37 protein-coding genes, 1 tRNA gene and 1 pseudogene (1 of these 39 running past the window's edge) are annotated in these 42,736 nt (G+C 68.1%); 16 read left to right on the forward strand and 23 right to left on the reverse strand.

Features of this window, described 5'->3' with window-relative positions:
• From AC3WLC_RS22095 to AC3WLC_RS22105, 3 genes and pseudogenes are all read right to left on the reverse strand, one after another.
• Positions 1-786: the 5' portion of an MFS transporter gene (locus AC3WLC_RS22095; RefSeq protein WP_493686047.1), read on the reverse strand. 414 nt of this gene lie to the left of the window's left edge; the window shows 786 of its 1,200 coding nt (coding positions 1-786); its start codon is at positions 784-786; the stop codon falls past the left edge of the window.
• Positions 762-1,343 carry a GNAT family N-acetyltransferase gene (locus tag AC3WLC_RS22100; RefSeq protein ID WP_493686107.1) on the reverse strand — a complete coding sequence of 194 codons (582 nt, stop codon included), beginning with the start codon at positions 1,341-1,343 and terminating at the stop codon, positions 762-764. Before AC3WLC_RS22100 ends, AC3WLC_RS22095 begins: the two co-directional genes overlap by 25 nt.
• A 69-nt stretch (positions 1,344-1,412) precedes the next feature.
• Positions 1,413-1,619, reverse strand: a pseudogene (locus AC3WLC_RS22105) (YjiS-like domain-containing protein); the annotation flags it as partial.
• A 46-nt stretch (positions 1,620-1,665) separates the two neighbouring features.
• Between AC3WLC_RS22105 and AC3WLC_RS22110 the strand changes: the two are divergent.
• From AC3WLC_RS22110 to AC3WLC_RS22120, 3 genes are all read left to right on the forward strand, one after another.
• Positions 1,666-2,574, forward strand: coding sequence for a LysR family transcriptional regulator (locus AC3WLC_RS22110; protein ID WP_493686048.1), 909 nt, complete (start codon positions 1,666-1,668; stop codon positions 2,572-2,574).
• Positions 2,575-2,631: 57 nt separating this feature from the next.
• The gene (locus AC3WLC_RS22115) at positions 2,632-2,931 is read left to right on the forward strand and encodes a putative quinol monooxygenase (protein ID WP_326877061.1); all 300 of its coding nucleotides are present in this window, start codon (positions 2,632-2,634) and stop codon (positions 2,929-2,931) included.
• 167 nt (positions 2,932-3,098) lie between these two features.
• Positions 3,099-4,370 (forward strand): 3-phosphoshikimate 1-carboxyvinyltransferase, encoded by a 1,272-nt coding sequence (locus AC3WLC_RS22120; RefSeq protein ID WP_493686050.1) that lies wholly within the window; start codon positions 3,099-3,101, stop codon positions 4,368-4,370.
• A gap of 139 nt (positions 4,371-4,509) precedes the next feature.
• Here AC3WLC_RS22120 and AC3WLC_RS22125 read toward each other — a convergent pair whose 3' ends face one another.
• The gene (locus AC3WLC_RS22125; RefSeq protein ID WP_493686051.1) at positions 4,510-5,412 is read right to left on the reverse strand and encodes a LysR family transcriptional regulator; all 903 of its coding nucleotides are present in this window, start codon (positions 5,410-5,412) and stop codon (positions 4,510-4,512) included.
• A gap of 163 nt (positions 5,413-5,575) precedes the next feature.
• Between AC3WLC_RS22125 and AC3WLC_RS22130 the strand changes: the two genes are divergently transcribed.
• The 6 genes from AC3WLC_RS22130 (at position 5,576) to hisD (ending at position 13,562) form a co-directional block, all read left to right on the forward strand.
• Positions 5,576-7,438 (forward strand): thiamine pyrophosphate-binding protein, encoded by a 1,863-nt coding sequence (locus AC3WLC_RS22130; RefSeq protein ID WP_493686052.1) that lies wholly within the window; start codon positions 5,576-5,578, stop codon positions 7,436-7,438.
• 121 nt (positions 7,439-7,559) lie between these two features.
• Positions 7,560-8,705: a substrate-binding domain-containing protein gene (locus AC3WLC_RS22135; RefSeq protein ID WP_493686053.1), complete on the forward strand. Its 1,146-nt coding sequence runs from the start codon at positions 7,560-7,562 to the stop codon at positions 8,703-8,705.
• Between the two features lie 61 nt (positions 8,706-8,766).
• Positions 8,767-10,272: a sugar ABC transporter ATP-binding protein gene (locus AC3WLC_RS22140; protein ID WP_493686054.1), complete on the forward strand. Its 1,506-nt coding sequence runs from the start codon at positions 8,767-8,769 to the stop codon at positions 10,270-10,272.
• Positions 10,273-10,286: 14 nt separating this feature from the next.
• Entirely contained in the window at positions 10,287-11,240 is a 954-nt protein-coding gene (locus AC3WLC_RS22145) for an ABC transporter permease (RefSeq protein WP_493686056.1), read from the forward strand.
• Complete coding sequence (locus tag AC3WLC_RS22150; RefSeq protein WP_493686057.1) at positions 11,237-12,229, forward strand: ABC transporter permease; 993 nt, start codon at positions 11,237-11,239, stop codon at positions 12,227-12,229. The genes AC3WLC_RS22145 and AC3WLC_RS22150 overlap by 4 nt, the downstream gene beginning before the upstream one ends.
• A gap of 25 nt (positions 12,230-12,254) precedes the next feature.
• Positions 12,255-13,562 carry a histidinol dehydrogenase gene (gene hisD, locus AC3WLC_RS22155; protein ID WP_493686058.1) on the forward strand — a complete coding sequence of 436 codons (1,308 nt, stop codon included), beginning with the start codon at positions 12,255-12,257 and terminating at the stop codon, positions 13,560-13,562.
• Positions 13,563-13,585: 23 nt separating this feature from the next.
• On the opposite strand, the gene AC3WLC_RS22160 is transcribed toward hisD, so the two are convergent.
• Positions 13,586-17,035, reverse strand: a complete 3,450-nt coding sequence (locus AC3WLC_RS22160; protein ID WP_493686059.1) for an indolepyruvate ferredoxin oxidoreductase family protein — start codon at positions 17,033-17,035, stop codon at positions 13,586-13,588.
• A 145-nt stretch (positions 17,036-17,180) separates the two neighbouring features.
• Between AC3WLC_RS22160 and AC3WLC_RS22165 the strand changes: the two genes are divergently transcribed.
• Positions 17,181-17,639: an Lrp/AsnC family transcriptional regulator gene (locus tag AC3WLC_RS22165; protein WP_493686060.1), complete on the forward strand. Its 459-nt coding sequence runs from the start codon at positions 17,181-17,183 to the stop codon at positions 17,637-17,639.
• A 21-nt stretch (positions 17,640-17,660) separates the two neighbouring features.
• On the opposite strand, the gene AC3WLC_RS22170 is transcribed toward AC3WLC_RS22165, so the two are convergent.
• The 4 genes from AC3WLC_RS22170 to AC3WLC_RS22185 all read right to left on the reverse strand — a co-directional run bounded on the left by AC3WLC_RS22170 (position 17,661) and on the right by AC3WLC_RS22185 (position 20,539).
• The gene (locus AC3WLC_RS22170; protein ID WP_493686061.1) at positions 17,661-18,395 is read right to left on the reverse strand and encodes an ABC transporter permease; all 735 of its coding nucleotides are present in this window, start codon (positions 18,393-18,395) and stop codon (positions 17,661-17,663) included.
• Positions 18,396-18,403: 8 nt separating this feature from the next.
• Positions 18,404-19,078: an ABC transporter permease gene (locus tag AC3WLC_RS22175; protein WP_493686062.1), complete on the reverse strand. Its 675-nt coding sequence runs from the start codon at positions 19,076-19,078 to the stop codon at positions 18,404-18,406.
• Positions 19,075-19,704 carry a hypothetical protein gene (locus tag AC3WLC_RS22180; RefSeq protein WP_493686063.1) on the reverse strand — a complete coding sequence of 210 codons (630 nt, stop codon included), beginning with the start codon at positions 19,702-19,704 and terminating at the stop codon, positions 19,075-19,077. The genes AC3WLC_RS22175 and AC3WLC_RS22180 overlap by 4 nt, the downstream gene beginning before the upstream one ends.
• A 64-nt stretch (positions 19,705-19,768) precedes the next feature.
• Positions 19,769-20,539, reverse strand: a complete 771-nt coding sequence (locus AC3WLC_RS22185; protein ID WP_493686064.1) for a transporter substrate-binding domain-containing protein — start codon at positions 20,537-20,539, stop codon at positions 19,769-19,771.
• A gap of 249 nt (positions 20,540-20,788) precedes the next feature.
• Between AC3WLC_RS22185 and AC3WLC_RS22190 the strand changes: the two genes are divergently transcribed.
• Positions 20,789-21,439: a helix-turn-helix domain-containing protein gene (locus AC3WLC_RS22190; RefSeq protein ID WP_493686065.1), complete on the forward strand. Its 651-nt coding sequence runs from the start codon at positions 20,789-20,791 to the stop codon at positions 21,437-21,439.
• Between the two features lie 20 nt (positions 21,440-21,459).
• Here AC3WLC_RS22190 and AC3WLC_RS22195 read toward each other — a convergent pair whose 3' ends face one another.
• Entirely contained in the window at positions 21,460-22,347 is an 888-nt protein-coding gene (locus tag AC3WLC_RS22195) for a LysR substrate-binding domain-containing protein (protein WP_493686108.1), read from the reverse strand.
• Positions 22,348-22,433: 86 nt separating this feature from the next.
• Here AC3WLC_RS22195 and AC3WLC_RS22200 point away from each other — a divergent pair, with 86 nt between their 5' ends.
• Positions 22,434-23,009: an NAD(P)H-dependent oxidoreductase gene (locus tag AC3WLC_RS22200; RefSeq protein WP_493686066.1), complete on the forward strand. Its 576-nt coding sequence runs from the start codon at positions 22,434-22,436 to the stop codon at positions 23,007-23,009.
• 29 nt (positions 23,010-23,038) lie between these two features.
• Here the strand turns inward: AC3WLC_RS22200 and AC3WLC_RS22205 are convergent, their stop codons facing one another.
• From AC3WLC_RS22205 to AC3WLC_RS22240, 8 genes are all read right to left on the reverse strand, one after another.
• Positions 23,039-24,448, reverse strand: coding sequence for an FAD-binding oxidoreductase (locus AC3WLC_RS22205; protein WP_493686067.1), 1,410 nt, complete (start codon positions 24,446-24,448; stop codon positions 23,039-23,041).
• Complete coding sequence (locus AC3WLC_RS22210; RefSeq protein ID WP_493686068.1) at positions 24,438-26,120, reverse strand: ABC transporter ATP-binding protein; 1,683 nt, start codon at positions 26,118-26,120, stop codon at positions 24,438-24,440. Before AC3WLC_RS22210 ends, AC3WLC_RS22205 begins: the two co-directional genes overlap by 11 nt.
• Positions 26,110-26,961 (reverse strand): ABC transporter permease, encoded by an 852-nt coding sequence (locus tag AC3WLC_RS22215; protein ID WP_493686069.1) that lies wholly within the window; start codon positions 26,959-26,961, stop codon positions 26,110-26,112. Before AC3WLC_RS22215 ends, AC3WLC_RS22210 begins: the two co-directional genes overlap by 11 nt.
• Complete coding sequence (locus AC3WLC_RS22220; protein ID WP_493686070.1) at positions 26,958-27,929, reverse strand: ABC transporter permease; 972 nt, start codon at positions 27,927-27,929, stop codon at positions 26,958-26,960. Before AC3WLC_RS22220 ends, AC3WLC_RS22215 begins: the two co-directional genes overlap by 4 nt.
• 74 nt (positions 27,930-28,003) lie before the next feature.
• Positions 28,004-29,554 (reverse strand): ABC transporter substrate-binding protein, encoded by a 1,551-nt coding sequence (locus AC3WLC_RS22225; protein ID WP_493686071.1) that lies wholly within the window; start codon positions 29,552-29,554, stop codon positions 28,004-28,006.
• Positions 29,529-30,758, reverse strand: coding sequence for a histidinol-phosphate transaminase (gene hisC / locus AC3WLC_RS22230; protein WP_493686072.1), 1,230 nt, complete (start codon positions 30,756-30,758; stop codon positions 29,529-29,531). The genes AC3WLC_RS22225 and hisC overlap by 26 nt, the downstream gene beginning before the upstream one ends.
• 14 nt (positions 30,759-30,772) lie before the next feature.
• Positions 30,773-31,915, reverse strand: a complete 1,143-nt coding sequence (locus tag AC3WLC_RS22235) for a 2Fe-2S iron-sulfur cluster-binding protein (RefSeq protein ID WP_493686073.1) — start codon at positions 31,913-31,915, stop codon at positions 30,773-30,775.
• An 8-nt stretch (positions 31,916-31,923) separates the two neighbouring features.
• Positions 31,924-32,967, reverse strand: a complete 1,044-nt coding sequence (locus AC3WLC_RS22240; RefSeq protein ID WP_493686074.1) for an aromatic ring-hydroxylating dioxygenase subunit alpha — start codon at positions 32,965-32,967, stop codon at positions 31,924-31,926.
• A 123-nt stretch (positions 32,968-33,090) separates the two neighbouring features.
• Between AC3WLC_RS22240 and AC3WLC_RS22245 the strand changes: the two genes are divergently transcribed.
• From AC3WLC_RS22245 to AC3WLC_RS22255, 3 genes are all read left to right on the forward strand, one after another.
• Entirely contained in the window at positions 33,091-34,008 is a 918-nt protein-coding gene (locus AC3WLC_RS22245; RefSeq protein WP_493686075.1) for a LysR family transcriptional regulator, read from the forward strand.
• Between the two features lie 283 nt (positions 34,009-34,291).
• A complete protein-coding gene (locus tag AC3WLC_RS22250) occupies positions 34,292-34,762 on the forward strand; it encodes a (2Fe-2S)-binding protein (protein ID WP_493686076.1) in 471 nt (156 codons plus the stop codon).
• Between the two features lies 1 nt (position 34,763).
• A complete protein-coding gene (locus tag AC3WLC_RS22255) occupies positions 34,764-36,860 on the forward strand; it encodes a xanthine dehydrogenase family protein molybdopterin-binding subunit (protein WP_493686077.1) in 2,097 nt (698 codons plus the stop codon).
• A gap of 205 nt (positions 36,861-37,065) precedes the next feature.
• On the opposite strand, the gene AC3WLC_RS22260 is transcribed toward AC3WLC_RS22255, so the two are convergent.
• From AC3WLC_RS22260 to AC3WLC_RS22280, 5 genes are all read right to left on the reverse strand, one after another.
• Entirely contained in the window at positions 37,066-37,599 is a 534-nt protein-coding gene (locus tag AC3WLC_RS22260; RefSeq protein ID WP_493686078.1) for a single-stranded DNA-binding protein, read from the reverse strand.
• A gap of 369 nt (positions 37,600-37,968) precedes the next feature.
• On the reverse strand, positions 37,969-38,742 hold the full coding sequence (locus tag AC3WLC_RS22265) for an NAD kinase (RefSeq protein WP_493686079.1): 774 nt from the start codon (positions 38,740-38,742) through the stop codon (positions 37,969-37,971).
• Positions 38,743-38,874: 132 nt separating this feature from the next.
• Positions 38,875-39,861: an MBL fold metallo-hydrolase gene (locus AC3WLC_RS22270; protein WP_493686080.1), complete on the reverse strand. Its 987-nt coding sequence runs from the start codon at positions 39,859-39,861 to the stop codon at positions 38,875-38,877.
• Between the two features lie 242 nt (positions 39,862-40,103).
• Positions 40,104-40,529 carry a hypothetical protein gene (locus AC3WLC_RS22275; RefSeq protein WP_493686081.1) on the reverse strand — a complete coding sequence of 142 codons (426 nt, stop codon included), beginning with the start codon at positions 40,527-40,529 and terminating at the stop codon, positions 40,104-40,106.
• 71 nt (positions 40,530-40,600) lie between these two features.
• Positions 40,601-40,675, reverse strand: a tRNA-Thr gene (locus tag AC3WLC_RS22280).
• Between the two features lie 287 nt (positions 40,676-40,962).
• Between AC3WLC_RS22280 and AC3WLC_RS22285 the strand changes: the two genes are divergently transcribed.
• A partial coding sequence (locus tag AC3WLC_RS22285) for an autotransporter-associated beta strand repeat-containing protein (RefSeq protein WP_493686082.1) occupies positions 40,963-42,736 on the forward strand: 1,774 nt, incomplete at its 3' end.

Raw genomic sequence — 42,736 nt, forward strand, 5'->3', positions numbered from 1 at the left:
TTGGCCGATGCCGCGCGTCGAGCCGATCCAGACCGCGACCGCGGCCGGCAGGCCGAGCCCGGCGAGGATGCCGATCATATGCGCCGACATGCCGGCATTGAGGACGCCGGCGAAGGTGACGATCAGCGCGTAGAGCAGGCCGGCGAAGCGGGTATCGGCCGGGCTGAGCGTGACGACGGGCTTCGCTGCAGCCGCATCGGACAGAGGCCGCGCCGAGACGGTCGGCAGCGTCAGATGCAGCGGCAAGGTGAGCAGCGCAAAGCCGGCATAGGCGATCAGCGCCCCGCGCCAGCCGAATTGCTCGGCGAGCACATGGCCGAGCGGCCAGAACACGGTCGAGGCCAGGCCGCCGAGCAGGGTGATCTGGGCGATCGGCCGGCGCGCGGCGCTGCCGCCGATCCGGGCCAGCGCGGCGAAGGCGGCGTCGTAGAGGCTAAGCCGCATGGCGAGGCCGAGGCAGATCCAGGCGGCGTAATAGGCGGCGATCGTATGAGCGAAGGCGAGGCCGAGGCAGCCGGCGGCCGTGAGCAGCGAGCCCACGCACATCACCGTGCGGCCGCCATGGCGGTCGATCAGGTGGCCGACCGCACCGGAGGTCAGGCCCATCACCAAGAGGCCAGCCGAGAGCCCGCCATGGATGATCGCCTGCGACCAGCCGAGCTCGTTGCCGATCAGCTCACCGAAGGCGCCGACCAGGTAGTAGGAGACGCCCCAGGAGATGAGCTGCGCCAGCCCGAGGCAGAAGACTGTGCGTGGGGGGATCACCTTGCCGATCCGGCTGTCCATGGCTGGGGCAGCGTCTCGTCGCCGGGCCCGAGACTGCGCTGCATCAGCACGGTGTCGACCCAGCGGCCGAACTTGAAGCCGGTCGAGCGCAAGGTGCCGATCGGCTCGAAGCCGAAACGGCGATGCAGGCCGATCGAGCCGGCATTGCCGCTGTCGCCGATATTGGCGAGCATCTGGCGCCAGGGCCCGGCCTCGCACCGGACGATCAGCGCGCCGAGCAAGCTGGAGCCGATCTTCCGGCCGCCGAGCCCGTCGGCGACATAGATCGAATCCTCGACGGTGTGGCGATAGGCCGGGCGAGGGCGATAGGACGTCGCATAGCTGTAGCCGACGATCCGGCCGCCCTGCTCGGCGGCGAGATAGGGCAAGCCGAGGCCGAGCACCGCCTGGCGGCGCCCCAGCATCTCCTCGACGCTCGGCGGCGTCTCCTCGAAGCTCGCGAGGCCATGCAGGACATGGTGGGTGTAGATCGCGTGGATCGCTGGCATATCCGCCTCTCGCGCATCGCGGACGAGGATGGGCGATGCCGTGTTGCCGGCGGATTCAGAAGTCGTCATTCCAGTCGTTCCGGCCCGATCGGGCCGCCTTTCCGTCCTGTCGGGGCGCCCGGTCAGCGCTTCCTGTCGCGTCACGCCGATATCGGCAAGCTGGTGCTCGTCGAGCTCGCGCAGGGTCCGCAATTGCTGATAGCGCGATTGCTGGCAGGCGCCGACATAGTGTGCCGCCTCGCGCAGCATCTGTCGTCCCGCCCACCAGATCCCGTTCATCGCTCGCGCCCTGCCGCGGCCGGATTCGTCCGAACCGCCAAGCCACCTTGCGCTTTGCCGTCTCATAAATGAAGCTTCTGGAAGTTATGCAGAGCATGAGAATTTCTTTGAGATGCGCGACCTTCGCCTCGACCAGCTCGACAGCTTCCGCCAGGTGATCGCGCTCGGCAGCTTCTCGGCGGCGGCCGAGAAGCTAGGGCTCAGCCAGCCGGCGGTCAGCCTGCAGATCCGCGAGCTCGAGCGCCGGCTCGGCACGGTGCTGATCGAGCGCGTCGGACGCCGGGCGCAGCCGACGGCGGCGGGCATGGAACTGCTGGACCATGCCGGGCGGATCGCGGCGGCGGTCGCAGCGGCGCAGGAGGCGATGGCGCGGCATGCGACCGGGGCGATGGGCCGCGTGCGCATCGGCACCGGCGCCACCGCCTGCATCTTCCTGCTGCCGCCGCTGCTGCGCGAACTGCGCCAGCGCTATCCGACGCTGGAGATCACCGTCAGTACCGGCAACAGCGCCGACATCGTCAAGGCGATCGAGGACAACCAGATCGATATAGGCCTGGTCTCGCTGCCGGCCGCTGGTCGCAGCCTGCAGGTCACGCCGCTGCTCGACGATGAGTTCGTCGTGATCGCCCCACCCGGCATGGAACTGCCGCCGCGGTTGACGCCGGAGGCGCTGGCGCGCCTGCCGGTGCTGCTGTTCGAACCGGGGGGCATCACCAGGCGCATCGCCGATGAATGGTTCGCCCGCGCCGGCGTCACGCTGAAGCCGGTGATGTCGCTCGGCAGCGTCGAGGCGATCAAGAGATTGGTCGGCGCCGGCCTCGGTTGCGCCATCCTGCCGAGCATGGCGGTGCGCGACGAAAGCGAGGGGCTGATCGTTCGGCCGTTGTCGCCGCGCGTGCATCGCACGCTCGGCCTCGTGTTGCGCAAGGACAAGCCATTGCATCGCGGTTTGCGCGAGACGCTGAAGGCCTTGGGGGCTCTGGGCACGCTGCCTGCTGACAGGTCCGGTCAGGACGGCTGATTGCGCCGGGCGTGGCGCAGGGGCAGGGTGCCGGCCGAATTGAGGAAGGGTCCTGCCATGTACGGATTGATCGGGAAGATGCGGGCCAAGCCCGGCGAGCGCGAGGCGCTGATCGGCTACATCCTCGAGAGCAGCGGCGAAATGCCGGGCTGCCTGAGCTACATCGTCGCCCGCGATCCCGATGACGCCGATGCGATCTGGGTGACCGAGGTCTGGGACAAGGAGGAGAGCCACAAGGCCTCGCTCGCTCTGCCGGCGGTGCAGGCGGCGATCGCCAAGGCCAGGCCGATCATCGCCGGCTTCGACAGCCATGTCGTGACGCAGCCGGTCGGTGGGTTCGGGCTGGCGAAGGGCTGAAAAGCGGGCTCTTTCCCGTCATTGCGAGGAGCGTTAGCGACGAAGCAATCCAGGGGCCATAGCGCACTGCCGCCCCTGGATTGCTTCGCTACGCTCGCAATGACGGTATGCCTTTCGCTCCGTGGTCCTAGCGTCTAAGACCCTCGCGACCGAGCCGCGAGCCTGCCATGACCCAATCCGCCCTGAGCAAACTCACCATCCTGCCGACGACGGCGGCGTTGACCGGTCGGGTGATGCCGCCCGGCTCGAAATCGATCACCAACCGGGCGCTGTTGGTCGCGGCGCTGGCGAAGGGCACCAGCCGCCTCAGCGGCGCACTGAAGAGCGACGACACCCGCTATATGGCGCAGGCGTTGCGCGACATGGGCGTCACGATCGACGAGCCCGACGCGACCAGCTTCATCGTCACCAGCGACGGCAAGCTACGGGCGCCGGCCAAGCCGCTCTTCCTCGGCAATGCCGGCACGGCGACCCGCTTCCTGACCGCGGCGGCGGCGCTGGTCGACGGCACGGTCGTCGTCGACGGCGACGAGCATATGCGCAAGCGGCCGATCCTGCCGCTGGTCCAGGCGCTGACGAGGCTCGGCGTTGCGATCAGCGCGCCGAGCGGTTGCCCGCCGGTCACCATCGAGGGGCAGGGCGGTTTCGAGGGCGGGTTGGTCGAGGTCGATGGCGGGCTCTCCAGCCAGTACGTCTCGGCCCTGCTGATGGCCGGCGCCTGCGCCCGCAACCCGGTCGATGTCGTGCTGACCGGACAGGAAATCGGCGCGCGCGGCTATGTCGACCTGACGCTGGCGACGATGCGCGCCTTCGGTGCTGAAGTTTCCGAACCGGCGAGCGGCGGCTGGCGGATCGCTCCGACCGGCTACACGGCAACCGACTACCTGATTGAGCCGGACGCCTCGGCCGCGACCTATCTTTGGGCGGCGGAGGTGCTGACCGGCGGCGCGATCGATCTCGGCGTGCCGGCCTCCGCTTTCACCCAGCCCGATGCCAAGGCGCATGAGCTGATCGCCGCATTCCCGAACCTGCCCGCCGAGATCGACGGCTCGCAGATGCAGGATGCCGTGCCGACGCTCGCCGTGCTCGCCGCCTTCAACCGGACACCTGTGCGCTTCACCGGTATCGCCAATCTGCGCGTCAAGGAATGCGACCGCGTCGCGGCGCTGGCGCAGGGCCTGTCGCGGATCCGTGTCGGGCTCGGCATCGAGGAGGGCGACGACCTGCTGGTGGCCTCCGATCCGGCACTGGCCGGCCAGACGCTGCCGGCCGAGATCGACACCTTCGCCGATCACCGCATCGCCATGAGCTTCGCTCTGGCGGGACTGAAGATCGGCGGCGTCACCATCCTCGATCCCGGCTGCGTGGCGAAGACCTATCCCGACTACTGGCGGGCGCTCGGCTCGCTCGGCGTGCGTTTCGAGGGCGAGGTGCCGTAGGACTTACTGGTCCCGCCGGAAGAGCGCCTCGCGTGGAGGGAGTCCAAGAGGGGCGTCATGATCTTCACCGAGGCCGTGGAGCGGTTTGCCCGGCTGCGCCCGACGCATCCTTCAGGACGGTAGCGAGCCCAGGCAGCGTCTAGATCGGCGGTGTCGGCCGGAAGTTCCTCAGCGCCTGCAGTACCACGCGCGAGGCCCGGCTGAGCGGGCGCTGCTGCGTCACCATCGCCGTGACGTAGCGGGTGAGCTCCGGCTGGTCGATCTCGCTGGCCAGCAGCCCGCGCGCATGGGCGCCGCCCTGCAGCGCCTGCTCCGCGACGACGGTGTAGCAGCCGCAGGACCGTACGACCTCGCGCTGCGCTTCCAGTGAATCGGCTTCGAGCACGATGTCGAGCGAGACCTTCTGCTTGCGCGCCGTCTCCTCCAGAATGACGCGCAGCGCGTTCGGGCGCGACGGCAGCACGAGCGGCAAGCCCGCCAGGGCCGCGAAGGGCAGCTTCGGCGGTAGCGGCGGCACGCTCTGCCCGCGCAGCAGGATCACCCTGGCCCGGTACAGCGCCTCGTCCTGGCCGGGACGCGGCGGGCGGTAGCGGGCGAGCAGGCCGATATCGGCGGTGCCTTCCGACAGCCAGCGTTCGACCTGATCGCTGAAGCCTTCCAGGAGTTTCAGCCGGATGCCGGGAGCATGGCTGCGCAGATGCTGGAAGAGCTGCGGCGCCAGCACCGCCATCATCGAGGGCAGCGCCGCCACGGTGACCGGGCCGGTCGGCGCCCGGCCGAAGGCCTGGGCGTCCTCGACGAGCTGGCCTGCGCCGTCGAGCAGCGCCCGTGCCCGCGGCAGCAGCGCTTCGCCGAGCTCGGTCAGCGAGATGCCGCGGCCCGTCCGGTAGAACAGGGCGCCACCCAGGGCGGTCTCGAGCTCGGCGATCGGGCGGCTGACCGAGGGCTGGGTCGTGCCGAGCGCCACCGCCGTCTTGCTGAAGCTGCGCAATTCGGCGGCCCTGACGAAGATCGAGAGCACCGCGAGGTCAACCTTGCTCATACGAGTAATGTATATCTGATGTTCGTATCCAAAGCCTAGCGTATGCCTGACCCGATGCGCCAACCTCGCCCGTGAAGTTCGTCGACCCGAACTGCAAGCAAGACACGGCCGCGAAAACTCCTCCCGGAGGTCAGCCAGGCCGTTCGATCGAGGGAGGTTTTCGATGCGGCTGACTGTCGGCCAGATCATCGGGCGCGCGCTCAAGGCCTATGGCGTGCCCTACATCACCGGGCTGCCCGGCCACGGCAACTGGAACCTGCTCGACGCCTTCCACGAGCCGGGCTCGAACGTGCCGATCATCCAGACCATGCACGAGCAGGCGGCGGTCCATATCGCCGACGCGCATTACCGCGTCACCGGCGAGCCGATCGCCTGCTGCACCTCGATCGGCCCTGGCGCCGCAAACACGGTGATGGGCCTCGCCAACGCCCATTGCGACTCGACGGCGCTGCTGCTGATCACCGGCTCGGCCTCGACCCATATGCGCGGCCATGGCGTGATGCAGGAGATAGACCGGGAGAACACGCCCGACTTCGTCAACGTCACCAAGCCGGTGACGAAGCGCAATTTCGACGTCATCCGCGCCGACCACATGCCCTTCGTTATGCACCGCGCCTGGAACGCGATGACGACGGGCCGGCCCGGCCCCGTCCATGTCGAGATTCCGATGGACGTCCAGGTCGAGACCACCGAGATCGGGGTCGCCGAGCTGGCGAAGCGCCTGCCGGTCGGCAAGCCGCGCGCCGATGCGCTCGCCATCGAGGCGGCAGCGAAGCTCCTGCTCTCGGCGGAGCGCCCCTGCATCGTCGTCGGTGGCGGCGCCATCACCAGCAATGCCTCGGCCGAGCTCAGGCGCCTGGTGGAGCGGCTCGGCATCCCCGTTGTCTTCACCTGGAACGGCAAGGGCGCCCTGCCGGAAGACCACGCGATGAACGCCGGCACGGTCGGCTGGCCGGGCTCGCTCACCGGCAACACGTTGGCTGCGCAGGCCGATGTGGTGATGTCGCTCGGCTGCCGCTTCACCGACTGGTCGGCCTCGTCCTGGCGCAAGGGCGTGAGCTTCTCGATCCCCGAATCCCGGCTGATCCAGGTCGACATCGACGCCCGCGAGATCGGCAAGAACTATCCCGCCGAAGTCGGCATCGTCGGCGATGTCCGGCTCGTGCTCGCCGATCTCAACACCGAGATTTCCGATATTCAGGCGCAGAAGGCGCTCGGCCGGCGCGCGCAGTACCATGACAAGCTGCGCCGGCTCTGGGCCGAATGGGACCTGATGCAGGAGCCGCGCCGCTCGCACGACAAGATCCCGACCACGATGCTGCGCACCCTGCGCGAACTGAGGAAGGTGCTGCCGCGCAACGGCATCGTCACGGTCGGCTCGGGCCACCCCCAGAGCTCGACCAAGCAGGACTTCCCCATCTACGAGCCGCGCACGCACATCACGCCGGGCTCCTATTCGCCGATGGGCTTTGCGCTGCCGGCCGCGATCGGCGCCAAGCTCGCCAAGCCCGAGGCGCCGGTGGTCTGCATTATCGGCGACGGCGACTTCATGATGTGCGTGCAGGAACTCGCCACCTGCGTCGCCTACAACATCCCGGTCGTGTTCCTGGTCCTGAACAATTCCGGCTACATCTCGATCCGGGACGGCCAGGACGCGCTGATGGGCCGCAACATCATCTCCGAATTCTCGAACCGCCTGACCGGCGAGCCTTACAGCGTCGATTTCGTCGCTTTGGCGCGCTCCTTCGGCTTCGAGATGGCAGCGAAGATCGGCCGGGTCGACGAGATCGGCTCGACGATCAAGCGCGCGCTCGACGCCAAGCAGCCAGCGCTGATCGAGGTGCCGATCACCCGCGACGTCTCGATCGCCGCCTCCAATGTCGTCGGCTGGTGGGACTTCCCGCCGGTGCCGACCGCGCCGGAAGGCGTCAAGCGCGACTACACCGCCGGCCTCGCCGCCGAGCAGCATCAGGGTCGCGACACCTCGCGCGTCGAGATCGTCAAGGCCGAGGGCGCGGTGGGCTGAGCGCCCGCCAGGCCTGCCATCCAAGCGAAAACCCGGCCGCTCACCGCCGGCCCGCACCTGCGCAGGCGGGCAAGGCCCCGCTTTGCGCCAAAGAACCACGAAACCATCCTGGGAGGATATGATGACGACCCTGTCCCGCCGCCACTTCGCCCTCCTTGCCGGTGGCGCTTCGGCCAGCCTGTTCGCTGGGCTCGCCCGCGCCGACTATGCCGGCCTGCCGCGCACCTTCCTATGGAATCCGGGCTTCAACGACCTGGTCGACACGTCGAAATACAAGAAGCCAGGCCCCTTCACGATCGGCTTCGCCAACGCCTCGCAGGCCGATCTCTGGCTGGTGGCCTTCACGCACGGGGTGCAATTCGCGGCGGCCAGGCACAAGGACAAGATCAAGAAGCTGATCGTCACCGACGCCAATGGCGACGCCGCCAAGCAGGTCTCCGACATCCAGGATCTGCTGAACCAGAACATCGACCTGCTGCTGGTCAATCCGGCGGCGGCCGACCCGCTCGACCCGATCCTGTCGCGAGCGATGCGCCAGGGCATTCCGGTCGTCTCGGTCGCGCGCCGGCCGAAGAGCGACGGCTCCTTCGTCTCCTTCGTCACCGCCTCCGACCAGGCGCTGGCGCGCATTTCCGCGACCTGGCTCGCCGAGACGCTGGGCGGAAAGGGCAATATCGTCCTGCTACCGGGCCTTGCCGGCGCGAGTCCGGCCGAGATGCGCCTGCAGGCGGCGAAGGAGGTGTTCGGCCAGTATCCGGACCTCAAGATCCTCGACACGCAATACACCGGCTGGAGCCCGGCCAACGGCAAGCGCCTGATGGCGGCGACGGTCCAGCGCCACGGCAAGACGATCAACGGGGTCTGGGCCGATTCCGGCCTGCAGGGCTCGGGGGCGGTCGAGGCGCTGCTTGGGGCCGGCTATGCCCCGAACGAATTGCCGCCGATCACCGGCGGCGACCTCAACCGCATGTACAAGCTCGCAGTCGAGCACAAATTCCCGTTCTGCGGCATCGACTACACGCCCTCGATCGGCATCGCCGCCATGGACGTCGTGCTCGACGTGCTTGCCGGCAAGAGCGTGCCGAAGCGGCTCGACGTGAACTTCCAGGTGGTGCTCTCGGAAGGGGCCGAGACCCGCTCGGTCAAGGCCGACATCGCACTCAAGGACTATGCCCGCATGGATGCCGCCGACGACCTGATCATGGGCCACGGCATGGGGCCGAGCTACGACCCCAAGACCTTCAAGGCTGACTATCCCCGCGGCTGAGGCCTCTCCCTCGCACAGCCGCCCTGCCGGCGGCTGTGCTCATCCTCCCTGCGAGAGCCCCATGATCGCGCTCACCGGCATCACCAAGAGCTTTCCCGGCGTGAAGTCGCTCGACGGCGTCGATTTTTCAGCGCGGGCCGGCGAGGTCCATGCGCTGCTCGGCGAGAACGGCGCCGGCAAGTCGACGCTGATCAAGACGATCGCCGGAGCCTATCTCGCCGATGCCGGCACGATCCGCTTCGACGGCACCGAGCGCCGCTGGGCTTCGCCGCGCGAGGCGAAGAAGGCCAGCATCCATGTCATCTACCAGGAACTCGTGCTGTTCCCGGAATTGTCGGTCGCCGAGAACATCTTCATCGGCGAGGAACCGCGCACCCGCTTCGGCCTGATCGACCGCAAGGCGCTGAAGGCGAAGGCGCGCGACATCCTCGCCCGGCTCGGCCATGCGCTCGATCCCGATGTGCCGGTCAAGGCCTTGTCCGTCGCCGACCAGCAGATGGTTGAGATCGCCAAGGCCCTCGTCGGCGAGGTCAAACTGCTCGTTCTCGACGAGCCGACCGCTGTCATCTCCGGCCGCGAGACGGAGCTGCTGTTCGAGCGCGTCAGGATGCTGCGCGATGCGGGCGTCTGCGTGATCTACATCTCGCACCGGCTGGAGGAGATCTTCGCGCTCGCCGACCGCGTGACCGTGCTGAAGGATGGCCGCCTCATCGGTACGCGCGCCGTCGCCGAACTCACGCGCGACGGCCTGGTCGCGATGATGGTCGGCCGGCCGCTCGCCGACATCTACCCGCCGAAGCGGCCTGTGCCCAAGGGGAGCGCGCCGGTGCTCTCGGTACGCGGACTCGCCGCGGCGTTGCGGGTGTGCGATGTCGGCTTCGACCTCTTCCCCGGCGAGATCCTGGGCCTCGCCGGCCTCGTCGGCTCCGGGCGCTCGGAGACCGCACATGCGATCTTCGGCAGTTTGCGGCGCGACGCCGGCACGGTGATGCTTGATGGTGCCGAGATGCCGGGTGGCAGCCCGGCCGACGCGATCGCCCGCGGGCTCGGGCTGCTGACCGAGGATCGCAAGGGCGAGGGCCTGATGATGCGGCTCGACGCTGCTGCCAATATCGCCGCGCCGACGCTGGAGCGTTTCCGCTCGGGGCCTTTCCTCGACCGTGACAAGGAGGTCGCCGCGGCCCGCGAGGAGATCGCGCGCTTCCGCATCGCGGTGCCGGGGCCGCGCGCCGGGGTGAGCCATCTCTCCGGCGGCAACCAGCAGAAGATCCTGTTCGGCCGCTGGGCCCGCGCCTGCCGCAAGGTGCTGATCCTCGACGAGCCGACCCGCGGCGTCGATGTCGGCGCCAAGGTCGAGATCTACCGCATCGTCCATGAACTCGCCGCAGCCGGCGTCGGCATCCTCGTCATCTCCTCCGAGTTGCCGGAGGTGATCGGGCTCGCCTCGCGCGTGCTCGTGATGAAGGAGGGCGCGATCGCCGGCGAGCTTGCAGGGGACGCGATCGGGGAGGAGGCGATCATGCGGCTCGCCGCGCTCGGCGCCGAGCCGTCGGCCATGGCGGCTTGAGGGGAGGGGTTTCCATGCTCGCCGCGCTTCCCATCGCCACCCGCCGCATCGATCCCACCAGGGCGGCCGTCATCGGACTGCTCGGCCTGGTGATCGTGACCGGCTTCGTGGTCAGCGAGCGCTTCGGCACGCCGAAGAACTTCACCAATGTGCTGGAGCAGGCGGCCGCGCTCGGCTTCGTCAGCCTCGGCCAGACGCTCGTCGTGCTCGCCGGCGGCATCGATCTGTCGATCGGCGCGCTGGTCTCGGCGCTGACGGTGATGATCGCGCTACTGTGTCAGGCCAATCCGGATCTGGCACCGCTCGTCATCCTGCTCGCGCTGCTGGTGGGCGCCGGGGTCGGGGCCTTCAATGCCGGCGTGACGCTGGCGCTCAAGGTGCATCCGCTGATCGTCACGATCGGCACGGCGACGCTGCTGAACGGGCTCACCTTGATGGTCACGCGCCAGCCCGCCGGTTCCGTGCCGGTCTGGCTGGAGGAATTCGCCTTCGGCCGCATCCTCGGCTTGCCGATCGCCGGGCTCGCCATGATCGCCGCCTTCGCGCTGGTCGGCCTGTGGCTGGCGCGCCATCCGCAGGGGCGGCGGCTGTATGCGGTCGGCGGCAGCCCGGAAGCGGCGCGCCTCACTGGCATTCCCGTCGGGCGGATGATCGTGCTCGCCTATGCCGCCTCTGGCCTCTTCGCCGCCATGGCCGCGATCTACTATGTGGCGCGCACCGGCACCGGCGACCCGCTGGTCGGCGAGCCGCTGACGCTCGCCTCGATCACGCCGGTCGTCGTCGGCGGCACCTTGCTCGGGGGCGGGCGCGGCGGCGTTCTCGGCACGTTGCTCGGCGTCTTCCTGATCTCCTTCCTCAACAACGTGCTGAACTACATGAACGTCTCGACCTTCCTGCAATGGGTGGTCCAGGGCATGATCATCATCGCCGCCGTCTCGTTCCAGGCCCGTAAGGGAGGCCGGCCATGAGCGCGCCCGCCGGGAGCCTGTCCCCCGCCGCCACGCCAGCACTCCGGCGCGAGGTCGTCGCCAACCGGCCGGTCGAGGTCTATGCGCTCGCCGTGCTGCTCGGCGTGCTCGCCCTGGTCGCGAGCCTGCTCTCGCCGGCCTTCCTCAGCGCCGCCAATATCCGCGATGTGCTGACGCAAGCGGCGCCGCTCGGCTTCGCCGTGCTCGGCCAGGCTATCGTCATCATGGTCCGCGGGCTCGACCTCTCGGTCGCCTCGGTGATGGCGACCGTGGCGGTGATGGCGACGGCCTTCAACGCCAGCTCCGACGCGATGATCCCGGTCATCTTCATCGCGGCGGTCCTGTTCTCCGGCACGGTCGGCCTCGTCAACGGGCTGCTGGTGACCAAGCGCGGCGTCTCGCCCTTCCTTGCTACGCTCGCGACGATGATCGTGCTGCAGGGCCTGCGCTTCGCCTATACGCAGGGCGCGCCGGCCGGCACGCTGCCGCCGGGCTTCCGCTGGCTCGGCACCGGCACCGTCCTCGGCGTGCCCGTCAACGTCGTGGCGCTCGCGATCGTCGCGCTCCTGCTCGGCCTTGCCCTGCATCGCATGACCTTCGGCCGGCGCGTCGCCATGGTCGGCGGCAACCCGCGCGCGGCCGATCTCGTCGGCGTGCCGACCGACCGGATCACCATCGCCGCCTATGTCGTCGGCTCGGTCATGGCCGGGCTCGCCGGGCTCTTTCTCGTCGGCTATGTCGGCACGGTCGACAACTGGGTGGGGCGTGGCTACGAGCTCGACTCGATCGTCGCGGCCATCATCGGCGGCGTCGCGCTGACGGGCGGCACCGGCACCGTGCCCGGAGTGCTGCTCGGCGCTCTCGTGCTCGTCGTCATCTTCAACATCGTCGTGATCCTCGGCCTGCCGATCGAGGTGCAGCTCATCATCAAGGGCCTCGTCATCGTGCTCGCCGCCGCCGTCCACACGCGGCGGGCGGGCAAGGCCTGAAACGCGCACAGCAAGGAGACCGCCAATGGCACGCCACCTCAAGACCGGCCGCACGATGGAGCAAAGCGCTGCCGAGGCACGCAAGGTCCGCGACATCGCCACCGGCATCCTCGAAGCGATCGAGGCACGCGGCGACGCGGCGTTGCGGGAGTATTCGGCCAGGTTCGACGGATGGGAGCCGCCATCCTTCCGGCTCAGCGAGCAGGAGGTCGAGGCCTGCCTCGCCCAGGTCTCGAAACGCGATCTCGACGACATCCGCTTCGCCCAGGCGCAGGTACGCAACTTCGCCCGAATCCAGCGCGACTCGATGAAGGATGTTGAGGTCGAGACGCTGCCGGGCGTGATCCTCGGGCACAAGAACATGCCGGTCGAGAGCGTCGGCTGCTATGTGCCGGGCGGTAAGTACCCGCTGGTCGCCTCGGCGCATATGGGCGTCGTCACAGCCAAGGTCGCGGGCGTGCCGCGCGTCATCGCCGCCTCGCCGCCCTTTCAGGGCAAGCCGTCGCCGGCAGTGGTCGCGGCGATGCATCTGGGCGGCGCGGATGAGATCTACACGTTGGGCGGCGTGCAGGCGATCGCCGCCATGGGCATCGGCACCGGGACGATCGCGCCGGTCTCGGTCATCGTCGGCCCGGGCAACGCCTATGTCGCCGAGGCCAAGCGCCAGCTCTTCGGCCGCGTCGGCATCGACCTGATCGCTGGCCCGACCGAGACGCTGGTGATCGCCGACGACAGCGTCGATGCCGAGATCTGCGCGACCGACCTGCTCGGCCAGGCCGAGCACGGCTTCAACACGCCTGCCATCCTGCTCACCACCTCGGAGAAGCTCGCCCGCGAAACCATGGCGGAGATCGAGCGCCTGCTCGCCATCCTGCCGACGGCCGAATACGCGGCCGTGTCCTGGCGCGACTATGGCGAGGTGATCGTCTGCGAGGACGATCAGGAGATGGTCAGGGAGGCCGACCGCATCGCCTCGGAGCACGTCCAGGTGATGACCGGGAATCCCGATTACTTCCTCGAGAACATGCGCAATTACGGCGCCCTGTTCCTTGGATCGCGCACCAACGTCGCCTTCGGCGACAAGGTCATCGGCACGAACCACACCCTGCCGACAGGCAAGGCGGCGCGCTACACCGGCGGGCTCTGGGTCGGGAAGTTCATCAAGACCTGCACCTACCAGAAGGTCCTGACCGATGAAGCCTCGGCCCTGATCGGCGAGTATTGCTCGCGCCTCTGCGTCCTCGAAGGCTTCTATGGCCATGCCGAGCAGGCCAATATCAGGGTCCGGCGCTATGGCGGCCGGAATGTTGCTTATGCCGAAGCGGTCGGATAGGCGATGGAGGGGGAGGAGTGCCGTCAGGCGGCTTCCTTCGCCGCTGCCGTCGACACTTCCTTGAGCTGCTGCTCCGCCGCGGCCTTCACCCGCGCCACGGCGGCGTCCTTGACCGGGCCGTAGCCGCGAATGTCCATCGGCAGGGCGGCGATCGGCGCCAGCGCGTCCGGCATGCGCGAGGGCAGTCGCGCCAGCAGCTCGTCGATTAGTGTCTCATACCAGCCGATCAGCGCGCGCTCCATCCTGCGCTCCGCCGTGTAGCCGAAGGGGTCGAAGGCGGTGCCGCGCAAGCCCTTGAGGCGCGCCAGCAGCCGCAGCGGCGTCTGGATCCACTGGCCGGAACGGCGCTTCAGCGGCCGTCCGCGCGCGTCCTTCTCGCCGCCGAGGAAGGGCGGGGCGAAATGGTAGTTCACCGTGAAGTCGCCCTCGAAGTTCTGCCGGAGCTCGTCGAGGAAGCCGGTCTGCATATGCAGCCGCGCCACCTCGTATTCGTCCTTGTAGGACATCAGCTTGAACAATGAGCGGGCGACAGCATTCGCAAGCGCTTCGCTGCCGAACGGCCGCTCGGCAGCGCGGACCTTGTCGATGCTCGCGCGGTAGCGCTGCGCCCAGGCCTCGTCCTGGTAGTCGGCGAGGAAGCGCTCGCGGCGGGCGATCACCTCATCCAGGCTCTCCTTCTCGAAGGCGGGAGCAGCTGGCGCAAGGGCGGCCGGGTCGGCGGCTGCAAGACGCCCGGCGGCAAAGGCCTGCCGGTTGCGCTCGACTGCGACGCCGTTGAGGTCGATGGCGCGATGCAGGGCGTCGAGCCCGACCGGAACCAATCCCTGCTGCCAGGCATGGCCGAGCATAACGATGTTGGCGAAGACGGCGTCGCCGAACAGCGTCTCGGCCAGCGCATTGGCGTCGATGGCACGGACGTTCCCGGCGCCCATCACCGTCTCGACCGCCTTCAGCCGGCGCCTCACCGCAAGGTCGGCGTCGCGCTGGCGCACGATGTCGCCGGTCGGCATTTCCGCCAGGTTGATGACAGCGCGCATGCCGGCGCGATAGGTCGCCGAGGCCTTGGGCGAAGACGACACGACGATATCGCAGCCGATCAGCGCGTCGGCCGCGCCGGCGTCGATGCGGACCTGGTTGATCGCCTCGGGCGTTGCGGCGATCCGCATGAACGAGAGCACCGGCCCGAATTTCTGGGCGAAGCCGGTGAAGTCGAGGACCGAGCTGCCCTTGCCCTCGAGATGGGCCGCCATGGCGATCAGCGCGCCGACCGTGACGACGCCGGTGCCGCCGACGCCGGTGACGAGCAGATCATAGGGCCTGTCGAGCGCAGGCAGATCCGGTTCAGCTAACGTCAGAGCCCGTCCGGCAAAATCGTCCGCGCTCGCCTGCCGCTTTCGGCGGGTGGCGCCTTCGACCGTCACGAAGCTTGGGCAGAAGCCGTCGAGGCAGGAAAAGTCCTTGTTGCAGTTGGAGAGGTTGATCTGCCGCTTGCGGCCGAGCGGCGTCTCCTTCGGCTCGACGCTGAGGCAGTTGGACGCCACCGAGCAGTCGCCGCAGCCCTCGCAGACGAGGTCGTTGATGACGGCGAAGCGCTGCGGGTCCACCATCGTGCCGCGCTTGCGCCGGCGGCGCTTTTCGGTGGCGCAGGTCTGCTCGTAGATCAGCACCGAGACGCCCTTGATCTCGCGCAGCTCGCGCTGGACGGCATCGAGCTCGCGGCGGTGATGGATCGTGACGCCATGCGGCAGGCTGGCGGGTGCGAATTTCTCGGGCTGGTCCGAGACCAGCGCGATGCGCAGGGCGCCCTCGGCGCGCACTTCCTGCGCGATGGCGTGCACGCTGATCGGCCCATCCACCGGCTGGCCGCCGGTCATAGCGACGGCGTCGTTGAACAGGATCTTGTAGGTAATGTTGGCCCTAGCGGCGATCGCCTGGCGGATCGCCATCGAGCCGGAATGGTAATAGGTGCCTTCGCCGAGGTTCTGGAAGATGTGGCCCTTGCCGGTGAACAGCGAGGATGCCGCCCAGTTCACGCCTTCGCCGCCCATCTGGATCAGCGAGCTGGTCTCGCGATCCATCCAGCTCGCCATGAAATGGCAGCCTATCCCGGCCAGCGCCTTCGAGCCTTCCGGCACCTTGGTCGAGCTGTTATGCGGGCAGCCGGAGCAGAAATAGGGCGTCCGCGTCGCGCCCGGCACCTGGATCAGCCTGTTGGCCTCGGGCGCGAGCGCCGCGGCCCGCTCGCTGAGGCGAAGGTCCGGAAACAGCGCGTCGAGCCGTTTCGCCACGATCGGCGCGAGCAGGCGCGGCGACAGCTCGCCGATCCATGAGATCAGGCGATTGCCGTCCTCGTCACGCTTGCCGACCATGGAGTGCGGCTTGTGGCCGGGATAGTCGTAGAAATACTCCTTGAGCTGGCTCTCGATGATGCCGCGCTTTTCCTCGACGACGAGGATCTCGGCCTTGCCGCGCACGAATTCCAGCGCCGCCCGGCGCGCCAGCGGCCAGACCATACCGACCTTGTAGATGTCGATGCCGTGGCTGCGGCAGGCCTCCTCGTCCAGGCCGAGCAGGCGCAGCGCCTCCATCAGGTCGAGATGCGCCTTGCCGGTGGTGACGATGCCGAAGGAGGCCTCGGGGATGTCGTAGATGCGCCGGTCGATCGGATTGGCCTCGGCGAAGGCGAAGACGGCCATCTTCTTGGCCTCCATGCGCTCCTCGATCTGCGGACCCGGCAGGTCCGGCCAGCGATAGTGCAGCCCGCTGGCCGGCGGCGAGTAGTCGGGCGCATTGAACTGGCGCGGCTCCGGTAATTCGACCGACTGTCCGCTCTCGACCGTCTCCGAGATCGCCTTGAAGCCGACCCACATGCCGGAATAGCGCGACAGCGCGTAGCCGTACTCTCCGAAGGCGAGGTATTCGGCGATCGAGGCCGGGTTCAGCGTCGGCATGAACCAGGCCATGAAGGCGACGTCGGACTGATGCGGCATCGATGACGATACGCAGCCATGGTCGTCGCCGGCGACGACCAGCACCCCGCCATGCGGCGACGAACCATAGGCGTTGCCATGCTTCAGCGCATCGCCGGCGCGGTCGACGCCCGGGCCCTTGCCGTACCAGAGGCCGAAGACGCCCTGGACCCTCCGGTCCGGATTGGTCTCGACCTGCTGCGAGCCGAGGACGGCGGTCGCGGCCAGGTCCTCGTTGACGGCCGGCAGGAACTCGATGCCGAGCTGCTTCAGGAGATCGCCGGAGCGCCAGAGTTCGAGATCGACGCCGCCGAGCGGGGAGCCGCGATAGCCGGAAATGAAACCGGCCGTGCCGAGGCCTGCGGCGCGGTCGCGCCGGGCCTGGTCGAGCGCGATCCTCACCAGCGCCTGGGTGCCGGTCATGAAGACGCGACCGGTGCTGCGGGCGTAGCGATCGCCCAGCGCATAATCGGCGAGCGGGCCGGTCGGCGAGATAGCGTTCATGGCGTGGGCCTCCCGGCAGGTTCTTGCGGGAAGTTTAGGCCGGGCGCTCTGGAAAGATTTGTCTCGTTTGCCGGATGGCGTTGCTGTTTCGGTCGGTTTGACCAATAGTCATTGCAGAGGTGGATAATCCTTCCAAGGCGAGGCGATGCAGCTCACCGAGCAGGACCGCAGGCTGGTCACCCTTCTGCAGGGCGACGCCCGCATCTCGAATCAGGATCTGGCCGAGCGCGCCGGCATGTCCGCTTCCGCCTGCTGGCGGCGGGTGCGGGCGCTGGAGGAGGCCGGCGTGATTGCGAGCTATCGCGCCATCGTCGATCCGGCCAAAGCCGGGCTCGCCTTCAGCGCAATGGTCCATGTCGGGCTGGTGCGGCACGAGGCCGACCACGTCGCGACCTTCATTTCACGCGTGGCCGAGCGGCCGGAAGTGCTGGAGTGTTTCGCGACCACCGGCGAGGCGGATTACCATCTGCACGTCGTCTGCCGCGACAAGGACGCCTACAACGAATTCCTGGACCACTTCCTGTTCAGGCTGCCGGGCATCGCGCATGTCCGCACCAACCTCGTCCTGAAGGAGATCAAGGTGCATGGCGCGGTGCCGGTGTGAAGATCGACCGCAGGTCGTCGCTCAGGCGGGCGCTGCTGCGCTGAGCTGCAGGTCGCGCGCCTTCTGCGCGACGGCGCGGCTCTCGATCGATAGGCGCTGCTCGAGCTTGCGCAGCAGCCAGCTCAGCGACGTGGTGATGCAGAAATAGATCGCTCCGGCGGTGAGGAAAACTTCGTAGGGCGCGAAGGTATTCGATACCTCCAGCCGCGCCGCGCCGGTCAGATCCAGCAAGGTGATCGTGCTCGCCAGCGACGTCGCTTTCACCGTCAGGATGATCTCGTTCTCGTAGGCGGGCAGGGCCAGGCGGATCGCGAGCGGGATCGTGACCTTGCGCTGCGTCTGGAACCATGACAGGCCGAGCGCCCGCGCCGCCTCGTTCAACCCCTTCGGGACCAGCCTCAGCGCGCCGGCGATGATCTCGGCGGTATAGGCGGCAGAGTTGAGCCCAAGCGCGATGATCACGCACCAGAACGGGTCGCGGAAGATCGGCCAGAGCGCGGAGCTCCGGATGAAGTCGAACTGCCCGAGCCCGTAATAGACCAAGAAGACCTGCAGCAGCGAGGGAACGCCGCGGATGACGAAGATGTAGGTGCTCGCCGGCCCGTGCAGCCAGGCCGAGCGCGTATTGCGCGCATAGGCCAGCGGGATCGCGATCAGCATGCCGAAGATCAGGATGAGGACCGCGAGCCTGCCCGTCAGCCCGACGCCCTGCAGCAGGTTCGGGAAGGCTTCGGCCATGATTTGGAGGTCAAGCATGGTATCGCTCAGGCAAAGCCGCGATTGGAGCGCAGGCGGGCGCGGTGCAAGCCCCAGGACGCCGCGCTGGTGATGGCGAGATAGAGCAGCGCGGCGACGGCGTAGACGAAGAACGGCTCGCGTGTCGCGCCCGAGACCACGGCGGACGCCCTGAGCAGCTCCTCCAGCCCGATCACGGAGATGAGCGAGGTCTGCTTGATCAGGATGATCGAAAGATTCCCGAAGCCCGGCAGCGCGATCCGCCAGGCCTGCGGCAGCACCACCCAGAAGAAGGCGACGCTCCGCGGCAGGCCGAGTGCATGCGCCGCCTCCGATTGCCCGCGCGGCACCTGCCTGATGGCGCTGCGGAAGATGTCGCTGGCATAGGCCGCAAAGATGAAGGCGAGCGCCGCCACGCCGGCGGCGAAGCCGTTGATGTCGACATACTGCCCGGTCAATCGGGTGAGGGCGACTGTGCCGCCGAAATAGATGAGGTAGATGACGATGAGGTCGGGTACGCCCCTGACGATCGCGGTATAAGCCTCCGCCGCATAGCGGAACGGCTTGCTGCCATAGGTCTTGAGCGCCCCGAGCGACAGGCCGAACACGGTTCCGACCAGCAGCGCCATGGCGGCGACCGATAGCGTCATCCCCGCTCCGTAGAGCAGTTGCAGGCCATAGCCGGAGAGCCAGGCCAGGGTCATGGCAATGCGTCCCCCGCATCTTCGCCGGCGCGGCTCGCGACCTTCTGGCGGATCAGCTCGCGAACGGGCCCGTCCCGCCAGGCCTGGAGCTTGCCGCCGGAGGTCCGCTCGTCGGCATAGACGATCCAGACATCATCGGGCGAGCCGAGGATCTCGTCGACGCGGACGCGGTCCGGATACTGCTCGGCATATTCGAGATAGACCAGCGCCGAGTCGTATTTCCCGGCAAGCAGGTTCTGGAAGATGATCGGCAGCGAAGGGTCCGAGACGCGCGTCTCCCAGCGGTCGATATCGATATAGCTCTCGGTCGCCGGGGCCAGCAGGCCGATCGATTTCGGTCGCTCGACCTCGGAGCGCGTCAGCACCGCCAGCTCCTTGCTGCGGGAGATGAAGCTGTCGACGGCGAAGACCTTGTGGAAATGCGTCCCGAGCGTCGGTGGCGTATCCGGATGGACCGCGCATTGGACGACGAAATCATAGTCGCCGCGCATCAGCCCGGTCGTGGCGATGGTGAAATCGGGCACCAGCACGATCTCGCTGTCGGGAATCTCGTGGAACTTGATGTATTCCCTGGTCACCAGCTCATGGTTGGTGCCGCTCGGGCCAAGTGTCGCAAAGGTGATCATGGAGGCAGCCTCGTTCTACCGGGCCGAAGGCAAGCCGAGCCCGCCTTCGGCGCAGCCCGTCGTTTCACATCAGCTTGAAGTCGAAATACTTCTTCGTGATGTTGTCATAGGTGCCGTTGGCGATCAGCGTATCAATGGCTGCGTTGACCTCTTCGAGCAGCTTGGCGTCGTCCTTGCGCAGGGCGATGGCGTTGCCTTCGCCCAGCAGGCCGCCGGTGTATTCGGGGCCGACGAGGGCAAAGCCCGCTGCCTCCGGCCGCTTCAGGAAGCCGAGCATCGAGGTCACCTTGTTGGCGAGCAGCAGGTCGACGCGCCCGGCGATGAGGTCGAGCTCGACATCGGTGGTCTTGTCGTAGCGCACGATCTCGGATTTCGGATAGGTCGCGGTCAGATAGGCGTCCTGGATGCTGCCGCGCTGCACGCCGATCCGCTTGCCCTTGAGCGCGTCGGGGCTGGTGTCGGCGGGCGCATCCTTCCTAGCGACGAACTGGCTCGCCGTGTTCTTGTACTTCTTGGAGAAGGCGACCTGCTGCTTGCGCTTTTCGGTGACGCCCATGCTCGCGACGATCAGGTCGTATTTCCTGGCGTTGAGGCCGGGGATGATGCCGTCCCATTCCTGCGCCAGGATCGTGCATTTGGCCTTCATCACCTCGCACAGCGCGTTGGCGATATCGACGTCCCAACCCGTCAGCTTGCCGCCTGCGTCGACGAAGCTCCACGGCGCATAGGTTCCTTCGGTGGCAATCCGCAGGTCTTTTGCTTGCGATGCTCCGGCGAAGACGCTCGACAGGGCCGCGCAGAGAAGAATAGTCTTGAGTTTTCGATTGTTGAGCATGATCCCCTCACGACATTTATTATCGATCGTTGCAAGGATTGTTCTGCCACGCCTGCGGCTTGTCAACGCGCTGGCAAATATTTTCATCTCATGAAAATGTCGCTGCCGGGACCGCGCGGAGAGTCCGTCGGAGTGGCGCTGTGCAGGCTCGAAACGGATCCGCGAAGGCTGGGAGGTTCTGCTTTGGTCGATCGCAAGCGCGACGGCAAACCGCCGGAAGGAAAGCGTGTCAGGCGCGGGGCGCTAGCGATGATGACGCGGCCCGGCCGCACGGCCACGGGCGAGGGCTCAGCCGCAAAGGCGGCTGGCGAGTCCGATGGCGGGCAGGGCGGCCAGGCTCTCGCCGCGGCTGTCGGCCAGGAGATCAGGAGCCTGCGGCTGAGCCTGAGCATGGCCGCCAACCAGCTGGCTGAAGCCGCGAAATTGTCGAACGGCATGCTCTCCAAGATCGAGCGCGGCTCGGCCACCCCGTCCTTCACGACGCTCGTCTCGATCGCGGCTGCGCTCAAGGTGCCGGTCGCGCGGCTGTTCGCCTCCTATAACCAGCAGGCCGACTATTCGCTCGTGCGGGCGGGGCAGGGCATCGCCGTGCAGCGCCGCGGCCAGCGCGCCGGTCTGAGCTACGAATTGCTCGGTCACTTGCTCTCGGGCGAGAAGTATATCGAGCCCTATCTGGTCACCCTGACGAGCGAGGCGGCGGACCATCCCGGCTTCCAGCATACTGGGATCGAGTTCATGCACATGCTCGAAGGCTCAATGGTCTACCGCTATGCCGATGCGTCGATGGAGCTGCGTCCCGGCGACACGCTCGTCTTCGACGCCAATTTCGTCCATGGCCACGAGCGGCTGCTGACGCCGACCGTCCGCTTCCTGTCGGTGGTATTCAATCTGCGCACCTAGGGCAGAGGGAAGCCGGCGGCTCAGCGCAGCAATCGCACGAGGATCGCGGCGACGCACTGCAGGGCGGCATCCTTCGCGCGCCGTCGGTGCCAGGCCAGATGCAGCGCAAAACCGGGCACGGGAAGCGGTGGGGGAAAGGAGGCGAGCCCCTCGAACTCGGCCAGGACCCGCGACGGGAAAAGGGCGATCATGTCCGAGCCGCGCAGCAGCTCCGGCACCATCTGGAAATTGGGCACGACCAGGCCGACGCGCCGCGACAATCCCCGGTTGGCGAGTTCGGCATCGATCGGCGTGCGCGTGTCGCCGCGACCGGAGACGAGGATGTGTGGGTAGGACAGCCAGGCTTCGAGATCGAAATTCGCCGCAGCGGGATGGCCTGTCCGCATGGCGGCCATATAGCGTTCCGTCAGCAGTTCCTCGCGATGGAGATCGTCCTCGGCCGGCGGGAAGACCGAGATGGCGAGGTCGGTGGAGCCATCGACCAGGGCGGCGCGTGCGGCATCGGCGCCATGCCAGGGCTGGATCACCAGATCGAGGCCGGGCGCCACGCGCTGCAACTCCTGCTGGAGCGGCGCGATGACGATCAGGGCCGGATAATCGGCCATGGTGATGCGCAGCGTCTGCCGGATCTCCGCGAGCGGCACTTCCGACGGGTCGACCAGTTCGGTCACGCCCGCCAGCAGCGATTTCAGCGGCGCGCGCAGCGCTTGCGCCTTCGCGGTCAGGGACATGGTGCCGCGGCCGCGCTCCAGGAGCTCGTCGCGGAACAGATGGCGGCAGCGCTGCAGCGCCGCCGAGGCCGCCGGCTGCGACAGGCCGAGCCGGTCGGCCGCGCGGCTGACATGCGCCTCGTCGAGAAGCGCGTCGAGGATGACGAGGAGGTTAAGGTCGAGCGCACGTAAATTCATGGAATCGATAATAGGATAGATCATCAATCGATTGGAGTAATTTGTTCTCGCCGAGCATCGTCCTCTCGCCAGAACGGGAGACGACCATGACCAAGACCCTCATCCTGTTGTTTCACCGCGATCTCTCGCAGTCCAAGGCCAATGCCGCCCTGTCGGCTGCGGCGGCCGGCCTGCCCGGGGTCGAGATCGTCGACATGCAGGCGCTCTATCCCGATGGCATCGACATATTCCGCGACGGGGAGCGCGAGGCCGCCCGACTGCTCGGCGCCGACCGCATCGTGCTGCAGTTCCCGATCCAGTGGTACTCCACGCCGGCCCTGCTGAAGGCGTGGCAGGACGCGGTGCTCACCCGCATGTTCTACCTCGCCTACGAGGCCGAGGGCCGGCGGCTGGAAGGCACGCCGCTTATGATCGCGGCGACCGCCGGCAACGTGCCCGACGCCTATCGTCCGGGCGGCCGCAACATGTTCGCCATGATCGACCTCTTGGCGCCGCTGCGCGCCACCGCCCATCGCTGCGGCCTGCCCTGGAGCGAGCCCTTCGTCCTCTACGAAGCCGACAAGCTTCCCGCCGAAGCGCTCGAAGCGGCCGCCACCGACTATGCCGCCGCACTCGAAGCCTGGATCGCGGCGACGCCGGCCACGAGCCGGGAGGCGGCGTGAGGCGGTTCCCGCCCGGCGTGGTGCGGTGTTCAGGCCACGATCTTGCCGGGATTGCAGAGATTGTCGGGGTCGAACAGCCGCTTGAGCTCGGCCATCAGCGCCAGTTTCACCGGGTCGGCGTGGCGTTGCAGGGCCGCGATTCGCTTGCTGCCGACGCCATGCTCGGCGGAGAACGAGCCGCCGAGCCCGCGCAACTCGCCATAGATCGCAGTCTCCACGGCCGTCCGGACATTCGGCCGGAGCGGGCCGGGGCGGTTCAGGACGATGTGCAGGTTGCCGTCGGCGAGATGGCCGAATAGATAGGGCTCGATTGCCGGGTCGATCGCCTTCAGCGCCGGTCGCAGGCGCTCTACATAGCCATCGAATGCGCGCGCCGGCAGCGAGATGTCGTAGGACGGCGCCTGCGGGTGGAGCCGGTAGAGCACCTCCGTATCCTCGCGCAGCCGCCAGAGCTGCGCCGACTGGGCCATCGAGGTGCTGACGATGCCGTCGAGCTCGGGATCCGTCTCCGCGAGGGCTGCGAGCGCGTCCTCCAATCCGATGCGGGCAGCCTCGAAACCCGCGCCGCCGAGCTCGACCAGGAGCAGGCAGGGCGAGCGCAGCGGCAATTGCGTCGGATCGAGGCCGAGCGCGGCAGAGGTCGCGGCCGCGAAGCCGGACCACATGATCTCCGCCGCGAGCAGCGGCGCCGATCCCGCCCGCTGCCGGCGGACGATGTCGAGCGCCTGCGCCGCCCCGGCGGTGCCGAGCAGCGCTGTCGCGCGGCCGTTCGGCAGGGGATCGAGCCGGATCACCGCGCGCGTGACGATGCCGAGCGTGCCCTCCGCCCCGATCAAGAGCTGCTTCACATCATAGCCGGCGCTGGTCTTCAGGACGCGCGTCATGTCGTCGACGAGGCGCCCATCGGGGAGCACGGCTTCCAGGCCGAGCACGCGGTGGCGCATGACGCCGGTGCGGAAGGCGGTGATGCCGCCGGCATTGGTCGCGATCAGCCCGCCGATCGTGGCCGAGCCGCGCGCGGCGAGGTCGAGGCCGGGATGGAGCCCGACGGCCGCCGCCGCCTCTTGCAGGGCTCCGAGCGTGACCCCAGCCTGGACCACGGCGATGCCGCTGTCGGGATCGATCTCCTCGATCCTGTCGAGCGCTCCGAGATCGCAGATCAGCTGCTCGGGCGTGGTGACGGAGCCGCCGACGAGGCCGGTCCGCCCGCCTTGCGGCACGAAAGCGCAATGATGCGCCCGGCACCACGCCACCAGCTCTACGACCTCCGCGACGGAGCCGGGGCGAACGAGCGCGAAGGCGTTCAGATTGCCGGCGTCCCAGCCGGGATCGCGCGCGGCAAGCGCATCGCGGCCGAGCACCTGGCTGCCCGGCAGATGCGCGCGCAGGGAGGCGACCCGGTCCGGCGCGGGCCCGGCCGGCATGTCTTCAACCCGCATCGTTGATGTCCCTGGTCTCGCCGCGCTGCAGCAAGAGGCGGGTGAGCCAGTCCGGATCGACATCGGGCACGCAGGAGAGCAGCAGGCGCGTATAGGCGTCGGACGGCGTCTCCAGCACCGCATCGCGCGGCCCGCTTTCGACCACGGCGCCCTGGCGCATGACGACGACTTCGTCGGCGATGGCGCGGACCGTCGCGATGTCATGGGTGATGAAGAGGCAGGATAGGCCGAGCTCCTTCTGCAGCCGCTGGAGCATCGCGAGGATATCGGCCTGGACGACCTGGTCGAGCGCCGAGGTCACCTCGTCGCAGATCAAGAGCTCGGGATCGGCGGCGAGCGCGCGGGCGATGCAGACGCGCTGCTTCTGCCCGCCCGAGAGCGCGCCGGGCAAACGGTCGAGCAGTTCGGGCTTCAGCTCGACCAGGGCCATCAGCTCGTGCAGGCGGGCCTCGCGCGCCGCGCCCTTGAGGCCGCTGGAGAGCTGCAGCGGCCGGCCGATCGCCTCGCGGATGCTCTGCCGGGGATTGAGCGCCGCATCCGGGCTCTGGTGGATGAGCTGGACGCGGCGAAGCTGATCGCGCGAGCGATCCCGCAGGGCCCCCGGCAAGCGGCTTCCATGAAGCCGCACCTGTCCGGCCGCGGGCGACAGCAATCCGGCGACGACGCGCGCCAGGGTCGATTTGCCGGAGCCGGATTCGCCGACGAGGGCGACCGTGCCGCCTGTCCTGACCGTCAGCGAGACATCCCTGAGCACTGGGACGTAGCCATAGGAAGCGCTGATCCCGTCCAGTTCCAGCAGTGGCGCGCCGTGATCCGGCTCGGGCATCTTCCGGATCTGGCGCACCGCCCAGAGCGAGCGGGTGTAGCTCTCGCGTGGGGCGGCGAGCATCGCCCGCGTCGGGGCTTCCTCGACGATGCGGCCATGGCGCAGCACGGTGATGCGGTGGGCGAGCTGCGTCACCACCGCAAGATCATGGGTGATGTAGATCGCGGCGGTCCGGAAGGCCTCGACGATGTTGCGGACGCAGGCGAGGATTTCGACCTGCGTGGTCACGTCGAGGGCCGTGGTCGGCTCGTCGAAGACGATGAGGTCGGGCCGGCAGATCATCGCCATCGCGATCATCACGCGCTGGAGCTGCCCGCCGGACAGCTCGTGCGGGAAGCGCTCGCCGATATGGTCGGGGTCGGGCAAGGCCAGGCGCGCGAACAGCTCGCGCGCGTCCTGTTCGGCCTGACGCCGACCCATGCCTGCCTGCCGCGTGGCGGTCTCGACCACCTGGTCGATCAGGCGATGGGCCGGGTTGAAGGAGGCGGTGGCGCTCTGGGCGACATAGGCGATGCGGGTGCCGCGCAGTGCCCGGCAGCGCTCCGGCGGCAGGGCGAGCAGGTCTTGCCCGTCGAACAGCACGGAGCCTCCGGCAAAGCGGCAGCCCGGCCGGACATAGCCGAGCGCGGCGAGGCCGATCGTCGACTTGCCGGCGCCCGATTCCCCGATCAGACCGAGCACCTCGCCGGCATGCAGCTTAAGATCGATGCCGTCGACGATCCGCTGCGGTCGGCCGGGCCCGCTCGTCTCGATCACGAGGCCCTGCATGACGAGGAGCGGCGCGCTGCCCGCCTCGGCCTGCGGGCGCGATGCCGACACAGCGAGGCTCGCGATTTCAGCGTTCATCGCTCACCCCGTGATGGCCAGCCGCGGCCCAGTCGATGACCAGGTTGATGCCGATGGTCAGGAGCGCGATGGCGCCGGCCGGAAACAGCGGCATCAGGATACCGAACGAGATCGCGGCGGCGTTCTCGCGCACCATCGAGCCCCAATCGGCGGTCGGCGGCTGGATGCCGAGGCCGATGAAACTCAGCGTCGCGATGAACAGGAAGACGAAGCAGAAGCGCAGGCCGAACTCCGCCGCTAGCGGCACGACGATGTTGGGCAGGATCTCGCGGCGCATGATCCAGCCGGTTCCCTCGCCGCGCAGCCGCGCGACCTCGACGAAGTCCTGGGCCGCGACGTCCATCGCGGCGGCGCGCGCGATCCGGAAGACCCGCGTTGCATCGAGCAGCGCGATGACGCCGATCAGCACCGGCAGCGTCGAGCCGGCAACGGCGAGGACCAGCAGCGCGAAGATCAGGGTGGGGAAGGCCATGACGAGATCGACCAGCCGGCCGAGGAGCTGGTCGACCACCCCGCCGCGTACGGCCGCGACCAGTCCCAGCGTCGTCCCGGTGAGGAAGGAGAGGGTGGTCGTTAGCAGCGCCAGCGTGATCGAGTTGCGGGCGCCGTAGATCAGGCGCGAGAGCACGTCCCGCCCGAGATGGTCGGTGCCCAGCAGGGTCGCCGGGCCCTCCGCCGCCGGGTCCCAGAAGCCGCCGGCCCAGGGACCGCCGACGATCTCGGTTTCGCCATAGGGCGCGACGAGCGGGGCGAAGAGCAGGCAGAACAGATAGAGGGCGACGACCGCCAGCCCGATCCGGGCCGAGAGCGGGGCCGTGCGGAGCGCTGCGATGCTGGTCATGCCCGCGCCTCCCGATTGCGGGGCCGGCGCAGGCGCGGATTGGCCAGAAGCGCCAGGATGTCGGCGAGCAGGTTGAGGCCGATATAGGTGCCGGCGAACAGCATGCAGCAGGCCTGGACGACGGGGATGTCGCGCTTCGCGACAGAGTCGACCAGCAGCTGGCCGAGGCCGGGATAGACGAACACCACCTCGATCACCACGACGCCGACGACGAGATAGGCGAGGTTGATGATGACGACGTTGATGATCGGCGACAGCGCATTGGGCAGGGCGTGGCGCACGACGACGCCGAAAGGTCCGACGCCCTTGAGGCGGGCCATCTCGACATAAGGCGATGCCATGACGCCCATGATCGCGGCTCGCGTCATCCGCAGGACATAGCCGATCACGGCGAGCGACAGAGTCAGGGCGGGCAGCGCCAGCATCGTCAGCGTCTCGACGAAGCCGCCCTGGCTCGACAGCGAGATCGCCGGCAGCCAGCCGAGGCCGACGGAGAAGCAGGCCACCAGCATGTAGGCGGTGAAGAATTCGGGGAACGAGATCGCGAGCAGCGAGGCCGTCGAGGCGACCCGGTCGAGCGCCCGGTCGCGATGCACGGTCGAGAGGATGCCGAGCAAGACGCCGAGCGGCAGCGCGATCGCCGCCGCCAGCGCCGCCAGCGACAAGGTCGCGCCGAGCCGCGGCGCGATCAGCTCCGCGATCGGCCGATCGTTTGCGAGCGAGCGCCCGAAATCGCCGCGCAGCAGGCCCGCCGTCCAGTCGGCATAGCGCACCACCAGCGGCTTGTTCAGGCCGAGTTCCTGCCTGAGCGCCGCGACCGAGGCGGGCGTCGCGCTCTGGCCGAGGATCGCCTCGGCCGGATCGCCCGGCAACATGTCGACGGCGAGGAAGACCAGCAGCGAGATCACGAACAGGGTCGCGACCCCGAGCGCGATCCGCTGGGTTATCATGGCGAGGACGCCGTGCATCGAACGATCCTTGCTGGCCTGACCGGCTCCGGCGGGAGCAGGTCAGGCGGCCAAATCCGGGCGGACGACGCGGCTCAGGCGAACCACCAGCGCTCGGAGGCGCGGCAGCCGTCGAGCATCCAGTCGCCGGCGAGCTCTCCAAACGCCAGCTTGCGGCTGGTCGCGTCGAGGAAATCGGCGAAGGCGAAGATGTTCGAGCCGCCCTCATCGTGGATGATGCGCTGCGCCTCGCTGTAGAGCGCGCGGCGCTTGCCGGTGTCGAACTCCTTGCGAGCTTCGGCGACGATAGCGTTGAGGCGCGGATTATTGATGCGCGTCTCGTTCCAGCCGGCCTTGGTGCCGGTGTCGGAATAGCCCAGCGTCAGCAGCACGTCGTCGTTGATGCGTCCGCTCCAGCGCGAGGTGCAGAGCGGCTTCTTGTTCCAGACCGAGGACCAGTAGCCGTCCTCCGGCTCCTTGGCGACGTCGACGGTGATGCCGGCCTTGGCCGCATGGGCCTTGAACAGCACCGCCGCGTCGGTCGCGCCCGCGAACGGCGTCTCGGAGACATGGAGCTGCACGCGCAGGTTCGCCTCGCCCGCCTTGGCGAGGTGGAACTTCGCCTTGTCGGGATCGTAGGCGCGCTGCGGGATCGAGCCGTCATAGAACTCGTAGGCGGCTGAGAGCGGATGGTCGTTGCCGGGCGAGCCGAAGCCGCCGAGCACGCGCTTCACGATCTCCTCGCGGTCGATCGCGTATTTCATGGCGAGGCGCACGTCGTTGGAGGTGAAGGGCGCCTGGTCGACCATCATCGGGAAGGCGAAATGCGCCTTGCTCTTCACCCGGTTGATGCGGACCGCGGCATTGCGCTCGAGCAGCGCGACGGTGCGCGGATCGACGGCATTGTAGGCATCGATCTGGCCGGTCAGCAGCGCGTTGGCGCGGGCCGTCGCGTCCTTGATGCAGATCATTTCGACCGTGTCGAAATTGCCCCTGCCGGCTTTCCAGTAGTTCGGATTGCGCTTCACGCGCGAGCGCACGCCCGGCTCGAACTGCTCCAGGATGTAGCCGCCGGTGCCCATGCCGCGGCGATAGTCGGTGTCGCCGTCGGGGATGATGACGAGGCCGACCGAGCTGGTCAGGGCCGGAAAGCCGACATTGCCGTCGAGCAATTCGAACACGACCGTATCGGGACCGTCGGCCTTGACCGTGGCGATCTGCGCCAGGATCGGCTTGGTCATCGACTTCGAGCCTTCACGCCGATGGGTGTTGTAGGAGTGGACGACGTCGGCCGGCGTCAGGCTCTTGCCGTCATGGAAGGTGACGCCCTTGCGCAGCTTGAAGGTCCAGGTCTTGGCGTCCTTCGAGCCCTCCCAGCTTTCCGCCAGCTCGGGGACGAGCTTTCCGCCCGGTCCCGCCTCGACGAGGTTGTTGCGCAGCTGCCATTGCAGGTGCTGCGAGAACTGCGTCTCGACCAGGGTCGGATCGAGCGAGTCCGAGGTCGCGAAGTCGGAGATGCCGACCCTGAAGGCGCCGCCGCGCTTCGGCGCCTGCGCGCTGGCAGTCGACGGCAGGAGTTGCGCCGCGCCGAGCGCGCCGGCGCCGAGAAGAAGGCTTCGCCTATCCGGATATCCGTGGTTGGTCATTGCAGTTTCCCTCTGTGTTGCCGGAGCGGTTTCCGCTCTCGTTGGATGCTGGTGTCAGCTGCACGCCGAGGCAGGCGGCGAGCCCGGCGATCAGCCGGTCGTTGTCCGCGGCATGGCCGATGGTGACGCGCAGGTAGCTGCGATAGCCGGCCTCGCGCCAAGGCTTGACGATGATCCCCTCGCGCAGCAGCGCGGCGGCGATGACGTCGCTGTCGGCGCCGATGTCGAGGAACAGGAAATTGGTCTGCGAGGGCGCCGGCCTGAGGCCGAGCCGGTGCAGCGCCTCTCGCACCCGCTCGCGCTCGCTCCGCAGCCTTGCGGTCGAGGCCTTCATCCAGTCTTCGTCCCGCAGGGCAGCCATGGCGGCGATCTGGGCGGCGGCGTTGACGTTGAACGGTGTCTTCGCCGCTGCGACGGCGCGGGCGAGCCCGGCATCGGAACAGATGGCATAGCCGACCCTGAGGCCGGCGAGGCCATAAGCCTTCGAGAAGGTCCGCAGCACGATATGCGGCAGGCCCGCCGCGCTCAGGATCGCGCGCGCATCGGGCGCGCCCTCGTCGGCATATTCGAAATAGGCCTCGTCGAGCACGAAGAGCGTGCGCGGCGAGGCTGCCCGGGCGAGCCGTTCGAGCTGGTTCCGGTCGAGGGCGGGGCCGACCGGGTTGGACGGCGACGACAGGAACAGGATACGAGGCTCGGCCGCGAGCGCGGCAGCGATGGCTTCAATGTCGAAGCCGAGATCGTCGGCCATCGGAACCTTCACCACGCGGGCGCCGGCGGCCAGCGGCTCGATCTCGTGCAGGCCAAAGCTCGGTATGACGGTCACGACCTCGCAGCCTGGTGTCAGCGCCGCCCGCGCGATCGCCGCGATCATCTCCTCCGAGCCGTTGCCAATCACGATCCGGTCGGCCGCAGTCGCGAGCTTCTCGGCGAGCACGCTCCGAAGTTCGGTGCAGGCCGGGTCGGCATAGCGCCAGGGCTCGAATTGCGGCGAGCGCAACGCTTCCAGCACGGCAGGCGAGCAGCCATCGGGATTCTCGTTGCTGGCGAGCCGGGCGATATCGGAGCGCCCGCTCACCGCGCGCGCCACCGCGATGTTCAGCCCGGCATTATAGGGCGGCAGCGCCGCGACATGCGGATTGAGCATGAGCGAGCCGGAGGTCTGTCCGGTTTCGTCGACGAGGCGGATCGATGCTTCGCTCATGGGTGCGGCTTCTCCTAGAGATCCAGGACGAGCGGGCCGCGCGGTCTGGCGCAGCACAGCAGCACCTCGCCTGGCCCCGGCGGATCGAGCGGCTCCTCGACATAGTTGACCTCGCCCTGCAGCAGGTTGGTGCGGCAGGTGCTGCAGATGCCGGCGCGACAGGAGAAGGGTGGATCGAGGCCGAGCCGTTCGGCGAAGGCGAGCAGGTTGGCGTCGTTCGCCTCGTCCCATGCGGCCGAGCGTTCCGACCGCGCGAAGCTGATCTGCAGGCCGGCTCCGGCCTCGTTCGTTTCGATGGTGGCCACGGGTTCGTCGGCAAGTGGCAAGGGCTCGGCCGGGGGCGCCGCTGGCGCCTCCTCCTCCGCCCCTTCGAGCACGGTCGCGGGGCCGAAGAACTCGTAGCGGATGCGGTCCTTGCGCACGCCGAGCTCGCGGAAGGCGGCGTAGACACTGGCCATGAAGGGCGGCGGCCCGCAGAGATAGACGTCGTAGTCGCCGAGCGGCAGCCAGCTGCGCAGCAGCGCCTTGGTCATCAGCCCGTCGGCATGATGCAGCCCGGCCGCGACATCAGCCGGGGAGGGCGCGCGATAGCAATAGCGTGCCGTCAGCCCGGGGCGGCTGCGGATGAGCGCATCGACCTCCCGGCGCAAGGCGTGGACTTCGCCACCGTCGCAGGCGTGCAGGAAGTGCACCTCGCGCTCCGACTCGCTCGTCAGGGCGTGAAGCATCGAGACGAGCGGCGTCAGGCCGACGCCGCCGCTGGCGAGGATGACGGGCCGCTGCGTGTCCCTGGCCAGCACGAACTCTCCGCGCGGCGGCGCGATCTCGACGAGATCGCCGATAGCGACACGGTCATGCAGGAAGCAGGAGCCGACTCCGTCCGGCAGGCCGGGCGCTGGAGCGCCCTCGCGCTTCACCGTGATTCGGTAGCGCGCCCTGTCGGATGGCGCCGACGAGATGCTGTAGGTCCGCAGCGCCGCTGCCTGCCCGTCCTTACCGGGAATGCGGATCGGCAGGTATTGGCCGGGCTCGAAGGCTCGCCAGTCCGCGGGGTCGAGCGGCTCCAGTGCGAAGGAGGTGATCGTCCGGCTCTCCGGCGTCCGCGACACCACGCGGAACGGCCGGAACCGGGTTGCAGCTTGCGCAGCGTCCGCCACGGCGGCGCCTATTCCGCCGCCTGCTGGGCATTGGCGGCGGTCTCGGCCTCGATCATCTGTGCCAGGCGGCGGCGGAACCGCAGCGGCCCGACATCGATCTTGAGGTCGAGATTGGGGGTGCGCTTGTTGGCCATGCCCTGATGCACGGCGGTGAGGACCGCCCGGTCCTCCTCGAAGGCACCGCGCACCGAACGAGCGAACTGCGCCGAAATCTCCGGATCGTTCGGCGCGAAGTTGCGCATCTGGAACCAGAAATAGCGGGTGCTGTTCTCGTCGACCGGCGTCATGAAGTTGTAGCTGTCCATCAGGAACACGTCCGGATGGAGCGGCTGGCCGACACCGCCGCTGCCGGCCGGCGTGAAGATCGCCCGGATGATGGCGTGGCTGGGATAGCGCACCTCATAGTGCTGCTTGCGGTCGCAATTGCCCTTGAACTTCAGGAACGGGGCGTAGAAGGGCGCGGGCTCGGCATCCATCATCCAGCGCCAGACCGTGACGCCGTCCTCGCCGACGGTCGTCTCCAGCGGCGTCTCTTCGGTGCCGGCCCCGGCGAAGGAACTCTGGTGCACCCAGGCGACGTGGGAGGGGTCGAGCAGATTGTCGGTCATGTAGAGGTAGTTGCAGGCGATCGTCATGCCGTCGCCCTGGTTGACGCCCCATGTGGGGTCGCCCCAATGGTTGACGGCGAAGATCGACGCGGGGTCGGCCAGCGCCGGATCGCCCATCCAGACCCAGATCAGGCCGTAGCGCTCCGCGACAGGGTAGGAGCGGACGCGGGCGACATGCGGAATCCGCTCGGCGCCGGGAACGCGGGTGCAGGTGCCCGTGCAGTCGAAGGTGAGGCCGTGATAGCCGCATTCGACGTCGTCGCCCTTGATGCGCCCCATCGAGAGCGGCAGCTTGCGGTGCGGGCAGGCGTCCTCGAGCGCGGCCAGCTTGCCGTCGCGCCGCCGGTAGAGCACGACGTTCTCGGACAGCATCGTCACCGGGTGGAGCTGGTCCCGGACCTCATGGTCCCAGGCCGCGACATACCAGGCATTTTTCAGGAACATCGACGCCCTCCCATCAATCGCCATCGAGGGGATGATAGGCAGCGATGCGGCGCCGGCTTGAGTCCGAAGAATTGCGTTACATTTTAGATTTGCTAAAATGTGAAGATCGGATGGGAGGCAGGTTTGGCATTGCCGCCGCTCAAGGCGCTTCAGGCATTCGAGGCGGTCGCGCGGCTGGGCAGCGTGTCCGATGCGGCGGCCGAGCTGTTCGTCACGCCCGGCGCGATCAGCCAGCAGATCAAGAAGCTGGAAAGCTGCCTCGGCATCCGGCTCGTCGAGCGCAATGGGCGCGGCGTCGAGCTGACCTCCTGGGGGACGGCCTACCAGCTCGACATCACCGGCCCCTTCGCGGCGCTCCGCCAGGCCCATGCCACGCTTCACCGCAAGCGCGCCGGCGCCGGCCTCGTCGTGAGCTGCCTCGCGACCGTGGCCAGCCGCTGGCTCGGCCCGCAGCTCTTCGACTGGCAGGCGCTGAATCCGGCCTCGAAGATCCGCCTGGTCGGTGCCGAGTCCGAGCCGCGGCTGTTCGAGGACGGTGTCGATTTCAGGTTGTCATATGGCTCGAAGAGCCAGTCTTTCGACCACTACGCGCCGCTCTTCACCGACTGGGTCGTGCCGGCCTGTGCGCCCGGCCTGATCGCCGGCAAGGCCATCGCGGCACCGGAAGACATCTTCGCCTGTCCCCTGATCGGGATCGAGTGGGAGGGATCGCACAGGCCTGCGCCGAGCTGGGAGGAGTGGGCACGCAGCGTCGGGGTTTCCGTGGGCAATGTCTCGACCGAGCTCGCCTTCTCCTTGTCGAGCACGGCCTTGGATGCCGCCGTCAACGGCCGCGGTTTCGTACTCGCCCAGATCGCGATGATCCGCGAGGACCTTGCCTCCGAGCGGTTGGTCGTGCCGATCGACCGGCGGCTGCAGCTCGGCGAAAGCTATTTCCTGGCCTGGGACCGAGCCGCGCTGGAGAAGCCTTTCGGCGCGCAGTTCCGCGATTGGGTGCTGGCCATGTCGCGTGCGCAGCAACGCATCTCCGCAGCCGTTTGACGGAGGAGCTTCGCCCTCCTGTTCGGCGTCCTTGCAACGACCAGCGTAAGCGGGCGCGGCGGGGCATTGTTATTGCAATCGTTTGTAGATCGAGCTGAAATCGACGCTTGGCAGCCGATGCTTGATTAAGCAGGCAATATGCGTGCGTAGGATGCCGGTTGGCGCTATCAGGAGGAAGCACTGAAGTTGCGTTGTACAATCGATTGTAGTAGCGAGAGTCGGCCGCTAGGGTCTTCGGGCTGGCGCGTCGCGGCACTCCATAGAGGCAAAGAGGCGGAAGGCCATGAGCATCAGCTTCACCGTCAACGGCAAGGCAGTCACCTCGGGCGCCGATGGCGGCTCGACCCTGTTGCTGGTCCTGCGGAACGAGCTCGGGCTTCACGGCACGCGGTTCGGCTGCGGTGCAGAAGATTGCGGTGGCTGCACGGTCCTGATCGACGGGCACCTGCACTATGCCTGCGGCCAGTTCGTCGAAGACGCCGCCGGAAAGCAGGTTGAAACGGCCGAAGGGCTGCAGGGAGCCGTCGCGGACGCGCTGAGGGAGGCGTTCTTCGAGGTGGGTGCCGGCCAATGCCGCTACTGCCTCAGCGGGATCTTCGTAACCGCCTACGCGCTGCTGACGCGCAACCCTTCCCCAAGCCGCGATGACATCCGCACCGCCTTGTCGCGCAATCTCTGTCGTTGCGGCGCCCATGCCAGCATCGTGCGCGGCGTCGAGAGAGCCGCGGCGCTGATCGCCGCGGCGGAGCGCTGAGATGGCACAGGTGACCGCGCCCTTGTCCGCCTCGGCCGGCCACTGCCTCGGCGATTGGTTCGACCTCTCCGTCCCCGGCAAGGTTCGGCTCAAGACCGGCAAGGTCGAGCTCGGCCAGGGCATCCTGACGGCGCTCGCGCAGATCGCGGCGGAGGAGCTCGATCTCGATCTGCGGCAGGTGGAGGTGATCTCCGGCGACACCGGGATCTCGCCTTTCGAGGCCGGAACGGTTGGCAGCATGTCGATCGAGACCTCCGGCCCGCTCGTGCGTGCCGCTGCGGCCGATCTGCGGCGGCGCCTGATCCATGCGGCGGCGATGCGCGCGCAAGCTCCCGCCGACGAGGTCGCAACCCGAAGAGGGGCGTTCGAGTTCGACGGAGGGGTGCTGCCGGACACGATCTGGACCGTCGTGCCGTACCTCGATCTCGACGGCCGGATCGACGGCACCGCTCCGCTCAAGCCGCGCGACCGATACAGCGTGGTCGGGACAAGCGCGTCGGCCATCGGTTCGCAGCAGAAGCTCGCCGGCGCGGCCTTCGTCCACGATATCGTCCTGCCGGGCATGCTGCACGGGCGCGTGCTGCGCAAGCCGCACGCGCTCGCGCGCCTCCAACAGTTCGACGGCGCGAAGATTCTCAATCGGAAGGGCGTCGTTTCGGTCATCGTCGAACGGGATTTCGTCGGCGTCCTCGCAGAAACCGAGCATGAGCTGGACAAGGCCTGGGAAAAGGTCCCGAGCGCGGCAAGCTGGGACCTTCCCGAGATCGCGCGCCACGAGACCGTGCTCGACATCCTGCGCGGCAAGCCGAGGCTGGACACCGTCATCCGCGATGATTTCGGCAGCGACCGTGGCGCTCCTGGGCTGATCGAAGCCATGTTCACCAAGCCGCTGGTCGGCCACGGCTCGATCGGACCGTCATGCGGCATCGCGCTCATTCATTCGGACAGCGCGGAGCTGTGGAGCCATTCCCAGACGGTCTTCGCGCTGCGCGACCAGGCGGCGCGCGTGCTCGGTTTCGATGCCGGGGCGGTGCGCGTTCGGCATGCCCAGGGAGCGGGTTGCTATGGTCATAACGGCGCCGACGACGCCGCCATGGACGCTCTGCTTCTCGCCCGGGCCGTGCCGGGACGCCCGGTGCGCGTGCAATGGTCTCGCTTGGACGAATTGACGGCCGAGCCGCTCGGCTCACCCATGAGCGTCCGGGTGGCGGCTGCGGTCGATCAAGGACGTGTGGTTCATTGGGAGCTCGAAACCCGGTCGGGCTCGCATGTCCAGCGCCCCGGCTGGAATGACGGAGTGAACCTGCTCGGCCCCGCCGCGATCTCCGATGATTGGTCGTTCGCGGCCCAGCGCGATCTGCCGATGCACAATGGTGGGACGAAGAACGCGGTCGCGCTCTACGATTTCCCGCAGCGTGTCACGCACCAGTTCGTTCCGGACATGCCGTTCAGGCTTTCGGCGCTGCGCTCGCTCGGAGCCTTCGCCAACGTCTTCGCGGTCGAAAGCATGATGGATCAGCTGGCGGAAGCGGCCGGCATCGACCCGGTCGCGTTCCGCCTGGCCCATCTCTCGGACGAGCGGGCCCGTGCCGTCATCGCGCGGGCCGCGGCCTTGTCGAGCTGGGGCGAGCCGCCTCCCGACGGCTGCGGCCGCGGCATCGGCTTTGCCCGGTTCAAGAACACGGGCGCCTACTGCGCCGTCGTCGCGCTCGTCGAAGTCGAGGAGCAGATCGTGCTGCGCGGCCTGTGGAGCGCGGTCGATGCCGGTCTGGCGATCAACCCGGACGGCATCGTCGCGCAGGTCGAGGGCGGCATGATCCAAGCGGCCAGTTGGGCCTTGAAGGAAGCCGTGCCAACGGAGGGATCGCTCCTGACCGCCGAAAGCTGGCGCGACTATCCAATCCTGAGCTTCGCCGACATTCCGGACATTCAGGTCGAGATCATCTCGAACCGCGAGGATTCTTCGAGCGGTGTCGGCGAAGTCTCGTTGGGTCCGACGGCCGGGGCCATCGGCAACGCGGTCGCGGCGGCGCTGGGCGTGAGAATCCACGATCTCCCCATGACGCGGGATCGCGTGATCGCGACGCTCATGGGCTGAGTATCCCCTGAGCATCGTGCGACGCTGTCCCGCGAAAGAGCGGCAACGCACGACGATGGTCAGGGCAGGACCACTTTGGGAAACTCGGCGACCAGATGGTCGATGAACACGCGCACCGCCGGAAGGAGCCCTTGCCGGTAGGGGAGCAGGGCCGAGATGGTAGAATCGCCGGTAAGCCAGTGCGTCCGCTAGGGCGCAGCGCGTTCTAGAACGGGATGTCGTCGTCGAGATGGCTCGACGAGCGCGAGCCGCCGCCGCTCGCCATCGCCGGCTGGCGCGAGCCGCCACCGACCGGGCTCGAGCGGCCGAAGGAGCCGCCGCCCGAGGAACCCTCGTCGCCATAGCCGCCGCCGCTGCTGCCGCCACCGAACTCGTCGCCGCCCTGGCCGCGGCTGTCGAGGATGGTGAGCTCGCCGCGGAAGCGCTGCAGCACGATTTCGGTCGTGTACTTCTCGACGCCCTGCTGGTCCTGCCACTTGCGGGTCTGCAGCTGGCCCTCGATGTAAACCTTCGAGCCCTTCTTCAGGTACTGCTCGGCGACCTTGGCGAGGTTCTCGTTGAAGATCACCACGGAGTGCCACTCGGTGCGCTCCTTGCGCTCGCCCGACTGCTTGTCGCGCCAGGTTTCCGAAGTGGCGATCCTGAGATTGACCACCGGCTCGCCGCTGCCGAGGCGCCGCACCTCGGGGTCGCGCCCGAGATTGCCGACCAGAATGACCTTGTTGACGCTACCAGCCATGACAGGCTCCATTTCCTGCGCACTTCAGCACAAATCCGGCCGGATGACCGGAGCCGGACCCTAGCGGGCCATGCCGGCACTATCAATGATGTTCTTGTTTTGTTCAAGTCCTTTTCAAGGCTTGTCCCCGACAAAGTTCGTGCGCTCGAACGCTCGTGTTCCTATCGACGACTGGGCGGCCAAGCAGCCGAAACACGACCGTCATTCCGGGGCAGGCCGAAGGCCTGAGCCCGGAACCCAGAACCGATGCGCTTGCGGGCTGAGGCGCGGCGATCGATCTGCATTTCCGGATAGGACATCGGTTCTGGGTTCCGGGCTCGCCGCTCCGCGGCGCCCCGGAATGACGTGGAGGTTCTGTACGGAGCGACCTCAATAGCCGAACTGCTCGCGCAGGATGCGCTCGTCCAGGCTGTGGCCGGGATCGTGCATCATCACGAGATCGAGCGAGCGGTCGATCGCGATCTGCACCGAGATGACATTGTCGATCTGGGTGTGGTCGGCAACCGCGCTGACCGGGCGCTTTTCGGCCTCCAGCACGGCGATCGTCACCCTGGCATGGTCGGGCAGGAGCGCGCCGCGCCAGCGCCGCGGGCGAAAAGGCGAGAGCGGGGTCAGAGCCAGGAGCGGAGCATCCAGCGGCAGGATCGGGCCGTTGGCTGAGAGGTTGTAGGCGGTGGAGCCGGCGGGCGTCGCGAGCAGGATGCCGTCGGCGACGAGCTCGGAGAGGCGCACCTGTCCGTCGACCGAGAGGCGCAGTTTTGCCGCCTGATAGGAGCGGCGAAACAGCGAGACCTCGTTGATGGCGCGCGCCTCGACGCGCTTGCCGTTGCAGTCGACCGCCGTCATCGCCAGCGGGTGGACGACGCTGCGATGCGCCGCCTCGAGCTTCTGGCGCAGGCCGCGCTCGCGGAACTCGTTCATCAGGAAGCCGACCGAACCGCGGTTCATGCCGTAGATGGGCTTGGCGGTGCCCATGAAGCGATGCAGCGTCTGCAGCATCAGCCCGTCGCCGCCGAGCGCGACGATCACGTCGGCCTGCGCCGGATCGGCATCGCCATAGCGCTCGACCAGCTTGGCGCGCGCGGCCTGGGCCTCGGCGGTGTCGCTGGCGACGAAGGAGATGGCGGTGAAGCGCTCGGTCATCGCTTGTATCCGGCAGGCATGATCCCGACCGGTCTAGCACGCCATCGCGGCTGATCGCGAGCCGGGCCTGCACCAAAAAAAGAAAGGCCGGGGCGCATGCCCCGGCCTTTCCCCAGCGGAGGAGCGAGGGTCTCAGATCGCGCTGCTCCACTGCACCGGTACGAACTCGAAGCCGTTGCCCGCCTTGGCGATATGGCCGGTGGCGGGGAATGGCGCGTGGTAGAAGCAGACCTGCATCTTGTCGGCCACGGCCATGTCGAGCAGCTTGCGGCGGGTGGCGGCCGCCTGCGGCCCGTCCATGTCGAACACCGCCGACCAGTCGGGATTGCGCACGAACAGGGCAGGGTGGTTGGTCGTGTCCGACAGCACCATCAGCTTGCCGCTGCCGGAGGAGACGGCGAAGACGGTGTGGCCGGGGGTATGGCCGGGCGCGGCGATCGCGGTCACGCCAGGGATGATCTCCTTGCCGGCCTCGTATTGCTTCACATCCTTGGCTACGGGGCCGAAGACGCGGCGCACGCCGGCGAAGGCGCCCTTCATCGCTTCAGGCGCGGCGTTCATCTTGGCGTCGTCCATCCAGAAGGCCCATTCGGCCTGCGGCACCATCACCTCGGCATTCGGGAACACGGCGGTGCCGTCCTTGAGCCGGAAGCCGTTGATATGGTCGCCATGGAAATGACTGAACACCACGGTCGAGACGTTCTTCGGGTCGAGCCCGGCGGCCTGGAAGTTCTTCATCCAGGCGCCGGAGGTCGGCGCACCGGAATCGCCGTTGCCGGTGTCGATCAGGGTGATCTTGTCGCCGATCTGCAGCGCCAGCGTGGTGAAGGTGATCGAGAGCGCGTCGCTCGGCAGATAAGCCTGTTCCATCGCCTTCTTGACGTCGGCGAGCTCGGCATTGCGCACGAAGCCTTCGAGCGGGCGCTTGGCGAAGCCGTCGTTCAGGGCGGTGACGGTGATGTCACCGACCTTGTAGCGGTAGAATCCCGGGTTCTGGTTCACGGATGCTCCTTGCGCGTGGGCCGGCTCGACGCCGCCCGGCAGATCGAGCGCGGCAGCGACGGTGAGCGCGCCTGCGCCTGCCATCACGGTGCGGCGCGAGGGTTCGAAACGGGCCATCCATCAGGCTCCAACAACGAGAAGGGCACGACCTCTCCCGGATGGCGCCCCGCCAGCCGGAATCGTGCCCTGGGCATTGCTCAGCCCGAGCGTCAAACTAGCTGGGCGAACAACGCCTTCAACCGGCGTTTGGTTGCCTTGGGTCAATTGTCCGTGAGTTCGCCGTCGCCGTGCGGCCTTGCCGAGGCGGGCTGATTCGATCTCTTCGCCGAATCCGCCTTGTCGTTGGAATCGGGATCGTTTCAGCGCTCGGCCTGGGCCGGACTCTGGTCGGAACGGCCCCTCGCGAAAGCCTTGAGCAGGGCGGCGCAGAGTGCGAGCGAGGCGAGCGCGCCATGGCCCGAGCAGCCGGCGACCAGCGCCTCATAGGTCTGCTCCTCGGTCGCGACCGATTGCAGGCTCCAGTTCCAGTCCGGCGCCTTCTCGCGGATGACGCCGACGGCGACGTCGATCTCGGCGCTGATCTTGCCGATCGCCTTCCACAGCGAGCCCTGCTGGTAGATGCCGCCGGGCGGGGTGCGCGGGGCGAGCAGGGTGGTCGGCTTGCGCCGGACGGTGAAGCCGAGCGCCTCGTAGATGTCGGCGTCGAGATTGCGGTCGGGGCGACCGGTGCTCTCGCAGCGCGAGGCGAGAGCGAGCAATTGGTCGCGCTGGTCGGCAGAGGTCATCGCTCGGCAGGCTCCGGTCGTCCTCGTCGTCGCGGCGGCATGGCGGGCAAGCGACACGCCACCGAATCGGATGGTGCCGGCGGAGAGGATCGAACTCCCGACCTTCGGTTTACAAAACCGCTGCACTACCGCTGTGCTACGCCGGCCCTTGCGCTGCGGTATCAGGCCGGGGAGGCGAGGGCAAGGCCGGTGGCGGGCCGGCCGGCTCAGCCACGGTCTCCGGTGCCTCCGTGGCGGCGAGATTCGCCGCGGCTTTTCAGGCATGGGCATCCGACCCGGTCTGCGATCGGTGATCTCGCGGGACGTGCCGGCTTGTGTCGTGGGCAGCGGCAAATCAACCACACCAGATCGATTTGGCGGGATGTGAACGGCTGTTCATTGCCTCGCGCGCGACGCTGGCTAAGCCTATCGCTCGGTTGGGCTGAGCCTTGATATGACGTCCCTGATCATTCCTGCAGTTGCGGCGGCGCCGCGCAAGCGGTTTGCGCTGCGCCTTCTCGCTGGCACGGCGCTCGTTCTGCTGGCGACGCCGTTTGCAGCACCAGCGCTCGCCGATGGCGGACGCGGCGGCGATGGCTATGCCGGAGCTGCCGGCGGCGGCGGTCTCGATAATCCAATTGGCGCCGGAGCGGCCGGCCTCAATGGCACAGGTCAGTATCCCGGCGGCGGTGGCGGTGGCGGTGGCGCCGGCGCCGTTACCGGCGGTGCAGGTGGATTTGACTCACTGGGAGACCCGGCCGTGGGTCGAGGCGGCACGGGTGGCGTTCACGGCTTCGTCGGTGCCGGCTTGCCGCTGGCCGGCAGTGTCGGCAGCAATGGCGGCGGCGGTGGCGGCAGCGGCTGGTACCAAACCGGCGGCGGCGGCGGCGGTGGCGGTGGCTATGGCGCCGTGATCACAGGCGCTGGCGCATTGGGAATCCTGTCCGGCAGCATTACCGGTGGCAATGGTGGTAGCGGTGCGGGCAGCCAAGATAATTGGGGCGGTTCGGGCGGCTCCGGCGGCATCGGCCTCTTCTTCACCGCTGGCAGCGTGGCAAGGACGCTCGCGATCACAGGCACGGTCCAGGGCGGCAATGGCGGCCACGGTGGCGGCAGCGGTTACAACCTTGCCGGCTCCGGTGGAGCCGGCGGCGTCGGCATCATGTTCGCGAGCGGAAGCGCGACGACGACCCTAACTGTCACGGGCACGGTCCAGGGCGGCAATGGCGGTAGTGCGGGGCCGGGCTACCCCGCCGGCGAACTCGGCGCGGGCGGCGCCGGCATCGTCGGTTCGAACCTGTCGATCACGACCAGCGGCACGATTTCGGGCGGGACCGACATCGGGGGCGGGAACCGCGCCGCGGCGATCCGCTTCACCGGCGGCGCCAACAGCCTCACCTTCGGCAATGCCACCTCCGGCCTGATCGGCGATATCGTCATCGAGGCGGGCACGCTGACCTTCGCCCAGCCGGCCGATGTCACAGTCGACAATATCGTGAGCGGCGCCGGCGCGTTGATTAAGACCGGCACGGGGACGCTGACGCTGACACAGGAGAACACCTATTCGGGCGGGACGACGATCGCGGGCGGCGCGATCAGCATCTCCAAGGACAGCAATCTCGGCGCGACCTCAGGGGCGCTGACGCTGGATGGCGGCGTGCTGCAGGTGACCGGGACGACGCTGAACGGGCTGACCCGCAACATCATCCTCGGCAGCCAGGGCGGCGGCTTCGACATCGTCGAGGCCGGCAACAGCTTCATCGTGAACCAGTCCCTGACAGGCACCGGCTCGCTGGCGAAGACCGGCGCCGGCACCTTGGTGCTCAAGGGTGCCAGCAGCTATTCCGGCACGACGACGGTGTCGGAGGGAACGCTGCGGGCCGGCGCCACCAACGCCTTCTCCGCCAATTCGACCGTCACGGTGGCATCAGGCGCGACGCTCGATCTCGCCGGCCTCAACCAGACGATCGGCTCGCTCGCCGGCGTCGGCACGGTCACGCTCGGCTCGGGCACGCTGACGGCGGGCGCGAACAACAGCTCGACCACCTTCTCCGGCAAGATCACCGGCACGGGCGGTGTCACCAAGACCGGCACCGGCACGCTGACGCTCACGGGCACGAACACCTACACCGGCTCGACCAAGGTCTCGGGCGGCAAGCTGGTGGTCAATGGCTCGATTGCGAGCACGGTGACGCTCGATGGTGGCACGCTCGGCGGCTCGGGCACGA

The organism is Allobosea sp. GW821-FHT03A12 (genome assembly GCF_058986765.1).

Excerpts from the sequence above, each read along its gene's own strand:
- AC3WLC_RS22100 (WP_493686107.1), bottom strand. The coding sequence starts at position 1,343 with ATGACGACTTCTGAATCCGCCGGCAACACGGCATCGCCCATCCTCGTC.
- AC3WLC_RS22110 (WP_493686048.1), top strand. The coding sequence starts at position 1,666 with ATGCGCGACCTTCGCCTCGACCAGCTCGACAGCTTCCGCCAGGTGATC.
- AC3WLC_RS22115 (WP_326877061.1), top strand. The coding sequence starts at position 2,632 with ATGTACGGATTGATCGGGAAGATGCGGGCCAAGCCCGGCGAGCGCGAG.
- AC3WLC_RS22120 (WP_493686050.1), top strand. The coding sequence starts at position 3,099 with ATGACCCAATCCGCCCTGAGCAAACTCACCATCCTGCCGACGACGGCG.
- AC3WLC_RS22125 (WP_493686051.1), bottom strand. The coding sequence starts at position 5,412 with ATGAGCAAGGTTGACCTCGCGGTGCTCTCGATCTTCGTCAGGGCCGCC.
- AC3WLC_RS22130 (WP_493686052.1), top strand. The coding sequence starts at position 5,576 with ATGCGGCTGACTGTCGGCCAGATCATCGGGCGCGCGCTCAAGGCCTAT.
- AC3WLC_RS22135 (WP_493686053.1), top strand. The coding sequence starts at position 7,560 with ATGACGACCCTGTCCCGCCGCCACTTCGCCCTCCTTGCCGGTGGCGCT.
- AC3WLC_RS22140 (WP_493686054.1), top strand. The coding sequence starts at position 8,767 with ATGATCGCGCTCACCGGCATCACCAAGAGCTTTCCCGGCGTGAAGTCG.
- AC3WLC_RS22145 (WP_493686056.1), top strand. The coding sequence starts at position 10,287 with ATGCTCGCCGCGCTTCCCATCGCCACCCGCCGCATCGATCCCACCAGG.
- AC3WLC_RS22150 (WP_493686057.1), top strand. The coding sequence starts at position 11,237 with ATGAGCGCGCCCGCCGGGAGCCTGTCCCCCGCCGCCACGCCAGCACTC.
- hisD (WP_493686058.1), top strand. The coding sequence starts at position 12,255 with ATGGCACGCCACCTCAAGACCGGCCGCACGATGGAGCAAAGCGCTGCC.
- AC3WLC_RS22160 (WP_493686059.1), bottom strand. The coding sequence starts at position 17,035 with ATGAACGCTATCTCGCCGACCGGCCCGCTCGCCGATTATGCGCTGGGC.
- AC3WLC_RS22165 (WP_493686060.1), top strand. The coding sequence starts at position 17,181 with ATGCAGCTCACCGAGCAGGACCGCAGGCTGGTCACCCTTCTGCAGGGC.
- AC3WLC_RS22170 (WP_493686061.1), bottom strand. The coding sequence starts at position 18,395 with ATGCTTGACCTCCAAATCATGGCCGAAGCCTTCCCGAACCTGCTGCAG.
- AC3WLC_RS22175 (WP_493686062.1), bottom strand. The coding sequence starts at position 19,078 with ATGACCCTGGCCTGGCTCTCCGGCTATGGCCTGCAACTGCTCTACGGA.
- AC3WLC_RS22180 (WP_493686063.1), bottom strand. The coding sequence starts at position 19,704 with ATGATCACCTTTGCGACACTTGGCCCGAGCGGCACCAACCATGAGCTG.
- AC3WLC_RS22185 (WP_493686064.1), bottom strand. The coding sequence starts at position 20,539 with ATGCTCAACAATCGAAAACTCAAGACTATTCTTCTCTGCGCGGCCCTG.
- AC3WLC_RS22190 (WP_493686065.1), top strand. The coding sequence starts at position 20,789 with ATGATGACGCGGCCCGGCCGCACGGCCACGGGCGAGGGCTCAGCCGCA.
- AC3WLC_RS22195 (WP_493686108.1), bottom strand. The coding sequence starts at position 22,347 with ATGAATTTACGTGCGCTCGACCTTAACCTCCTCGTCATCCTCGACGCG.
- AC3WLC_RS22200 (WP_493686066.1), top strand. The coding sequence starts at position 22,434 with ATGACCAAGACCCTCATCCTGTTGTTTCACCGCGATCTCTCGCAGTCC.
- AC3WLC_RS22205 (WP_493686067.1), bottom strand. The coding sequence starts at position 24,448 with ATGCGGGTTGAAGACATGCCGGCCGGGCCCGCGCCGGACCGGGTCGCC.
- AC3WLC_RS22210 (WP_493686068.1), bottom strand. The coding sequence starts at position 26,120 with ATGAACGCTGAAATCGCGAGCCTCGCTGTGTCGGCATCGCGCCCGCAG.
- AC3WLC_RS22215 (WP_493686069.1), bottom strand. The coding sequence starts at position 26,961 with ATGACCAGCATCGCAGCGCTCCGCACGGCCCCGCTCTCGGCCCGGATC.
- AC3WLC_RS22220 (WP_493686070.1), bottom strand. The coding sequence starts at position 27,929 with ATGCACGGCGTCCTCGCCATGATAACCCAGCGGATCGCGCTCGGGGTC.
- AC3WLC_RS22225 (WP_493686071.1), bottom strand. The coding sequence starts at position 29,554 with ATGACCAACCACGGATATCCGGATAGGCGAAGCCTTCTTCTCGGCGCC.
- hisC (WP_493686072.1), bottom strand. The coding sequence starts at position 30,758 with ATGAGCGAAGCATCGATCCGCCTCGTCGACGAAACCGGACAGACCTCC.
- AC3WLC_RS22240 (WP_493686074.1), bottom strand. The coding sequence starts at position 32,967 with ATGTTCCTGAAAAATGCCTGGTATGTCGCGGCCTGGGACCATGAGGTC.
- AC3WLC_RS22250 (WP_493686076.1), top strand. The coding sequence starts at position 34,292 with ATGAGCATCAGCTTCACCGTCAACGGCAAGGCAGTCACCTCGGGCGCC.
- AC3WLC_RS22255 (WP_493686077.1), top strand. The coding sequence starts at position 34,764 with ATGGCACAGGTGACCGCGCCCTTGTCCGCCTCGGCCGGCCACTGCCTC.
- AC3WLC_RS22260 (WP_493686078.1), bottom strand. The coding sequence starts at position 37,599 with ATGGCTGGTAGCGTCAACAAGGTCATTCTGGTCGGCAATCTCGGGCGC.
- AC3WLC_RS22265 (WP_493686079.1), bottom strand. The coding sequence starts at position 38,742 with ATGACCGAGCGCTTCACCGCCATCTCCTTCGTCGCCAGCGACACCGCC.
- AC3WLC_RS22270 (WP_493686080.1), bottom strand. The coding sequence starts at position 39,861 with ATGGCCCGTTTCGAACCCTCGCGCCGCACCGTGATGGCAGGCGCAGGC.
- AC3WLC_RS22275 (WP_493686081.1), bottom strand. The coding sequence starts at position 40,529 with ATGACCTCTGCCGACCAGCGCGACCAATTGCTCGCTCTCGCCTCGCGC.